The sequence below is a fragment of the Marinibaculum pumilum genome, assembly GCF_042646425.1.
Taxonomy (GTDB): Bacteria; Pseudomonadota; Alphaproteobacteria; order Ferrovibrionales; family Ferrovibrionaceae; genus Marinibaculum; species Marinibaculum pumilum.
In genome coordinates this window covers 7,169-59,935 of record NZ_JBHRTR010000026.1, presented here as the reverse complement: position 1 = coordinate 59,935, position 52,767 = coordinate 7,169, and the positions used below count along the sequence as shown (strand labels likewise).

Annotated in this window: 45 protein-coding genes; 20 read left to right on the top strand and 25 right to left on the bottom strand. The window is 70.4% G+C overall.

What is annotated here, in order from left to right; all coding sequences use genetic code 11:
* The first annotated feature begins 98 nt into the window (after positions 1-98).
* Positions 99-632, top strand: a complete 534-nt coding sequence (locus ACFOGJ_RS11910) for a TRAP transporter small permease (RefSeq protein WP_379900573.1) — start codon at positions 99-101, stop codon at positions 630-632.
* A 42-nt stretch (positions 633-674) separates the two neighbouring features.
* Positions 675-1,979: a TRAP transporter large permease gene (locus ACFOGJ_RS11905; RefSeq protein ID WP_379900571.1), complete on the top strand. Its 1,305-nt coding sequence runs from the start codon at positions 675-677 to the stop codon at positions 1,977-1,979.
* Positions 1,980-2,171: 192 nt separating this feature from the next.
* On the opposite strand, the gene ACFOGJ_RS11900 is transcribed toward ACFOGJ_RS11905, so the two are convergent.
* Positions 2,172-3,065 carry a hypothetical protein gene (locus tag ACFOGJ_RS11900; RefSeq protein ID WP_379900569.1) on the bottom strand — a complete coding sequence of 298 codons (894 nt, stop codon included), beginning with the start codon at positions 3,063-3,065 and terminating at the stop codon, positions 2,172-2,174.
* A 173-nt stretch (positions 3,066-3,238) separates the two neighbouring features.
* The gene (locus tag ACFOGJ_RS11895; RefSeq protein WP_379900567.1) at positions 3,239-4,153 is read right to left on the bottom strand and encodes a ferritin-like domain-containing protein; all 915 of its coding nucleotides are present in this window, start codon (positions 4,151-4,153) and stop codon (positions 3,239-3,241) included.
* Positions 4,154-4,316: 163 nt separating this feature from the next.
* On the opposite strand from ACFOGJ_RS11895, the gene ACFOGJ_RS11890 reads away from it, so the two are divergent.
* Positions 4,317-5,657 carry a hypothetical protein gene (locus tag ACFOGJ_RS11890; RefSeq protein ID WP_379900565.1) on the top strand — a complete coding sequence of 447 codons (1,341 nt, stop codon included), beginning with the start codon at positions 4,317-4,319 and terminating at the stop codon, positions 5,655-5,657.
* Here the strand turns inward: ACFOGJ_RS11890 and ACFOGJ_RS11885 are convergent.
* Together ACFOGJ_RS11885 and ACFOGJ_RS11880 are read right to left on the bottom strand one after the other, a co-directional pair.
* The gene (locus tag ACFOGJ_RS11885) at positions 5,624-6,631 is read right to left on the bottom strand and encodes an NAD-dependent epimerase/dehydratase family protein (RefSeq protein WP_379900563.1); all 1,008 of its coding nucleotides are present in this window, start codon (positions 6,629-6,631) and stop codon (positions 5,624-5,626) included. The two genes, ACFOGJ_RS11890 and ACFOGJ_RS11885, sit on opposite strands and share 34 nt — an antisense overlap.
* Before the next feature lie 13 nt (positions 6,632-6,644).
* Entirely contained in the window at positions 6,645-8,639 is a 1,995-nt protein-coding gene (locus ACFOGJ_RS11880; protein WP_379900561.1) for an oxidoreductase, read from the bottom strand.
* Between the two features lie 104 nt (positions 8,640-8,743).
* Between ACFOGJ_RS11880 and prpB the strand changes: the two genes are divergently transcribed.
* Complete coding sequence (gene prpB / locus ACFOGJ_RS11875) at positions 8,744-9,670, top strand: methylisocitrate lyase (RefSeq protein WP_379900559.1); 927 nt, start codon at positions 8,744-8,746, stop codon at positions 9,668-9,670.
* A 244-nt stretch (positions 9,671-9,914) separates the two neighbouring features.
* Here prpB and ACFOGJ_RS11870 read toward each other — a convergent pair whose 3' ends face one another.
* From ACFOGJ_RS11870 to ACFOGJ_RS11860, 3 genes are read right to left on the bottom strand one after another with little or no spacing between them, the layout of a single operon-like run.
* Entirely contained in the window at positions 9,915-10,925 is a 1,011-nt protein-coding gene (locus tag ACFOGJ_RS11870; protein ID WP_379900557.1) for an SIS domain-containing protein, read from the bottom strand.
* Positions 10,922-12,928, bottom strand: coding sequence for a hydantoinase B/oxoprolinase family protein (locus ACFOGJ_RS11865; protein ID WP_379900555.1), 2,007 nt, complete (start codon positions 12,926-12,928; stop codon positions 10,922-10,924). Before ACFOGJ_RS11865 ends, ACFOGJ_RS11870 begins: the two co-directional genes overlap by 4 nt.
* Entirely contained in the window at positions 12,928-14,958 is a 2,031-nt protein-coding gene (locus ACFOGJ_RS11860; RefSeq protein ID WP_379900553.1) for a hydantoinase/oxoprolinase family protein, read from the bottom strand. Before ACFOGJ_RS11860 ends, ACFOGJ_RS11865 begins: the two co-directional genes overlap by 1 nt.
* 244 nt (positions 14,959-15,202) lie before the next feature.
* Between ACFOGJ_RS11860 and ACFOGJ_RS11855 the strand changes: the two genes are divergently transcribed.
* Entirely contained in the window at positions 15,203-16,660 is a 1,458-nt protein-coding gene (locus ACFOGJ_RS11855; protein ID WP_379900551.1) for an aminotransferase-like domain-containing protein, read from the top strand.
* A 90-nt stretch (positions 16,661-16,750) separates the two neighbouring features.
* Here ACFOGJ_RS11855 and ACFOGJ_RS11850 read toward each other — a convergent pair whose 3' ends face one another.
* Both ACFOGJ_RS11850 and ACFOGJ_RS11845 read right to left on the bottom strand, forming a co-directional pair.
* A complete protein-coding gene (locus ACFOGJ_RS11850) occupies positions 16,751-17,227 on the bottom strand; it encodes a hypothetical protein (RefSeq protein WP_379900549.1) in 477 nt (158 codons plus the stop codon).
* Positions 17,228-17,238: 11 nt separating this feature from the next.
* Positions 17,239-18,288, bottom strand: coding sequence for a class I SAM-dependent methyltransferase (locus ACFOGJ_RS11845; RefSeq protein ID WP_379900547.1), 1,050 nt, complete (start codon positions 18,286-18,288; stop codon positions 17,239-17,241).
* 148 nt (positions 18,289-18,436) lie between these two features.
* On the opposite strand from ACFOGJ_RS11845, the gene ACFOGJ_RS11840 reads away from it, so the two are divergent.
* On the top strand, positions 18,437-18,736 hold the full coding sequence (locus ACFOGJ_RS11840; RefSeq protein ID WP_379900545.1) for a hypothetical protein: 300 nt from the start codon (positions 18,437-18,439) through the stop codon (positions 18,734-18,736).
* 4 nt (positions 18,737-18,740) lie between these two features.
* Here the strand turns inward: ACFOGJ_RS11840 and ACFOGJ_RS11835 are convergent, their stop codons facing one another.
* From ACFOGJ_RS11835 to ACFOGJ_RS11815, 5 genes are all read right to left on the bottom strand, one after another.
* Complete coding sequence (locus ACFOGJ_RS11835; protein WP_379900543.1) at positions 18,741-20,045, bottom strand: MFS transporter; 1,305 nt, start codon at positions 20,043-20,045, stop codon at positions 18,741-18,743.
* Between the two features lie 302 nt (positions 20,046-20,347).
* Positions 20,348-20,743, bottom strand: a complete 396-nt coding sequence (locus tag ACFOGJ_RS11830; protein ID WP_379900541.1) for a cupin domain-containing protein — start codon at positions 20,741-20,743, stop codon at positions 20,348-20,350.
* 44 nt (positions 20,744-20,787) lie between these two features.
* Positions 20,788-23,223: a GcvT family protein gene (locus ACFOGJ_RS11825; protein WP_379900539.1), complete on the bottom strand. Its 2,436-nt coding sequence runs from the start codon at positions 23,221-23,223 to the stop codon at positions 20,788-20,790.
* Positions 23,220-24,110, bottom strand: coding sequence for a hypothetical protein (locus ACFOGJ_RS11820; protein WP_379900537.1), 891 nt, complete (start codon positions 24,108-24,110; stop codon positions 23,220-23,222). Before ACFOGJ_RS11820 ends, ACFOGJ_RS11825 begins: the two co-directional genes overlap by 4 nt.
* Before the next feature lie 26 nt (positions 24,111-24,136).
* Entirely contained in the window at positions 24,137-25,516 is a 1,380-nt protein-coding gene (locus tag ACFOGJ_RS11815) for a glycine cleavage T C-terminal barrel domain-containing protein (RefSeq protein WP_379900535.1), read from the bottom strand.
* 240 nt (positions 25,517-25,756) lie between these two features.
* Between ACFOGJ_RS11815 and ACFOGJ_RS11810 the strand changes: the two genes are divergently transcribed.
* Positions 25,757-26,734 carry a GlxA family transcriptional regulator gene (locus ACFOGJ_RS11810; protein WP_379900533.1) on the top strand — a complete coding sequence of 326 codons (978 nt, stop codon included), beginning with the start codon at positions 25,757-25,759 and terminating at the stop codon, positions 26,732-26,734.
* Between the two features lie 118 nt (positions 26,735-26,852).
* Positions 26,853-27,611: a DUF1275 family protein gene (locus tag ACFOGJ_RS11805; protein ID WP_379900531.1), complete on the top strand. Its 759-nt coding sequence runs from the start codon at positions 26,853-26,855 to the stop codon at positions 27,609-27,611.
* On the opposite strand, the gene ACFOGJ_RS11800 is transcribed toward ACFOGJ_RS11805, so the two are convergent.
* The gene (locus ACFOGJ_RS11800) at positions 27,593-28,699 is read right to left on the bottom strand and encodes a class I SAM-dependent methyltransferase (RefSeq protein ID WP_379900529.1); all 1,107 of its coding nucleotides are present in this window, start codon (positions 28,697-28,699) and stop codon (positions 27,593-27,595) included. The two genes, ACFOGJ_RS11805 and ACFOGJ_RS11800, sit on opposite strands and share 19 nt — an antisense overlap.
* Before the next feature lie 210 nt (positions 28,700-28,909).
* Between ACFOGJ_RS11800 and ACFOGJ_RS11795 the strand changes: the two genes are divergently transcribed.
* On the top strand, positions 28,910-29,812 hold the full coding sequence (locus ACFOGJ_RS11795) for a GlxA family transcriptional regulator (protein ID WP_379900527.1): 903 nt from the start codon (positions 28,910-28,912) through the stop codon (positions 29,810-29,812).
* Positions 29,813-29,988: 176 nt separating this feature from the next.
* On the opposite strand, the gene ACFOGJ_RS11790 is transcribed toward ACFOGJ_RS11795, so the two are convergent.
* The 3 genes from ACFOGJ_RS11790 to ACFOGJ_RS11780 all read right to left on the bottom strand — a co-directional run bounded on the left by ACFOGJ_RS11790 (position 29,989) and on the right by ACFOGJ_RS11780 (position 32,078).
* On the bottom strand, positions 29,989-30,600 hold the full coding sequence (locus ACFOGJ_RS11790) for a GNAT family N-acetyltransferase (protein WP_379900525.1): 612 nt from the start codon (positions 30,598-30,600) through the stop codon (positions 29,989-29,991).
* A 111-nt stretch (positions 30,601-30,711) separates the two neighbouring features.
* Positions 30,712-31,776, bottom strand: coding sequence for a class I SAM-dependent methyltransferase (locus ACFOGJ_RS11785; RefSeq protein WP_379900523.1), 1,065 nt, complete (start codon positions 31,774-31,776; stop codon positions 30,712-30,714).
* Positions 31,777-31,787: 11 nt separating this feature from the next.
* Positions 31,788-32,078 (bottom strand): hypothetical protein, encoded by a 291-nt coding sequence (locus ACFOGJ_RS11780; RefSeq protein WP_379900521.1) that lies wholly within the window; start codon positions 32,076-32,078, stop codon positions 31,788-31,790.
* Positions 32,079-32,228: 150 nt separating this feature from the next.
* Between ACFOGJ_RS11780 and ACFOGJ_RS11775 the strand changes: the two genes are divergently transcribed.
* The 3 genes from ACFOGJ_RS11775 (at position 32,229) to ACFOGJ_RS11765 (ending at position 35,282) form a co-directional block, all read left to right on the top strand.
* Entirely contained in the window at positions 32,229-33,242 is a 1,014-nt protein-coding gene (locus ACFOGJ_RS11775) for a TRAP transporter substrate-binding protein (protein ID WP_379900519.1), read from the top strand.
* Positions 33,243-33,280: 38 nt separating this feature from the next.
* A complete protein-coding gene (locus tag ACFOGJ_RS11770; protein ID WP_379900516.1) occupies positions 33,281-33,781 on the top strand; it encodes a TRAP transporter small permease in 501 nt (166 codons plus the stop codon).
* A 226-nt stretch (positions 33,782-34,007) separates the two neighbouring features.
* On the top strand, positions 34,008-35,282 hold the full coding sequence (locus tag ACFOGJ_RS11765) for a TRAP transporter large permease (RefSeq protein ID WP_379900514.1): 1,275 nt from the start codon (positions 34,008-34,010) through the stop codon (positions 35,280-35,282).
* A gap of 101 nt (positions 35,283-35,383) precedes the next feature.
* On the opposite strand, the gene ACFOGJ_RS11760 is transcribed toward ACFOGJ_RS11765, so the two are convergent.
* Together ACFOGJ_RS11760 and ACFOGJ_RS11755 are read right to left on the bottom strand one after the other, a co-directional pair.
* Entirely contained in the window at positions 35,384-35,644 is a 261-nt protein-coding gene (locus ACFOGJ_RS11760) for a hypothetical protein (protein WP_379900512.1), read from the bottom strand.
* A gap of 36 nt (positions 35,645-35,680) precedes the next feature.
* Entirely contained in the window at positions 35,681-36,391 is a 711-nt protein-coding gene (locus tag ACFOGJ_RS11755) for a DUF899 domain-containing protein (RefSeq protein ID WP_379900510.1), read from the bottom strand.
* A gap of 111 nt (positions 36,392-36,502) precedes the next feature.
* Between ACFOGJ_RS11755 and ACFOGJ_RS11750 the strand changes: the two genes are divergently transcribed.
* From ACFOGJ_RS11750 to ACFOGJ_RS11725, 6 genes are all read left to right on the top strand, one after another.
* Positions 36,503-37,738 (top strand): hypothetical protein, encoded by a 1,236-nt coding sequence (locus ACFOGJ_RS11750; protein ID WP_379900508.1) that lies wholly within the window; start codon positions 36,503-36,505, stop codon positions 37,736-37,738.
* A 9-nt stretch (positions 37,739-37,747) separates the two neighbouring features.
* Positions 37,748-38,386, top strand: a complete 639-nt coding sequence (locus ACFOGJ_RS11745; RefSeq protein ID WP_379900506.1) for a hypothetical protein — start codon at positions 37,748-37,750, stop codon at positions 38,384-38,386.
* 69 nt (positions 38,387-38,455) lie between these two features.
* On the top strand, positions 38,456-38,713 hold the full coding sequence (locus ACFOGJ_RS11740; protein WP_379900504.1) for a type II toxin-antitoxin system VapB family antitoxin: 258 nt from the start codon (positions 38,456-38,458) through the stop codon (positions 38,711-38,713).
* Positions 38,714-38,813: 100 nt separating this feature from the next.
* Positions 38,814-39,203: a type II toxin-antitoxin system VapC family toxin gene (locus tag ACFOGJ_RS11735; RefSeq protein ID WP_379900502.1), complete on the top strand. Its 390-nt coding sequence runs from the start codon at positions 38,814-38,816 to the stop codon at positions 39,201-39,203.
* 59 nt (positions 39,204-39,262) lie between these two features.
* Positions 39,263-40,192 (top strand): mechanosensitive ion channel family protein, encoded by a 930-nt coding sequence (locus tag ACFOGJ_RS11730; protein WP_379900500.1) that lies wholly within the window; start codon positions 39,263-39,265, stop codon positions 40,190-40,192.
* 82 nt (positions 40,193-40,274) lie between these two features.
* The gene (locus ACFOGJ_RS11725; protein WP_379900498.1) at positions 40,275-41,843 is read left to right on the top strand and encodes a COG3904 family protein; all 1,569 of its coding nucleotides are present in this window, start codon (positions 40,275-40,277) and stop codon (positions 41,841-41,843) included.
* Positions 41,844-41,880: 37 nt separating this feature from the next.
* Here ACFOGJ_RS11725 and ampH read toward each other — a convergent pair whose 3' ends face one another.
* Complete coding sequence (gene ampH, locus ACFOGJ_RS11720) at positions 41,881-43,047, bottom strand: D-alanyl-D-alanine-carboxypeptidase/endopeptidase AmpH (protein WP_379900496.1); 1,167 nt, start codon at positions 43,045-43,047, stop codon at positions 41,881-41,883.
* Positions 43,048-43,239: 192 nt separating this feature from the next.
* Here ampH and ACFOGJ_RS11715 point away from each other — a divergent pair, with 192 nt between their 5' ends.
* Positions 43,240-43,875, top strand: a complete 636-nt coding sequence (locus ACFOGJ_RS11715) for a glutathione S-transferase family protein (RefSeq protein ID WP_379900494.1) — start codon at positions 43,240-43,242, stop codon at positions 43,873-43,875.
* 162 nt (positions 43,876-44,037) lie between these two features.
* Here ACFOGJ_RS11715 and ACFOGJ_RS11710 read toward each other — a convergent pair whose 3' ends face one another.
* The 4 genes from ACFOGJ_RS11710 to ACFOGJ_RS11695 form a co-directional block, all read right to left on the bottom strand.
* On the bottom strand, positions 44,038-44,988 hold the full coding sequence (locus ACFOGJ_RS11710) for an N-carbamoyl-D-amino-acid hydrolase (RefSeq protein ID WP_379900492.1): 951 nt from the start codon (positions 44,986-44,988) through the stop codon (positions 44,038-44,040).
* A 254-nt stretch (positions 44,989-45,242) separates the two neighbouring features.
* The gene (locus ACFOGJ_RS11705; RefSeq protein ID WP_379900490.1) at positions 45,243-46,517 is read right to left on the bottom strand and encodes a M20 family metallo-hydrolase; all 1,275 of its coding nucleotides are present in this window, start codon (positions 46,515-46,517) and stop codon (positions 45,243-45,245) included.
* A 28-nt stretch (positions 46,518-46,545) separates the two neighbouring features.
* A complete protein-coding gene (locus ACFOGJ_RS11700) occupies positions 46,546-48,345 on the bottom strand; it encodes a hydantoinase B/oxoprolinase family protein (RefSeq protein WP_379900488.1) in 1,800 nt (599 codons plus the stop codon).
* A gap of 31 nt (positions 48,346-48,376) precedes the next feature.
* Positions 48,377-50,461: a hydantoinase/oxoprolinase family protein gene (locus ACFOGJ_RS11695; RefSeq protein WP_379900486.1), complete on the bottom strand. Its 2,085-nt coding sequence runs from the start codon at positions 50,459-50,461 to the stop codon at positions 48,377-48,379.
* Positions 50,462-50,692: 231 nt separating this feature from the next.
* Between ACFOGJ_RS11695 and ACFOGJ_RS11690 the strand changes: the two genes are divergently transcribed.
* Positions 50,693-52,624 (top strand): tetratricopeptide repeat protein, encoded by a 1,932-nt coding sequence (locus ACFOGJ_RS11690; protein WP_379900484.1) that lies wholly within the window; start codon positions 50,693-50,695, stop codon positions 52,622-52,624.
* Positions 52,625-52,767: the final 143 nt, after the last annotated feature.

Genomic DNA, 52,767 nt, shown 5'->3' with positions numbered 1-52,767 from the left:
CCCCCGGGCCCGATGCCGTTTTCGCGGAACCGCGGGAACCGCCGCGGCGCCGCGGGCACGGTTCCGCTGCCGGATCCTCTGACCGGAGGCTGCCCGACATGCGCCGCATCCTGGAGCACGTCTATCGGCTGAGCGGCGCCGCCGGCGCCCTCTGCTTCGTCATGATGGGCGGCCTGGTGGTCGCCCAGATCGTCAGCCGCCTGCTGGGCGTCTACATCCCGTCCGCCGACGACATCGCCGCCATGCTGCTGGCGGCCGGCTCCTTCCTGGCCCTGGCCTATACCCTGCGCCGCGGCGGCCATATCCGGGTGACCCTGCTGCTGCACCGCCTGCCGCAGGCATTGCACAGGCCCGCGGAGCTGCTCTGCCTGGCCGCCGGCACCGTCGTGACCGGCTGGCTCGCCTATGAATGCGCGATGGCGGTCTACTATTCCTGGTTCCTGAACGACTACACCATCGGCGCCATGCCGATCCCGAAATGGATCCCGCAGGTCTGGATGGCGGTCGGCATGATCGTGCTGTTCATCGCCTTCCTCGACGACCTGCTGGTTGCCCTGCTGGGCCGCGCCCCGTCCTATGCGGCCTTCGAGCACGATCCGCGCGACGGCTCCGGCGAGGTCGTCAATGAATAAACTGTCACCGAACAGCCCGTCGCCCTGGCGCAGGAGCCTGCCGTGGACCCGGTAACCGTCGGCATCATCCTCTCCGTCATCCTGCTGGTGGCGCTGGCCGCCGGCATCTGGGTGGCGATCTCGCTGACCATCGTCGGCGCGGCGGGGATGATGATGTTCTCCAGCGCCCCGGTGGGCTCCATCGCCGCGACGAAGTTCTGGGAGCTCTCCTCCTCCATCGCGCTCACCGCCCTGCCGCTGTTCATCTGGATGGGCGAGATCCTGTTCCGCACGCAGCTCTCGGCCAACATGTTCTCCGGCCTGGCGCCCTGGCTGACCCGGCTGCCGGGCCGGCTGATGCACACCAACGTGCTGGGCTGCGGCATCTTCGCCGCCGTCTCCGGCTCCTCGACGGCGACCTGCGTCACCATCGGCCGGATGAGCCTGCCGGAGCTGAAGAAGCGCGGCTATGACGAGAAGATGTCGATCGGCAGCCTGGCCAGCTCCGGCGCGCTGGGCCTGATGATCCCGCCGTCGATCATCATGATCGTCTACGGCGTGGCGGCGGAGGTCTCGATCGCGCGGCTGTTCATCGCCGGGATCATCCCGGGCCTGCTGATGATGAGCCTGTTCATGGGCTATATCGCGGTCCGCGCGATCATGGACCCGGCGCGCACGCCGGCCAGCGACATCACCATGTCCTTCATCCAGAAGGTCCGCAATTCCTGGCAGCTGCTGCCGGTCATCCTGCTGATCGTCGGCGTGATCGGCTCGATCTACGGCGGCATCGCCACGGCGACGGAATCGGCGGCCGTCGGCGTCGTCGGCGCGCTGGCGATCGCCGCCGCCACCCGCAGCCTGTCCTGGGCCAGCTTCACCGACAGCCTGATGGCGGCGACCCGCACCAGCTGCATGCTGGCGCTGATCCTGTCGGCGTCGGCCTTCCTGTCGACCGCCATGGGCTTTACCGGGATCCCGCGTTTCCTGGCCTCCACGGTGGGGGACATGCAGCTCGACCCGATCATGCTGCTGGTGGTGCTGACCCTGCTGTTCATCGTGCTGGGCTGCTTCCTGGACGGCGTCTCCGTCATCGTGCTGACCACCTCGGTGGTGATGCCGATGATCGCCGCCGCCGGCATCGACCCGATCTGGTTCGGCATCTACCTGGTGATCGTGGTGGAGATGTCGGTGATCACGCCGCCGGTCGGCTTCAACCTGTTCGTGCTGCAGAGCCTGACCGGCAGGGACATCTTCTTCATCGCCGCCGGCTGCCTGCCGTTCTTCCTGCTGATGGTGGCGACGGTGGCGATCCTGATCCTGGTGCCGGAGGTCGCGACCTACCTGCCGAGCCAGATGTACGGGCGGTAGCGGGCGGGAAGGCCGTGCGCCTTCCACGACGCTGAGGCGCCACCTGCCAGGCCGTCGTCCTCGGCCCCCGAGCCGAGGACCGCGACGGAACGACGAAACGGTGTGACGGAGAAGCCGCCATGCCGGCGTTGGGATCCTCGGGTCAGGCCCGAGGATGACGGAGAATGCGGGGAAGGCGGGGACTTTCGCTCCTCAGAAGCGCCCGAACCGGTGCTCCAGCTTCGGCAGGGCGATGCCGTAGGCGGCCAGCCGCTCCCGCGACGATGCGACTGATGCGGCGACGGCTGCCACGGCCGCGTCCGGCGCGGCGGCGCCGAGCCCCGCCTCTGCCGTGACCGCGCAGGCCGCGGCCAGGTCGTCGGCCAGCCCCGGCTCCGCCAGGGCCGCGACCTGCAGCCCGGCCAGCTCCCGCCGGCAGAGCGCGTCGAGCTGCGCCACGGCGGAGGTGCGCATTTCGTCCGTCAGCCGGTCGCGGCGGGCGTCGAGATAGAGCCAGCCGAAGGCGGCATGGCGGCGCCGGTCGGCGGCCATGAAGCCCAGGATGCTGGACGCCACCGGGTCGGTCGTGGCGGCAGCGGCCGCCTTCAGCAGCGCCACCTCCAGCTCCAGCCGGAACGCCACCTGTGCGGCGACATAGCCTTCCAGCGCCATGTCGCCGTCCAGCGCCTGGGCATAGGCCGCCTCGTTGAACAGCGCCTCGTAGGCGGGATTGGCCGGCCGGTCGACGACCCCGCCCAGCTTCTCGCAGAAGCGGGCGGCGGCATCGACATGCCAGGCCTCTTCCGTGCCGCGCACCGACAGGAAGTATTTCGGATCGCTCTCCCGCCGGTGCTCCAGGCAGAAGCGCACCAGCAGCGCGGGCGATGCGGCCAGATGGCCATAGGCCAGCCACAGCCGGTGGCTCCAGACCAGCCGCGCGGCGGCCAGCTGCTCCGCGGTATAGCGGCCGGCGTCGAACGCCGCCCAGGGCACCGAGCGGCTGGGGTCCCAGTGGGCGGCCTTCGCCTCGCCGTACAGGGCCCAGACGCTGTCCAGGCTGGGTTTCAGATCGAGCGGGAAACGCTTCTCGACAAGCTGGCGGGGCAATGCGCTCTCCTGGAAGGTGCCGGACGAAATGGGAACGCGTCGTTCTCGGGCTTGACCCGAGACCCCATTCCGCAAGCTGCTCGGAAGCCGCAAAGCTGGCGGAATGGATCCCGGATCAAGTCCGGGATGACAATCATGGTGGCAGCACCGCATCCACCTAAGTCGGGACCGCTCTAGAAGGTGCCGAGCTTGGGATGCTGGAACATCGGCAGGTCGATGCCCAGGCCGGCGAACTGGCGGCGGACCCGCTGCACGCAGTTGATGAAGACCGGCTTCTCCGCCTCCTCCACCGTGGCGCCCAGGCCGCCTTCCCAGGTCAGGCGATCGATCTCGTTCTCGATCCGGGTCGCCTCGGAATCCGCCGCCATCCAGGGCACCCGGTAGCCGGTCAGTTCCACCTGCTCGGTGGAGGTGATGGCCGCCTGGCGGACCCGCTCGACCTCCTCCGGCGTCAGCTCCGGCAGCCGCTTTTCCAGATAGTGCCAGCCGAAGGCGCAGTGCCGGACCTCGTCGCGCATGATCAGCCGCAGCACCCGGTTGGCCACCGGGTTGGACGCCGTCTCCACCATCAGGCGGAACCAGTCGAAGGCATATTCCTCCAGGGTGCAGACCAGGGCGCTGAAGATCATCTCCACCGAGGTGTCGGGATCCAGCGCCATCTTGCGCACGCCATGGGTGGAGACCGCGTTCTGGAAGTCCTTCACCTGCGGCTCCTCGACCCAGCCGCCCAGATGTTCCGCCATCAGGTAGCAGGCCTCCGCATGGCGGGCCTCCTCCTGGCTGCGGATGGCGAAGAACAGCGACAGTTCCGGCGGCAGGTGGTCGCGGTAGAAGCGCACGATCATCGCCGGGCTTTCCGACACCGCGCCATATTCGCCCCAGCCGCGGCGGCTCCACCACAGGCGGGCGGCCTCGCGCTGGTCGTCGGGGATCTCGTCCGGCCGCAGCTGGCTCCAGTCCACGTCGGTGCGCGGGTCCCACTGGTTCCGGGTGGCGGACAGATAGAGGTCCCGGATCTTCGGGATCGACGTCGACATGTCGATCGGGAAGCGCTGCTCGGGGAGTTCGAGGATCGTCGGTGCATTCATGGCGATAATCGGTTCCTGCCGTCTCCGGGACTGGCCAGCCGGCCATTTCCGCCTTCTGGAAATCGACCGGCTGACTGCTATCGTAGGGAACCTGGGGGTCCCCGTAAACGCAACTCCATATAGAGAGCGCGATGTCGCAGGCCAGTCATTCCGGCGGCGAGCCATGATCCTCGCCGGCCTGTCCTGTCGTCTCCACGACACGACCCATCGCGAAATCCGCTTCGGCGCAGCCGAGCCCCTGGCGCCGGCCAATGCGGTGCTCTGGTCGCCCGCCGGCAGCGTGGCGGAGTACCGCCTGCATTTCGACCCGCACGACCCGTACCGCCACAGCACCGGCCGCGACCTGCCGCCCCTGCTGGACCTGGCCGGCACCGAGGCCTTCCTCCGCGACGAGCGCCGCCGCCGCGACGAACTGCTGGCGCTGCTGGATCGCGGCGGCCTGATCGTCGTCGACCTGGCCGGTGATGCCCGCCTGCGCTTCCACACGGTGGAGACGATCTTCGACATCGATCTGGCGCTCAGCCTGCCGCATCCCGGCGCCGGGCAGGGCGAGGCGCTGCCGCCAGCGGAGCCGCACCATGGCATGACGATCCTGTCCGGCGAACCGTTCCGCAGTTTCGCCGCGGCAACGGTCGCGGCGCGGCCGGAGCGCAGCGGCCTGGCCCGTCATCCCGGCGTGCCGCTGGTGCGAGACCGTGAAGGCGCGGTGCTGGGCTTCCACACTGGCATCGGCACCGGCCACCTGGTCGCCCTGCCGCTGGACCTCGCCCATGCCGGGCCGGCACGCATGGCGGTGCTTGTCCGGCATGTCGGCCGGCTGGCCGCATCGCTCGGCGACGTGCTGCATGGCGCTCTGCCCGGCTGGATCGACCGCTTCCCGACAGCGGAGGAACGGGCGCTGCAGCAGGAGGCCGGCCGCATCGAGGACGAGATCCGACGCCTGCGGCAGGCACAGGCCGCCCTGGCGCAGCGCCGCGAACGGCTGCGCAGCGGTCGGGCGCTGATCCATGCCGGCGGCCGTTTGCTGGCGGAGGCCGCGGCGGACGCCTTCCGCAGCGCCGGCGCCGCCGTCCTGCAGGCGCGCGAGGGCGAGGGCGACCTGGTGGTGGAACGGCCGGACGGCCTGCACCTGGTCGCCATCGCCGGCAGCCGCTTTGCCGATCCCGGCAACGCGCTCGCCCGGCTGGCCGCGGCCGCCGCCCGGGAAGGTCAGCGGGCCGGCCTGCCGGCCGGCGCGGTGCTGCTGCTGGCGGGCGAGCAGGACCTGCCGCCGGACCTGCGCAGCGTCCCGCCCCTTCCCCCTTCCCTGCTGCAACAGGCAACGGAATGCGGCGTGACCCTGCTGACGACCCTGGAGCTGTTCGCGCTGGCGCAGGAGGCCGGCGCCCTACCGGGCCCCGATGCGGCATCGCGCTGGCGCGCCTGGCTGGCCGCACCGCCGCGGCCCGCGGGCCTGGCGGACTGGCGGCGCTACCTTTCCGGTCCGGCGAACCAGCCGGGGTGAGCCGCAACCCAGCGCGCGAAAGCGTCCAGCGCCGCATCCAGCGGGAAGTCCGCGCCCAGCACAGCATCCGGCATCAGCGCCTGAAGGCGCTGCACATCCGCCGGCTGACGGGTGCGCGTCAGGTCGTCCAGGAAGGCGACATTCGCCGATGCCTCGTCATCCGCATAGTCCCAGTCGAGCCCGGGCAGGACGCGGCCCAACGCCGCGCAGAAGCGCGCCGGGTGCCAGGTCCGCCCCGGCGCCACGTTGTAGGCGAAATGGTCCAGCACGGCCGCGTCCAGCAGGCGGATCAGCGCCTGCGCCACGTCGGGCGCATGGACCCAGTCGCGCGGGCCCTGCCGCACGATCCGCACCGGCCGGCCCTGCTGCGCCAGGCGGGCGATCTGGAACATCGGGCTCAGGGTGTCGCGCAGGCCGGTATCGCGTTCCCACGCGCCCATCACCGCGGTGATGCGGGCCGCCGCCACCGACAGGCCGTGCAGGCCGCCCAGGCGCCGCCCCATCATCTCCACCCCCAGCTTGGAGATGCCGTAGAGGGTGCGGGGTTCGCAGGGCGCGTCCTCCGCCACCGGCCCGGCGCCGAAGAAGGCATCGCCATAGACGGCGGAGGAGGAGGCCAGCACCACCCGCTCCACCCCGGCCGCAACCGCCGCCTCCACCGCGCGGGTGGCGCCGACCAGGTTGACCTCCAGGATGCGGGCGGCGTCGCTACGCTCGCGCGCCTCGCCTGCCGTGATGACCGCGCCGTGAAACAGGCGCCGCACCCCGTGCTCCGCCAGCAATGCCCGCAGCGCGGCGCCGTCGGTGACGTCGGCGACCCGGTCGACCAGACGTCCCGGCAGGCCTGCGAACTCTGCCGCTGCCGCGGCCGGCAGGCCGTCCAGGCTGACCGACAGTACCGTCTCTCCGCGCCGCAGCAGCGCCTCTACCAGGTTCAGCCCGACAAAGCCGCTGCCGCCCGTGACCGCGTACATGCCCCCGCCCCCGTCAGATGCCGCGCGCGGCGCGGTGGCCCTCGAAGACCGCCTCCAGCGCGGTCCGCGGGGTCAGGCAGTCGCCGGCCAGGACAGGCGCCAGGCCCAGCGCCCGCAGTTCCGCCTCCAGCCCGTCCTCGGGCCGATTGTGCTGGCAGGCGACCAGGGTGTCGAAACCGTCCAGCACCTCCGTCGTGCCGGTGGAGACATCCTCCAGGGTCAGCTTCGGCGCCGCGAAGCCGGTGACCGCGCGCAGGGTGCGGATCGCCACCCCCTTCTCGCGCAGGCGCTTGCGGGTCGAGGTGGTGGAATAGATCGTCGTGCGCCAGGCAAAGCCGGCGACCGGCGTGAACACCGTCACCTCGCGGCCCAGGCCCGCATCCCCGCCCGCGGTGGCGAGATGCTCGATGAAGCCCAGCGCCGCCCAGTCGCCGGTGGTGTCGTAGACCGCGACCCGGCCGCCCAGCAGGTTCGGGTTGGCCAGCACCGCCTCCATGGTCAGCGCCGCTGTGCCGTCCGCAAGCACCATCGGCTGTGGGGCCGAGCCGGTCGCCAGCACCACCGCATCGGCGCCGAAGTCGCGAATCGCCGCGGCATCCGCCGCCTTCGACACCACGACCTTCACCCCGGTCGCCGCCAGCCGGCGCGCCTGATAGTCCAGCAACAGGCGGAAGTCGTCGCGCAGCGCCATCTCCGGCGCCAAAGCGAGCTGCCCGCCCAGCCTTTCGCCGCGCTCCCACAGGGTCACGTCATGGCCGCGCGCGGCGGCCACCCAGGCCGCCTCCGCACCGCCCGGCCCGCCGCCGACCACCAGCACCTTCTTCGGCACCGCCGCGCGGTCCGCTTCCGGTTCCGGCCATTCGGCCTCCCGCCCGGCCATCGGATTGACCATGCAGGTCAGCGCGATGTTCAGCTCCAGCCGCTGCGCGCAGCCCTGGTTGCAGCCGATGCAGGGGCGCAGCTCACCCTCCCGCCCGTCGCGATGCTTCGCCACCAGCTCCGGGTCGGCGACATGGGCGCGGGCCATGCCGACCATGTCGGCCTCGCCCGCGGCCAGCATCGCCTCCACCTCTTCCAGGCCGCGATACTTGCAGACGGTGAAGACGGGGATCTCGCTACCGGCCTTTCGCACGACCGATCGGATCGCGCCGGGCAGCGCGCGGAACGGCGCGGGGTCCAGCGCCATGTCCGCCATCTGGGTGCCCAGCGAATGGCTCATATGATAGGCGGAATGGCTGACATGGATGAAGTCGGCCAGCCGTTCCGGCACCAGCCGCGCCACGATCGCGCAGGCCTCGTCCAGGTGCAGCCCGCCCTCGACGAATTCCTCCGCGCTGATGCGGATGCCCAGGCAGGTCTCCGCCCCCACGGCCCGGCGCAACGCGGCCAGCACCTCCAGCGGGAAACGCATCCGGTTCTCGGTCGAGCCGCCGTAATCGTCCTCCCGCACGTTCGACAGCGGCGACAGGAACTGCTGCAGCAGGTGGCCATGGCCCCAGTGCAGCTCGATCCCGTCCAGCCCGGCCTCCAGCAGGTTCAGGCTGGTCCGGACATGGGCGTCGCGGATCTCCTCCATCTCCCAGCGCCGCATGTCGCGCGGCAGGTAGGCGGTCGGCGACCAGCGCAGGCGCGAGGCGGAGGAGGAGACGGTGCGTTCGAAATCGCCCTCGATCTGGCGGCCCATATGGCAGACCTGGCCGAGCAAAAGCCCGCCTTCCTCGTGCACCGCCTCGGCGACCCGGCGGAAGGCGTCGACGGCACCGGGCAGGAAGCCGGCGACCCCCTGCGGCCGGCCCAGGGTGTTTTCCGACACGCGCACCGCCTCGAAGATGTTCATCGCCACGCCGCCGCGGGCGCGCATCCGGTGATAGGTCGCATGCCGTTCGCTCGGCAGGTGATGCGCGCCGAAATTGGTGGTATGGGCCGGCATGAAGATCCGGTTCTTCACCTCCAGCCGGTTGATCCGCAGCGGCTGGAAGACATGGGGATATCGGGGATGCGGGGACATGGGGCTCGTGCGGTTGGGAAACATCGTGCGCGCCTGCGAGACTACAATAGGAGCGGCCGCGGTACAGCACGCGGCCAAGCAGACGCAGCGACCGGGAGATGATCGTGACCGACCCCCTCTGGCTTGAACGGGACGACCAGGCCCGCCCGCCCGCCGGCGACCGCCTGGCGGCGCTGATCGGCAGGGACCGGATCCTCGGCGTGCCCGGCGCCCATAGCGGCATGGCGGCCCTGCTGGCGAAGCGCACCGGCTTCGAGGCGCTGTACCTGTCGGGCGCGGCGCTGACCGCGTCGATGGGCCTGCCCGACCTGGGCATCATCACGCCGGACGAGCTGGCCCGTGCAACGCGCGAGATCGTGCGCGCCAGCGACCTGCCGCTGATCGTCGACGGCGATACCGGCTATGGCGAGGCGCTGAACGTCATGCGCCTGGTCCGCGACCTGGAGGATGCCGGCGCCGCCGCCGTGCAGATCGAAGACCAGCAGCTGCCGAAGAAATGCGGCCACCTGAACGACAAGAAGCTGGTGCCGGCGGAAGAAATGGCCGCCAAGGTCGCCGCGGCGCGCAAGGCGCGCCGGCACCTGCGGATCATCGCCCGCACCGACGCCGCCGCCGAGAGTCTGGACGAGGCGATCCGCCGGATGAGGCTCTATGTCGAGGCGGGCGCCGACATCATCTTCCCGGAGGCGCTGACCGGCCTGGACGCGATCGCCAGGGTGCGCGAAGCGGTCGACGTGCCGCTCTTGGGCAACATGACGGAGTTCGGCCGCACCCCGTACATGACCGATACGGAGTGGCAGCAGCTGGGCTTCGACATCGTGATCTGGCCGGTCTCCTCGCTGCGGGTGGCGGCGAAGGCGATGACCGGGCTCTACGCCCATATCCGCGAAGAGGGCGGCACCGTCGGCCTGCTGGAGCAGATGCAGACCCGCGCCGAGCTCTACGACACGATCTCCTATTTCGACTACGAGGAGCTGGACGGCTCGGTCGCCCGGAGCGTGCTGCCCACGATCGGGGAGAACAAAGGGTAGCGGCTGCGCGGATCGGCGCGCGGGCCGGCCCAATACGGCGCTGTGGCCCCCTCCCTCTTCGCCGTCATCCTCGGCCGCCGAGCCGAGGATCGCGACGGGACGGTGACACAGTGGGGCGGGGGGGCCGCAACGCCGGCGCTGGGATCCTCGGCTCGGGGGCCGAGGATGACGGATAGGGAGAGTCGGCGGCGGCACCGAAGACGGGGAAAGAGGGAGAAGGCGCCGCTGCCCTCTCCCCCATCCCCTACAGCCGGATACCCGTCATCACACTGCGCCAGGGTTCCCGGTTGCCGTGCATGCTGTCCGGATCGGTGCCGCGCAGCCGCGCCAGTTCCGCCGCCAGGCGCTGCAGCGGCACGATGCCGGTGACCGGGCGCAGCAGCGGATGCGGGGTGACGAAGACCAGGTCGGCGTCCGGGTGCGTGCCGGCGGTGACGCAGCGGATGCCGAGGCGGTCCAGCACCGACAGCAGCAGCTCCGTCCGGCCGCCGTCATCCTCTTCCGGCTCGATCACGACGGCGGCCATGCCGGGGTGGAAGCTGGCCGGGGTGCCGTGCAGGGCGAATTCCGGCGACATGCCCTCCGTCCACTGCCAGGCGCCCTCCTTGATCTTCAGCGCCGCCTCCTGCGCGGTCTGCAGGTCGGCGCCGAAGCCGACGATCAGCAGGGTCTCCGCATCCCGCACCTTCGCCGCGGCGTCCGCCGGCCCGGGGATCCGCAGGGTGCGGTCCACCGCCTCCGGCAGCGCGTCGACCGCGGTGGCGAAATCGCGTCCGGGCGACGTGTCGAATGGCGCCGCCAGCCGCGCCAGCGCCGCCAGGGAACTGAGATAGGAGACGGTGAAGGTGCCCGCCGTCTCGTTCGCGCAGGTGCGGATCACCTCGTCCGCCGCCTGCTCCGGCGCCGCCTGGCCGACGATCGCGATGGTGCGGGCGCCGGCACGCCGCGCCCGGGCGAGGCTGGCGGTCGGGAAGATCTTGGTGCCGCGATGGCTGATCACGACGACCTGGTCCTCCGCCCGGACCGGCATCCAGGTGCCCATGTCATGGGCGTCGAAGGCCTGCGCCCGGTTGCGTCCGCCGGTCAACATGGTGATCCAGCCGGCCGCCACCCGCGCGGCGAACAGCGAGGTGCCGATGCCGGTGAAGATGATCGGCCGCTCCGGATCGAGGTCCGGCATCTCGGCGGCCAGGATGCCGCGCATCGCCTCCGGCGCGGAGGCGATCTGCCGGTCCAGGTTGAATGTCGTGCTCATTCCGCCGCCCCCCCGGCCGGCTGCCAGGCGCCGGCGGTCCGCTGGCGGAACATGCCGCGGAATTCCTCCGTCGTCTTCGACAGCAATGTCCCGTTGCCCCAGTCCAGGATCACCGCGTATTGCCGCACCAGGTCCAGCATGGACAGCTCGCCCGCGCGGTAGCGCCGCGCCACATCCTCCGGATCCTCGTCCAGCCAGCCGAGCCGGGCGGCACGGATCGACCGCCGCGCCGCCTGCGTGGCGTCGAGGTCGAGCTCGAACTGATCGAGCTCGCGGTCGATCTCCCGCACCACCACGCCGTAGTCCTTCAGGGCCCGTTCGACGCTGACATATTCGTCAATCACGTCCTCCAGCACCGCCGCCGGCTCACGCTCCAGCGGATCGCCGAGGCCGCCGCCGCCGGCCGACGGGCGGGTGAAGAAGTCGCCCTCCCCCACCGGCACGTTGGAGAAGATCGCCCCCATGAAACGGGGCTCGCCGCCCGCCGGCGTCAGCCAGACGCCATGCGGGACCGACGGCAGGCCGCCCTGCATCCCCCAGGTGACGGAGCGCGAGCGGTCGCAGCAATAGGACATCACGGTGCCGCGGACATTGGTCAGGGTGCCGCCCTTGCGCACCCCGCAGCCGCCGCGGAAGCGTCCCGGCCCGCCGGAATCGGTGGCGATCTGGTGCTCGCTGGTGACCACGGGGCAGAGCCGTTCCTGCCCCTCCAGGGGCTGCACCGCCTCGCCCACGCCGAACACGGCGGAGGTGGCGCTGGAGCCGTCCTTGCCGTTGCGTCCGCCCCAGCCGCCGACCATCCAGTCGTACCACATGAAGACGTCGTTGCCGGCGGTGCGGCCGTCCTTGCCGCCGACCAGCAGGTATTCGATGTCGACGCAGCAGGCCATCGCGCGCTTCGGCTGCACCTGCGACCAGAGCTCGAACACCGCGTTGACGACCTTGCCGTAGGAACCGGAGCAGAAGCCGGTGACGGCGGTCGGCCAGACCGCGTTGACCACGGTACCGGGCGGCCCCAGCTCGACGTCCAGCACCCGGTAGAAGCCGGAGTTCAGCGGCAGGTCGGGGAAGAACATCTTCGTCCCCGTCACCAGGCCGGAGAAGGAGGAACCGAAGGTGCCGTTGAGGAAGGTGGCGACCGCCTCCGCAGAGCCGGACAGGTCATAGGCGATCCGGTCGCCCTTGATCGTCATACGCACCTTCACCGGCACCAGCCCCTCGCCCTTCGCCGGGTCGAAGTCCAGATAGTCGGTGGTTTCCCAGCTGCCGTCGGGCATCTCCGCCACCCGCTGCCGGGTCAGCCGCTCGACATAGTCCTGCACCTCCGCCATCGCGGTGACGATGGTCGCCCGGCCGTACTTGCCGACCAGGCGCAGCATCTCGATCTCCGCCACCCGGGTCGCTTCCAGCTGCGCGTGCAGGTCGCCTTCCGCCGCTTCCGGCGCGCGGGTATTGGACACGATCAGCCGCACCACGTCGGGCAGCGCCCGCCCGCGGTGGACGAAGCGCACCGGCGGGATGCGCAGCCCCTCGCCGAAATGCTCCTTGGCATTCACGTCGAACGACCCGGGCACGGAGCCGCCGATATCCGCCCAATGGCCGTTGGACTGGGAGAAGGCGATCAGCTCGCCGTCCGCGAAGATCGGCCGCACGATCCGCACGTCGCAGAAATGCGTGCCGCCCAGATAGGGGTCGTTGACGGCGAACACGTCGCCCGGGCCGATATCGTCGCCGAACGCCTCGATCACCGCCTTGGCGGTGAAGTGCAGGGTGCCGACATGGACGGCGATGTCGGCGCTGCCCTGCATCACGGTGTTTCCGTCGCGATCGCACAGCGCGGAGGAGAAGTCGCGCGCATACATCACGAAGGAATGGCAGGTGCGCAGGATCTGCTCCGCCATCTGGTCGACGATGGTGGTGAAGGCGTTCTTCAGGACCTCGAAGGTGACGGGGTCCAGGCTGTAGGCGGGATCGTCCGCGCCGATCTTCTGCTGCAGGGTCATCAGACCGAAATCCTCAGATTGTGCCAGGGGTCGACCTCCGCCACCGCGCCGGGCGGGATCGGGGTCGTGGAGTCGAGCTGCTCGATCACGGCCGGGCCGGCGATCGTCATGCCGGCGGCCAGGCCGGCGCGGTCGAAGACGGGGGTGTCGACCGGGTCGGTGCTGTCCTGGAACCAGACCTGGCGGATCGCCACCGGCACCGGTTCCGCATCGGTCGGTTCCTGCCGGGGCAAGGCCGGCTTCGGCACCGTGCCGATGGCGACGACGTTGAGGCGATAGACCTCCACCGGCACGCCTTCGCGGCTGAAATTGTGCTCGCGCGCATGCTCGCCGTGGAACTGCGACACGATCGGCGCCAGGTCGGTGACCGCGCCCTCGGTGGCGATCGACATCGACCGCCACTGGCCGACATAGCGCATGTCGATATGCCGGATCAGCCGCATGTCCGCGGCCGCGACGCCTTCCGCCTGCAGCCGCTCGGTGGCTTCCGCTTCCAGCTTCCGGAACTCCGCCTCGACATCGGCGGGCGCGACCTCGTCGACCCGGCCCAGGAACATCGACGACAGGTCGTGCTGGATATCCACCAGCAGGCAGCCCAGGGCGGAGGTGACGCCGGGATGCGGCGGCACCAGCACGGTCGGGATCGACAGCTCCCGCGCCAGGTCGACGCCGTGCAGCGGGCCGGCACCGCCGAACACCACCAGCACGAACTCCCGCGGGTCGTAGCCGCGGCGGATCGAGATCAGGCGCACCGCATCCGCCATGTTGGCATTGGCGACCCGCAGCACCGCATTGGCCGCCTGCGGCACCGTCTGGCCCAGCGGCTCGGCGACACCCAGGCGGATCGCGTCGGTCGCGGCCTGCCGGTCCAGCGCCAGCCCGCCGCCGACCAGGGACGCGCCCAGGCGCCCCAGGACCAGATTGGCATCGGTATTGGTGGGCTCGCTGCCGCCGCGGCCATAGGCGGCGGGCCCCGGGCTGGCGCCGGCCGATTGCGGCCCGTTGCGCAGGCCGCCGGCATCGTCCAGCCAGGCCAGCGAGCCGCCGCCCGCGCCGATGGTCAGCACCTCGATGCTGGGCAGGCAGATCGGGTAGCCGTATTCCACCGACCATTCCTTGGTGGTGCGCAGCACCCCCTCGGTGACGATCGAGATGTCCGTGCTGGTGCCGCCCATGTCCAGGCCGATGGCGTTCTCGAAGCCGGCCAGGGCGGCGATATGGCGGCTGGCGATGGCGCCCGCGGCGATGCCGGAGGCGGACAGCCGCACGCCCATCTTCTCCACCGTCTTCGGCGTCATCACGCCGCCGCCGGAATGCAGGATCAGCAGGTCGCCGTCATAGCCGCCCGCCTTCAGCTTCTCGCTCAGCCGGTTCACATAGCCGCTGACCAGCGGCGCCAGCACGGCGTTGGCGGCGGTGGTGGAGAAGCGCTCATGCTCGAAGATCTCCGGCAGCACCTCGCTGGAACAGCAGACCCGGGCGTCGGGATGCTCCTCGTTGAGGATCTCGCACATGCGGCGCTCGTTCGCCGGATTGGCATGGGCGTTGATGAAGCAGACCGCGATCGTCTCCACCCCCTTGCGGCGCAGGATTCCGGCGACCCGGCGGGCATCGGCCTCGTCCAGCGGCTGCAGGACCTTGCCGCCATAGTCGATTCGCTCCGCGACCTCGATCCGGTCGCGGCGGCGGATATGGGGTGGCGCGACATCCTTGTAGGCGTCCCAGAGATCCTCCTTCGTGCCGCGGCGGATCTCGATGATGTCGCGGAAGCCGCGGGTCGTGACCATCGCCGCGCGCGGCAGGCGGCGGGTGATCAGCGCGTTCGTCGCCACCGTGGTGCCGTGGGAGAACAGGGCGACGTCGTGCAGGTCGACGCCGGCATTGGCGACGCCTTTCAGCACCGCCTCCATCGGGTCGGCGCTGGAGGGCAGCTTCTCCACCCCCATGGCGCCCGACCGGTCGTCGAAGATGCAGATGTCGGTGAAGGTGCCGCCCACATCCACGGCGACCCTGATGCTGGCTGAACTCATGGTCCCTCTCTTCGATGCGGCATGCGCCGGCTGGCCTGAAGTCCAATATCGCCATTGGGACTCGACAATTGGCACTCTTTCAAGAATCCAATATCAGAAATTGGACTGCATTGGACTGGAGCTGGTTGACCGCCGCAGCGAATTGGCCGCATGAGATCGCGTGCCGGCGCCCGTGGGAGGAGCGGCCGGACCGCCGGGGGACAAAGGCCGCACCGGTGCCGACAACGCCAGAGCGGGAACCGCCTTGCTGCAGAAACCGAGACCGCTTCAGAAGCTGCTGGGCAACTGGCAGCAGGGCGACGGGCCGCTCTATGCCCGCCTGGCATCCGCCCTGCGTGCCGCGATGGCGCAGGGCGATATCGCCCCGGGGATCATGCTGCCGGCGGAGCGCACCCTCGCCGACACCCTGCGGGTCAGCCGCACCACGGTGGTAGGCGCGTTCCGCATGCTGCGCGACGAGGGCTGGCTGGACAGCCGCCAGGGCAGCGGCCATGTCGTCCGCCACCCGCAGCACGGCGTGCCTTCGCCCTATGTGAACCAGGATGTCGTCCGGGCGATGGCCCGCAACCCGATGCTGCGGCGCGCGGCGCCGGAGAGCAACGGGACGGTGGACTTCTCCGCCTCGCGGCAGGCGGGGATCGGCGCCCTGCTGGCCCGGGTGGCCGCGACACAGATGCCGGTGCTGGAGACCCTGCCGGACGGCAGCGGCTACCAGCCCTCCGGGCTGCCGGCGCTGCGGGAGGCGGTGGCCGGCTATGTCCAGCAGGTCGCCGGCCTGCCGACCGGGCCGGAGCAGATCCTGGTCACCTCAGGCGCGCAGCAGGCGATCTGGCTGATCGGCCAACTCTATGCGCCGCATGGCGAGCATGTCGTGCTGGAGAACCCGACCTATCCGGGCGCGATCAGCGCGCTGCGCATGGCCGGCGCCAACCTGGAGCCGCTGCCGGTGGCGCCCGACGGGTTCGTGCTGGACGGTCTGGAGGCGCAGCTGAAGACGATGCGGCCGCGCCTGGTCATGGTCTCGCCCAGCTGCCATGCGCCGACCGGCACGGTGATGCCGATCGCCCAGCGGGAGGCGCTGGTCGCACTGATCGACGCGCACCAGGTCGCGACGATCGAGGACCAGACGATGCTGGAGCTGCTGGTCGACGGCACGCGGCCGACCGCGCTCGCCGCGATCTCCGCCACCGCGCCGCTGCTGACCATCGGATCGCTGAGCAAGCTGTTCTGGCCCGGGCTGCGGCTCGGCTGGATCCGCGCGCCGCAGCCGATCATCGAACATCTGTCGCGGCTGAAGGCGGTCGTCGACATGGGCAGCTCGCCGATCGTGCAGATGCTGGCGGTCGGGCTGATGGCGCATGCCGACGAGGTGCGCGCGCTGCGCCACGCGGAGATCCGCCGCAGCCTGGACGTGCTGTGCGCGCAGATGACGGCGCTGCTGCCAGACTGGTCCTGGCAGCGGCCCGCCGGCGGGCTCTCCTTCTGGGCCCGCCTGCCAGCGGGAACCGCCACCGAATTCGCCCAGCTGGCGCTGCTGCACGGGGTCACCGTCGTCGCCGGCTCGGCACTGACCAGCGACGGCAGCGGCGACGACCATGTCCGGCTGCAATTCGTCCAGGACGATGAGACCATCGTGCTGGGGGTCCGGCGCCTCGCACAGGCCTGGCAGGCCTATGCGTCCCACCGGGCCGGGCGGGGGTAGCGGCGCCGTGCCACAACCGTCGCCCCCCACCCCCGTCCCCGTCATCCTCGGGCTTGACCCGAGGATGACGGCAAGGCGGGAGATCGCCCCCTACCGGCCCGCGCAGGCCTGCATGGCCAGGCAGAGGTCGTTCCAGACCTTCTGGTCGGTGATGCGGCCGTCGGCGATCTCGAAGCGGTCGATATAGCGCACTCCTTCGAAGGTGCTGCCGTCGTTCCATTCGCCGTACAGGGTGCCGTAGCAATAGACGATGCTGCCGTCCCCGCCGGCCTTCCCGACGGCCGGCAGTTCGTCGAAGCGTTCGAACACCTTCTTCACCCAGCGATAGGTCGCCGCCGCCAGGACCGGGACCTCCTCGCAGTCGGTCATCTCCCGTCCGCCGGGGAACAGCATGCGGCAGCCGGGCGCCAGATAGGCATTCGCCTCCGCATAGCGGCGGTCGGCGAACAGGGTCAGGAAGTCCCAGACCAGCTGCCCGCCGGCGCCCAGCCCGTCGCGCGACGCGATATGGGGCACGGGCCGGCTGCGCAGCCGCGCCGCCTCGTCGGACGTGATCGTCTCTGCCATGCCTGCGCTCCTCAGGGTTTGCGGCCGGCGAATAGCGCCCAGGGAAAGCGCCAGTACGGATAATCCGGGTCGGTGGCGCCCTCCCGCTCCGCGAACGGCGTGACCTCGACATCGACGAAGCCGGCGCGGGCGAAAGCCGCGGCGGCATCCATGCGGTCGAAATCGGCCATGAAGGCCTCGTTGTTGCGCTGCGCATGGCCGCGCATCAGGAAAGCTTCGAAGGTGTGCCGGCTGCGGAAGTCCAGATGCATGGCCCAGCCGCCCGGCTGCAGCAGGCGGAAGCTTTCCGCCAGCACGGTGTCGATCTCCGGCAGCGGCAGTTCGTGCAGCAGCTGGGTGGAGGTCACCAGGTCGAAGCTTTCGTCCGCCAGGCCGCTGCGCAGGCAGTCCGCCTGCCGGTAGGCGAGGTTGCGAAGCTGCAGCTCCGCGCCCTCCACCGCGGCGAGCTTCAGGCAGGGCGCCGACAGCTCGATGCCCAGCACCTCCGCTTCCGGGAAGGTGCGGGCCAGCGGGGTCGTGCTCTTGCCGAAGCCGCAGCCCATGTCGAGGATGCGGCGGAAGTCGCCATAGCTCCGCACCAGGTCGGCGAAGCGGTCATGCACCTCGAACCGCTTGGTGTTGGGATGGATGCTGAGCGCGCTGGCCTGGTAGACGAAGCCGTCGATATCGTCGCCGGCCAGGTTGCCGGGATGCTGGTGGATGTCGACGTCGCGATAGTATTGCGGGATCTCCATCGCGGGATCGAGCTGCAGCGGCACGGTGCCGCCGTCCCGGCCCGACAGCCGCGCCTCGACCTCTGCCCGGTTGCGCGCGAAGCTGGCCTTCAGGCCGTAGTCCGGGTGGGAATATTTCATCCGCTGGATGTGCCGCTCCAGCCAGGCATAGTAGCCGTAGAGCGGGTCGTCCTGCAGCGCCGCCTCGGCCTGTTCGGCACTGTCCGGCGCGCCGCCGAGCTTGCGTTGCGCATGCGCGGCGAACGCGGGATAGAGTTCCTTCGCCCAGTAGTTCCGCATGTCGCCGATCAGGGCCTGGAACGCCGTGGTCGATCTGTCGGTCTGCATCCGCCGAACTCCCAACAGGAATGGGCGGCCCCGCGCGCCGCGGGGCCCGTTGGGCTGCGAGGTTAGCGGATCCGGCATTGATGACAACTGGATGCAGCGGTCGCTATTCTCCGCCCCGATCCGACACCTCAGCCAGGACTACAGCGCGATGACGACCCAGGACGACCACGGCCCGGAGCAGACCTATTTCAGCGACCCGGCCGTCGATCGCCTGCTGGCCATGGTGATGACCCTGGCGTCGGAGCTCTGGGTGCAGAAGGACCGGGTCCTGGCGCTGGAGAACCTGCTGGCGGAGAAGGGCGTCCTGGAGCCCGGCAGCCTGGACCGCTACCAGCCGGACGAGGCGGAAGCCGCGCGCCTGGCGGAGGCCCGGCAGGCCTATGTGAAGACGCTGCTGGACAATGTCCTGGGCCGGGAGCAGTCGAAATCGGGGCCACGCGGGGAATAGGCGCTCAGCCGGCCCCTGATCCTGATCCTGATCCTGACCCGACCTCGTCCGCGCCGCCGCCGTCGTCCTTCGCTTCTGCCTGTTCGGCAGCCCAGGCGCCGGCGCTCTCCACCGCCACGGGCGAGGCGGTGGGCAGCACTGCCAGGTAGCTCTCCGTTTCCGCCACCGGCACCGCCGGGCGCTGGGTCATGCGGTAGAGGGCATAGAGCGCGATGGCGGCGAAGGTCCCGGCCAGGGTCAGCCAGAACGCGAAGGGGCCGAAGCGCTCCATCGTCCAGCCGGCGATCAGCGGACCGACGATGGCCCCGATACCGAAGCTGAGGATCAGCCCGCCGGAAGCGGCCGGCATCTCTTCCACCGACAGGTAGTCGTTGGTATAGGCGAGGAACAGCGCATAGAGCGGCGCCGTCACGCCGCCGGCCATGAAGGCGGCCACCATCAGCGGCCAGAAGCCGTCCCCGGCGAGCCAGCCCAGCGCGCAGGCGGCGACACCGAGGCCGGCCAAACCGAAGATCAGCCTGCGCCTGTCCACCCGGTCGGAAAGCCAGCCGATCGGGTATTGCAGCACCAGTGCCCCGGCGAACAGCATCGCGACGAACAGCGCGATCTCGCTTGTGCCCAACGCGATCTGGGTACCGAACACCGGGCCCATGCCGGCCTGGGTCGCATAGACGCCGCCCAGCAGGAAGATCCCGACGGTGCCGAGCGGGGAGCTGGCGAACAGGGCAGACAGGCCCATCGGCTTCGCCGCCTCGGTCACCGGCGCGCGGCTCACCGACAGCAGGATCGGCGAGAAGGAGACGGAGACCAGGATCGAGGCGAGAATGAACAGCCCGGCCGTCGCGGCATCGCCCAGGGTGAGCAGGCCCTGCGCACCGATGATGCCCAGGGTCTGCGCGATCATGTAGGCCGACAGCAGCTTGCCGCGGTTCTCGTTCGTGGCGGCATCGTTCAGCCAGCTTTCGGCGACGACATAGATGCCCGACATGCTGAAGCCGATGAGCAGCCGCAGCAGGGTCCAGGCCCAGGGCTCGGTCAGCAGCGGCAGGGCGATCAGGGCGGCGGACATGAAGCTGCCCAGCGCCGCGAACACCCGTACATGCCCGACCCGCCGGATCAGCACCGGGGTCAGCCGCGCGCCCGACAGGAAGCCCATGAAATAGCCGGAGGTGACGATCGCCAGCTCCGCCGACGAAAAGCCCTCCAGCCCGCCGCGCAGGCCGACCAGGGTGAAGTGCAGGCCGTTGCCCAGCATGATCAGGACGATGCCGGTCAGCAGCGCCCAGACGCCGGCCAGGACCTGGAGCATGAGACCTCCTCTCGCGTCGGGCGGTCGGGGGCACGCAATCGGAGCGGGCGCCAAGCGGCCCGCACATCACGCAGGCTGGACCATGTGGCCCGCTTCGGCAAACCGGTGCCGCAGACCTGGACCGGTTCCTAGGTCCGGTGTCCAGAGCCGGCCAGGCGGGAGGCGTTGCCCCCGGCCAAAAACGTCATCCCCGACTTGATCGGGGATCCATTCCGCCAGCCTCCAGGCTTCCGATCCGTTTGCGGAATGGATTCTCGGGTCAAGCCCGAGAACGACAATGTTTCCACTGCAGCCGGAAACCCTCAATCTTCCGGCGTCTGCTCCCCCACGAGATGCTCCGTCGGCTGCGGCGTCGCCGTCATCAGCCGCACCCCCGCCGTCTCGAACCGGTGCCAGGTGCCCTGCGGCACGACGATCAGCTGGCCCGCGCGCAGGCTGTGCCGCACCTCCTGCCCGTCCTGCAACAGGATCAGGTCGGTCTCGCCCTCCAGCACCTGGACCAGTTCGTCGCCGACCGGATGCCGCTCCCAGGCGCTGCGCCCGTCGAAGGCGGCGATGAACAGCCCGCCGTCGCGATAGGGCGCGACCCGGGCGAAGGCGTCCTTGCGCTCCGCGTCGGTCGTCTGCGGCGTGCGGTTGTGCAGCGGCGTCAGCGCGGCCAGCGCCGCGTTCAGGTCGATCGGTATGGCCTTAGTCATAATGCCGATGATGGCACCCCGCGGTACGCCCGTCACGCCCCCCTTCAGGCCCGAAGGCGCGCATTCTCCGGGTCGTAGGGGCTGTCCGCCACCACCATGGCCGGGTGGCGGCGGCCCAGGATCTCCAGTTCCAGGCCGGTGCCGGGCGCGGCGAGCGCGGGATCGACCATGGCCAGTGCCAGCGCACGCTCCAGCCGGAAGCCGTAGCCGCCGGAGGTGGCGCGGCCCGCCATTTCGCCATTGGCGAAGACCGGGGCATTGGCCAGCGGGTCGGCATCGTTGCCGGCCTGCACTTCCAGGGTGACCAGCGCGTTGCGGAAGCCCCGGTCGCGCCAGGCGAGCAGGGAATCGCGGCCGATGAAATCGCCCTTGTCCGGGTGGACGAAGCGGTCCAGGCCGGATTCCCAGGCGGCATATTCGATCGACAGTTCCGCCCCCACCATGCGGTAGGACTTTTCCAGCCGCAGGCTGTCCATGGCGCGGATGCCGAAGGGCTTCAGCGCCAGGTCGGCGCCGGCCGCGACCAGCCCGTCGAACAGCCGGTTCTGCATCTCGATCGGGTGGTGCAGCTCCCAGCCCAGCTCGCCCACGAAGTTCACCCGCAGCGCCTTCACCGGCACGCCGGCGATGTCGATCTGCTGCCCCGACAGCCAGGGGAAGGCCGCGCCCGACAGGTCCGCCCGGGTCAGCCGCGACAGCAGGGTTCGCGCCTTCGGCCCGGCCACCACCAGTACGCCGATGGCGGTGGTCAGGTCGTCGAAGCGGACCGAGCCGTCGTCCGGCAGGTGCCGCCACAGCCAGTCATGGTCGAGCCGGGTATAGCCGGCGGCGGAGACCAGGTAGAAGCTGTCCTCCGCCTCTCGCTGGATCGTGAATTCCGAATGCACGCCGCCGCCGGCTGCCAGCGCATGGCAGAGCGCGATGCGGCCCGCCTTGCGCGGCAGGCGGTTCGCCACCAGCCGGTCCAGGAAGGCTTCCGCGCCCGGTCCCGACAGCCGCGCCTTGGCGAAGGGGGTCATGTCCAGCAGGCCGACATGGTCCATCACATGACGGCATTCCGCACCGACGGGATCGAACCAGCGGGAGCGGCGGAACGACCAATGGTCCTCCGCCGCGCTGCCGGCGGGGGCGAACCAGTTCGCCCGTTCCCAGCCGTATTTCTGGCCGAACACCGCGCCCATCGCCTGCAGCCGGTCGTGGCAGGGCGCCGTCTTCAGCGGTCGCGCCGCCGGCCGTTCCTCGTCCGGGTAATGCACGGTGAAGACGTTGGCATAGGCCTCCTCGTTCTTCTCCCGCAGCCAGGCGCCGGAGGCATAGGGGCCGAAGCGCCGCGGGTCGACCCCCAGCATGTCGATGCCGGGTTCGCCCTCCACGATCCATTCGGCCAGCTGCCAGCCGGCGCCGCCGGCGGCGGTGATGCCGAAGGAATGGCCCTCGTTGAGCCAGAAGTTGCGCAGGCCCGGCGCCGGGCCGATTAGCGGGCTGCCGTCGGGGGTATAGGCGATGGCGCCGTTATAGACCCGCTTCACCCCCAGCTCGCCGAAGGCGGGCACCCGGTGGATCGCGCTCTCGATATGCGGCGCCAGCCTGTCCAGGTCTTCCTGGAACAGCTCGTACTCCACATCGCCGGCAGGTCCGTCGAGGTAGCAGCAGGGGGCGCCCGTCTCGTAGGGGCCGAGCAGCAGGCCGCCCGCCTCCTCCCGCATGTACCAGGAGCCGTCGGATTCCCGCAGCACGCCCATCTCGGGCAGGCCGGCCCTGCGGCGGGCCTGGATCTCCGGATGCGCCTCGGTGACGATGAACTGGTGCTCCACCGGCTGCACCGGCACGTCCAGCCCGACCATCGCGGCGGTCCGGCGCGCGAAGCTGCCGGTGCAGGAGACCACATGCTCGGCCACGATCTCGCCGCGGTCGGTGGTCACCCGCCAGGCGCCGCCGGGCAGCTGCGCGATGGCCGTCACCGCGGTGTTGCGATGGATCTCCGCCCCGCCGGCGCGCGACAGGGCGGCGAAGGCCTGGCTCAGGTCGGCCGGCTGGACATAGCCGTCCTGCGGGTGCCGGATCGCGCCCAGCAGGCCATCGGTGGAACAGAGCGGCCAGATCTCCTGCACCTGGTCCGGCGTCAGGAATTCCACCTGCACGCCGATGGTGGCGGCGACCCCGGCATAGTGGCGGTATTCGTCCATCCGGTCGGGGGTCATCGCCAGCCGGATATTGCCGACCCGGCGCAGGCCCAGCTCCAGCCCCTGTTCCTCCTGCAGGCGGGTGTAGAGGGCGACGGAGTATTTGTGGATCTGGCCGACCGAGTAGCTGAGGTTGAACAGCGGCAGCAGGCCGGCCGCATGCCAGGTGGAGCCGGAGGTCAGCTCCTTGCGTTCCAGCAGCACGACGTCGCGCCAGCCTTTTTGAACCAGATGGTAGAGGGTGCCGAGGCCGACCGCCCCGCCGCCGATCACCACGGCCCGCGCATGACTTTTCATGACCCACCTCCCGCGCCCGCTTCCCGCATCTGTTCCGCCGCCCGCCAGGCCGTCAGCCAGTCCAGACTCTGCCCCACCCCGCCGAAGGGGAACAGGTGCAGCCCCGCCACCGGCAGGTCCGGCCGGGCCCGGCAATGGGCGAGCAGGCCGTCGGCCATCGCCTGCGGCGTCCAGGAGCCGGCCAGCCGCCGCACCGGTCCCCGCCGCAGGCCGCGGGCCGAGGCCGCCACCCCGCATTGCAGGGCGAAGCGCAGCAGGGTTCGCATCCCCGAAGGTCCGGGCAGGCCGATCCGTACCGGCAGGCCATGGCCCATGGCAGCATGCGCGTCGAGCCAGGCGGCCACCGGCGCCGGCTCGAAGGCGAACTGGCCGACCATCCACAGCCGGCTGCCGGTAGCCGCGGCGTAGGCCAGCTTCGCCGCCAGTGCCGCCTGCAGGGCATCGGGCGGCACCAGCGGATGCCCGTCCGGATAGCCGGTGACACCCAGCTGCATGAAGCCACGCCGCCACAGCGCGCCGCCGGCCAGCAAGGCCGGCACGTCGGCATAGGGCCCGGCGGGCCGGTCGCGATCGCCGCCGACCAGCATCAGCCGGTCGACGCCGCGCGCGGACAGCGCCGCCAGCCAGGCATCCAGCCAGCCGCGGCCCGGCACCGCGCGGGCCGCCAGATGCGGCACCGGCCGGAAACCCCAGTCGCGCAGGCGGTCCACCGCCGCCATCGTCTGCGCGACCTGCGCCGGCGCCGCGGCGCCGGGCAGGAACGGCAGATAGACCGAACAGCCTGCCGGCAACCCGGCTGGCGGGGCGGCCATCGCCGCCACCGCCCGCGGCATCATCTCGATCGAGATGTCGTCGGCCAGCCGTGCCGCCGCGTCAGCCATCCTCATCACTGGCCCCTCGCCGCAGCAGCGGCTCAGTAGGCGAAGTCGCGACCGGCGGCGCGCGCCTTTTCCCGCGCGTTGGCATTGACGGAGGGGCGGAACGGTACCTCGACCACTTCCGCCTCCACCGGCACGCCGGGCACCTCGGCATACTCGTCCGGCAGCCAGACCTTCAGGGCCGTACCGAGAGCCGTCATCCCGACCGGCACGAAGCCGAGCGCGATGTTGCAGCCCAGTTCCGGCGAGAACCAGGGCGAGGTGACATAGCCGACCGGCGGGCCGGCATCGCTGTCGGAGATCAGCCAGAAGTCCGGCGCATAGTCGGTGATCGGCTGGCCGCCGAGCTTCATGCCGACCATGGTGTTGCGGTAGGGCGGGTTGCCCGCCTCCAGTTCCGCGCGCACCGCTTCCAGCCGCGCCTTGCCGATATAGTCGGCCTGCTTCTTCCGCGGTACCTGGTAGCCCAGGTTGCACTGGAAGGGCAGCACCTCCTGGTCCATGTCCTGACCCCAGGACAGGATGCCGGCGGCGATGCGCCGGTGATGCGCGGGCGCGATCACCTGCAGGCCGTGCGGCCGGCCGGCCTCCAGCACGTGGCGCCACATGTCCTCGGCATGCAGGGTCGCGTCGCGCAGGTAGATCTCATAGCCCTTCTCGCCGGTGAAGCCGGTCTGCGAGATCACCACCGGATGGCCGGCGATCTCCGCCTCCATCAGGCCGTAGAAGGGGATGTCCAGCACCGCCTCGCCGACCAGGTCGGTCATCAGCGCGGCGGATTTCGGGCCCTGGATCTGCACCGGGCAGACGTCGACCTCGCCGATCGCCACGTCATAGCCCAGGCCGATATTGACGCCGCGCAGCCACCATTCGATGTCGCTGTCCGACAGCGAGAACCAGAACTCGTCCTCGGCCAGGCGCAGCAGGACCGGGTCGTTCAGGATGCCGCCGGCCTCGTTGCAGAGGATCACGTACTTGGCGTGCATCGGCGCGATGCGGGTGGCGTCGCGGGTGATCACCCGGTTCACGAACGCCTCCGCATCCGGGCCCTTCACCCGGATCTGGCGCTCCACCGCCACGTTCCACATGGTCACATGGTTGACCAGGGCGTCGTATTCGACCATGGCGCCGCCATCCTCGGGGCGGACATAGCCGCGCGGATGATAGACCCGGTTGTAGACCGTGGCGCGCCAGCAGCCGGCCTCGTGGGAAAGGTGCCAGTAGGGCGATTTCCGCACCCGGGTGGAGATCAGCATCTCCACCGGCGTGCGACCCGACTGGCGCAGGTTGACGGGCACTTGGCGGTCCGACTGGTCGACCGACCGGCATTGCAGGTCCGGTCCGAAGGCGGGCGTCGCCCCGCCGGCAGTGAAGGGGCCGCTGGCCCCGTCCTTGGGGTAGAACGCTTCGCTCATCGGGGCACCTCCGTCGCGGGAAAGGCTGCATGTCGGTCGAAGCGTGATCCGTTCCGCCCTGCGCTTTTTCCGCGAAAACGACGGAGAATGTCGCCCGTCCGTCATCCGTTGCGATTTTTGCGCGCAACGGGAAAACTGTCGGTTCCTGGCGCAGGAGGACCGCCGATGACAGCTGACCGCAGCACCAACGCTCGGGCGGTTGGGGCGCGTCCTGCATCCCGCCCGGACAGTGCGCCGCAGATGGTCCTGTTCCTGCTGGTGCCGGACTTCTCGATGATTTCCTTCACCGCCTGCCTGGAGCCGCTGCGGGTCGCCAACCGCATGGCCGAACGGCCCCTCTATGTCTGGCGCACCGCCAGCATCGACGGGGCGCCGGTGCGCGCCAGCAACGGCGTGCCAGTGATGCCCGACATCGCCATCGGCGATGCCGGGCGTACCGGCATGGCGGTGGTCTGCGCCGGCCTCAACGCGGACCGCTTCAGCGACGGCACGGTGCTCGCCTGGCTGCGCCAGACCGCGCGCGCCGGGGTGACGATGGGCGGGATCTGCACCGGCGCCCTGATCCTGGCCCGCGCCGGGCTGCTGACCGGGCGGCGCTGCACCATCCATTGGGAGAACATGGAGGGCTTCGCCGAGGAGTTTCCGGAGCAGGACATCACCGCGACGATGTTCGAGGTCGACCGCGACCGCTTCACCTGCTCCGGCGGGACCGCGCCGCTGGACATGATGGTGCACCTGATCGGGCGCGATCACGGCGAGGCGCTGGCCATGCAGGTGGCGGAGCAGATGCTGCACACGCCGGTCCGGCATGCCGGTGATCCGCAACGCAGCGGGCTGCAGTACCGCACCGGCATCAGCCATCCGAAGCTGCTGGCGGCGATCGCCGCGATGGAGGCGCATCTGGAAGCCCCGCTGGGCATGGACGACCTGGCCGCGCAGGTCGGCCTGTCGCCCCGGCAGCTGGAGCGGCTGTTCCGCCAGCATCTCGACCGGCCGCCGCGCCGTTATTACCTGGAACTCCGCCTGAAGCGCGCACGGCACCTGCTGCTGCAGACGCCGATGCCGGTGATCCAGGTGGCGGTCGCCTGCGGCTTCACCTCCGCCTCCCATTTCGCCGATGCCTATCACGCCTGTTTCGGCCATGCGCCGCGCGCAGAACGGCAGCGGGGGAACGGCGGTCCTGCCGCGGCGGGCGATCCGCGACGGCCCCGGGACTGATACCGCCGCCAGGTCCTGGCGCTGCCCATGTGGCATCCGGCACGCACCTGACCGAAGATGCATGCTGCCACCGGCCATGCCACCCGGCGCAGCCCCCGAGACCTTCAGAGGAAACGCCATGACCGCCTCGGCCCCGGCCGGCAGTGCACGCGCCCTGCCCATCCTGCTGGCCTATGTGACCGCCTATGTCGACGTGACCTGCTACCTGGCGCTGTTCAACACCTTCACCGCGTTCATCGCCGGTTCGGTGATCCTGCTGGGCACGGAACTAATTCACGAGACCGACGGCGGCGTCGCCTTCAACGACAGCACGGTACCGATCAAGCTGACCGTGGTGCTGGGCTATCTGGCGTTCACCACGCTCTGGGTCCTGCTGCTGCGCCGTCTCCGAAACTGGCGGCCGCTGCTGGTCGTGCTGCTGGGCGTCGAGGCGGTGCTGCTGGCGCTGTTCACCGCCGGCGGCTGGCAGACCGCGCCGCTGGCCGGCCCGCAGGCCTTCGCCACCCTGTCGCTGGCGCTGCTGGCGGTGCTGACGATGTCGCTGCAGAGCGCGATCCAGGAGATGCTGCTGCGCGGCCCGATGCCGACATCCGTCAGCGCCGGCAACCTGACCAAGCTGGCCGGGCTCGCCCTTGACGCGATGCGGCGGCGCAGGGCGGGACAGCTGCCGGAGGGCGGCACCCGCAGCCTGGTTCTACCCTTCTTCGCTGCGCTCCTGGCGTTCGTGGTCGGCGCGATCTCGGGCGCCTACGGCTATGCCGAATTCGGCTTTCCCGCCATGATCGCGCCGACCCTCCTGCTTGCCCTGGCCGCCCTGCTGGCGACCGGAGCCGCTACTGCAGCCCCGGCCGGTGCCGGTCAGGGCCGGCAGACGTAGTAGGCGTTCTGGCTGTCGTGCGGCAGTTCGTGCGTCTCCACCTGCCCGAACCCCGCTTCGCGGAAATGGCGCTGCGCCATCTCCCGCCCCCACATGGCGCCCAGCCCCTCGCCGCCCTGCGCCAGGGAGACCGACATGCAGTGCATGCAGGACACGGTGTAGAGCAGGGTGCCGAGCGGATGGTCGCGGTCGCCGTGATGATGGCCGGAGCCGTTCACGTCCTGCGCCAGGTAGACGCCGTCCGGGGCCAGGGCCCGGCGGATGCCGCGCAGCATCGCCAGCGGCCGCGCCTGGTCGTGGATCGCATCGAAGGTGGTGACCAGGTCGAATTCCGCTTCCGGCGCGGTCACGTCGAAGTCGCGCAGGTCGCGGATCTCGAAGCGCAGGTTGTGCAGGTCCCGGCGCAACGCCTCCGCCTGCGCCCAGGAGATGGCGTCGGCCGACAGGTCCAGGCCGGTGAAGGCGCTGTCGGGAAAGGCCGCCGCCATCTGCATCAGCGCCAGGCCGCGGCCGCAGCCGATGTCCAGCACCTCGATTCCCGCACGCAGCCGGTCGGTCAGCCCCGGCACCAGCGGCAGGATATGGTCGGTCAGGGCCGGCAGCACGGTCTGGCCGCTATCCTCCGCCATCACCTCGTGAAAGCGGCCGTAGCGGTGGTAGGGCACGCCGCCGCCGTCGCGGAAACAGGCCAGCACATCATCCTCCACAGCACCCAGCAGCGGGATGTACTGCGCCATAGCGGCCAGGTTGGCATCGCCCGTCCGGGTCAGCAGCGCGGCATGTTCCGCCGGCAGGCGGTAGCGGCCGCTGCCCGCGTCCAGCTCCACGACATGGGCGACGGTCATCGCGCCCAGCCATTCGCGCACATAGCGTTCCTGCAGCCCGGCGGCCTCGGCCAGGCCGACGCTGTCCACCGGCCCTGCGGCGGCGAGCGCATCCAGCAGCCCGCTGCGGTGGCCCAGAGAGAGCATCAGCATCAGCGCCGCCTCGTTCAGCGCGCCCACCATCCGTTCCTCGAATTCCATCTGGCGGACAGGATCGGCCTGCCTCGTTTCGCCTGCGGTCGTCACTTCCGTCATCGCGTTCATGGCTCGGTCTCCTGTCTCGGCCGGTGCGTCGATGACGCCTGCCTACCGCGCCGGCCCTGCCCGCGCTAAAGTCGTTTGCGACAGAAGCGGGCCGATCGTGCCACAACCGATCAAGATGAAGCGGATTCCCTCTACGGCATGTACGACCTGTTCGTCTCCGTCGGGCGGGACTGACGCTTCCTGACCGAAGGTGCGGCGGGGGAACAGGGCATGCGGCCGCTGGTGGTCGCGGCCGATCCGCGCGGCTTCCAGGCCGGCAACGGCGCCTATATCCGTCCCGACCTTGCGCTGGCCGATTGTCCCGGCGAAGGCGATCCCTGGCCGGACCTGTTCGTCGCACCCGGCACGGACCTGGCCGGCCGCGACCCGCAGGAGGTCGAGTGGCTGCGCCGCTGCCATGCTGCCGGTACGACGATCGCCGCATCCTGTTCGGGCGCATTGCTGCTGGCGGAGAGCGGCCTGCTGGACTGCTGCGCGGCAACGATCCACTGGGCCTATTGCACGGCGATGCAGCGCAGCGATCCGCGGGTGGAGGTGCAGGGCAGCCGGGTGCTGGTCGCTGCCGGCGAAGGCCAGCGCATCAATACCGCCGGCGGCGGCACGTCATGGCAGGACATGGCGTTGTTCCTGGTGGCGCTCCATTTCGGGCAGGAAGAGGCGATGCACCTGGCGCGCATCTACCTGATGGACTGGCATCCCCATGGCCAGCTGCCCTTCGCCGCCCTGGCCGGCAGCCGCCAGGACAGCGACCGGCAGGTCGCGCTGGCGCAGGACTGGCTGGCGGAGAACTACCAGACGCCCCATGCGGTGGCGGACATGGTGGCGGCGAGCGGCCTGCCCGACCGCTCCTACAAGCACCGCTTCCGCCAGGCGACCGGCATGACGCCGATCGACTATGTCCACACCCTGCGGCTGGAGGAGGCGAAGCAGGCGCTGGAGACCGGCACCGACCCGGTGGAGGCGGTTGCGGCGGAAGTCGGCTACGAGGATGCCAGCTTCGTCCGCCGCCGGTTCCGCCGCAAGGTCGGCCTGTCCCCGTCGGAATACCGCCGCCGCTTCGCCACCATCCGCCGCGCCCTGGGCGAGGCGGAGGCCGGCCGCACGGCGGCTTAGGGCCGGTGCTGCTAGCCGATCTCAGACTTTCCCGTCATCCTCGGCCCCCGAGCCGAGGATCGTGACGGAACGGCGACGCTGCGAGGCGGTGCGGCGTCGACGCCGGCGCTGGGATCCTCGGCTCGGGGGCCGAGGATGACGGAAAGGCGGGCGTTGGCGGTGGCTTCCTCCCGGCCTCATACCGCCTTCACCAGCAGCAGCACCCGGCCGTCATAATAGGGCTGGCAGGGATGGTCGAGGACCGGCCGGCTGTCCGCCTCGACATAGCCGAGCCGGCGATAGAGCCGCACCGCGCCCGCATTCTGGGAAAAGACCTGGATGGACAGCCGCTCCAGGCCGGCCGCCTTCGCCCGCGCCTCCGCCGCCGCCATCAGCCGGTAGCCGAGGCCGGCGTCGCGCCGGCCCGGCAGCACGGCCAGCGCGTTGACGTAGAAGCTGCCGGGCACCTCATGCTCCAGTTCCACGACGGGCCGGATCACCGCCGGCAGGTCCGGGACGGCCGCCCGGTCCGCCGCCGACGGCGCTTCGATCGGATAGCCCAGCATCAAGCCGGCCACGGCACCTTCGCTTTCCGCCACCGTGGCGTGGCGCCAGGAGAAGCCGCCTTCGTCGCGGCGGGCGCGGGCGGCGCCGACGTCCAGCGGGCTTTCGTCGGGCTGCGCCATGCCGGACCAGAGGTGGTGGGGGATGCCCTCCCCGGCGATGTCGATCAGCTTCGCCAGCGCCCGCGCGTCGGCAGGACGTGCGGGACGCAGGACGGCGGTATCCGGCTGTACGTGCATGTTCATGGCTTCGATCTCCCTGCCAGCATTGCAATGGCAGGGATATGCGCCGCGGCGGGCCCGGACGGCAGCGGCGGATAGGACAGGACCGGGCCGAACGTGCCAGTCAGGTCCGGCTCAAGCTTCCGCCGCGATCACCGTCCAGGGAAAGCGCCAGGTCGGGCTGTCGGCGGTGTCGACGCCCTCGGCTTCCGCGAAAGGTTCGACACTGACATTGCGGAAGCCGCGCGCGGAAAGTTCCGCCGCCACGTCCATTTCCGCAAAAGGCGGCATGTAGGGCTCGTTGTTGCGCCGCGCATGGCCATAGTGGATGAAGCGGTGGAAGGCGTCCGGCAGCAGCCAGAAGTCCAGATGCACCATCCGCCCGCCCGGCGCCAGCAGGCGCCGCGCCTCGTCCAGCAGCGCGCCGATCGCCTTCGGCGGCATCTCATGCAGCAGCATGGTGGAGGTGACCAGGTCGAAACTGCCGTCCGGATAGTCGGTGGCGCGGGCATCCATCTGGCGGAAGCGGACGCGGGACGCCTGCGCCGCCGCGGCCTCCGCCGCCGCCAGCTTCAGGCAGGGCGCGGACAGGTCGATGCCGTCGATCTCCGCCTCCCGGAACATCTCCCAGAACGGGCCGGTCGACTTGCCGAAGCCGCAGCCCATGTCGAGGATCCGCGCCGGCCTGGCCTGTCCGAACGCTGCCGCCACCCGGTCGGTGAAGCGGCCGTGCAGGTCCTTGTGCTTCGCGCCCAGCAGCGGCGTCGTCGAGCGCGCGCCGCGCTCGTAGACCAGGCCGGCGATATCGTCGCGCCAGACGCCGCCCGGATGCTGGTGGATGTCGATTGCGGTGAAGTATTTCGGGATCGCGAACTCCGGATCGGTCTCCGCCCGCTGTTCGGGCGGCAGGTCGTCCAGGCGCGCCAGCAGCGCCTGCCGCCGCGCCGCGTGATAGGGCACCAGGCCGTAGCGGCCGCTGTATTTCATCCGCTGCAGGTGCCGCTCCAGCCAGGCATAGCCGCGGTAGAGGGGGCTGTCCGCCACCAGGTCCGCGACCTCGGCCACGGTTTGCGGCTCGGCACCGGCGCGGTCGGCCTTCTGCCGGTACTCCGCCTTCAGCGCCGGATAGACCTTCGTCGTCCAGTGGCGCTTCACGTCCAGCACGAAGTCCTGCGCGGCCACGAAGCTGCGATCGTCCATGGCGGCCCCCGTCAGGATGCGCCGAGCGAGACCTGCCGCCCGAGCATGTTGTCCATCAGATGGGCGACGAAGGCCTCGCGCTCCGCCGCCATGGCGCGGCGGTCGGCATCGCCGGGCTCGGCATCCAGCAGGTCGGCGAGGTCGAGGCCGCGCGCGGCCAGCGCCCGTTCCAGTGCCGCCTGCCGGTCCTTCATCACCCAGACCTCGGTGGCCAGCGCCATCACCACGCCCATCACCCGGTCCAGCGCCGGGTCGGTGAAGAAGGTCTGTTCCGGCCGGGTCTGCGGTTCGGGTTCGCTCATTGCCGCCTCCGTCGGTATAGCCGCCGTCAGCATGCCATTCCCGCCGGTCAGGGGCGAGGGCCGCAAAAGACGCCACCCGGCACTGGCGCCGCGCACCGCTGTACCGGCATAATCCGGCCCAACGAACAACCAATCAGGGGAGGACAGATCATGACCCGCCATCTGCTGTCGCTCGCGGCGGCCGCCGCGCTGGGGATCGCCACGTTCGCCGGCCAAGCGCCGGAGGCCCGGGCCGAAGGGCCCGAGACGACGATGCGGATCACCCTGCAGCTGCCGCTGAAGGCGCATCTCGGCCAGAACCTGGTGCTGTTCAAGGAGGAGGTGGAGGCCGCCTCGCAGGGCGAGATCGAGGTGCAGATCTACGATTCCGCGCAGCTCTACAAGGACAATGAGGTGCCGCAGGCCGTCGGGTCAGGCGCCATCGAGGCCGGCGTCGCCTCGCTCACCCGCTATGTCGGCGACGCGCCGATCGTCGACATCTTCTACCAGCCGTTCCTGTTCGACACCGAGCAGAAGGTGCGCAAGGCGGTGGCGCCGGGCTCCGCCATCCGCGCGCCGATCGACGCCGCGATCGCCGATACCGGCTCCACCGTGCTGTGGTGGCAGGCCTATGGCGGCGCGATCATGCTGTCGCACAAGACCCCCATCAAGACGCCGGCCGACATGAAGGGCAAGAAGGTCCGCGTGTTCGGCAAGACCCTGGGCGATTTCGTCGAGGCGGCGGGCGGCTCCCCCACCATCATCTCCGGCTCGGAGCAGTACCTGGCCTATCAGCGCGGCACCGTCGACATCGGCATGACCGGCGTGTCCGGCGTGAAGAGCCGCAAGCTGTGGGAGGTGATGGACGTGATCACCAACACCAACAACGCGGTGATCGAATTCATCGTGGTGGTGAACACCGACTGGTGGAACAAGCTGCCGGAGGGCCATCGCGCCATCATCTCGCAGGCCGCGCGCCAGGCGGAGATCAGCGTGCGCGACAAGATGGCCTCCATCGAGGCGGACGCCTATGCCGCCGCGAAGGAGAACGGCATGTCGGTCTACACGCCGACCGCCGACGAGATCGCGGAGTGGAAGAAGGTCTCCCAGCCGGTCTACGAGAAGTTCCTCGCCGCCACCGGCGAGACGGGCAAGAAGATGATGGAAGCCGCGCAGGGGATGTAAGGCGGGCCTGAACCGGGCCCTGCTGCAGCCCTGACCGCATGAAGCTGTTCCATCGCCTGGAGGCGGGCTGCGCCTGGATCGCTGCCCTGCTGTTCGTGCTGGCGGGCCTGTTCCTCACCTACGAGGTGGTGGCCCGCTACATCTTCGCCGCGCCGACGATCTGGGCGGCGGAGCTGTCGCAGCTCTGCCTGATCTGGGGCAGCCTGCTGGCGATGGCGCGGGTGCTGACCGCCGGCGGCCATATCCGGGTCACTGCGCTGACCGACCGGCTGGGCCGGCGCGGCCGGCTGGCGGCGGAGATGCTGTCGATGGCGGTCACCGCCGCCTTCAGCCTGGTCACCCTGTGGTACGGCTATGCCATCTTCGCCGACAGCTTCGACCGCGGCCGCACCTCCGGCACCATGCTCGACCTGCCCGCCGCCCTGTCGGAGGCGGCGGTGCCGGTCGGCTTCATCCTGCTGACGATCGCCGCCCTGGCCGGCATGGGCCGCGCGATCCGCGGCCGCCTGCCGGAGAAGTCGGAAGGGGGCGGGCATTGATGATGCAGTCTGCCACCCCGGCCCCTCCCCCGTCGCCCCCGGGCCTGACCCGGGGGCCCATTCCGCCATCGGCGCCGCGCCGCGAAGCCGGCGGAATGGATCCCATGCTCAAGGCATGGGATGACACCGTTGATTGCGGCCTGGACGGTGCGGAAACTGCGCATGCCGCCCCACCTGCCTCGTCACCGCCGGGCGTTTCCCGCGCCTCAGACCGCGGGCGCCGAACATGACCGTCGCATTGATCCTCGTCGGCCTGTTCGTGCTGCTGCTGGCCGGCGTGCCGGTGGCCTTCGCGCTCGGCGGGCTGGGGCTGGGCATGCTGGCGCTGGGCGGCTTCTCGCCGCTGATGGCGCCGCAATCGGTGCTCTCCACCCTGGACGGCTTCGTCCTTCTGTCGGTGCCGCTGTTCCTGCTGATGTCCAGCGTGCTGCTGAAGGGCGGGGTCGGCAGCGACCTGTTCGGCGCCGTGCAGAGCTGGGTCGGGCACTGGCCCGGCGGGCTGGCGGTGGCGACGATCGTCTCCTGCGGCCTGTTCGCCGCGATCTCCGGTTCCTCTGTCGCGACCGCGGCGACCATCGGCACGGTGGCGATCCCGGAGATGATCTCCCGCGGCTATGACCGGCGCTTCGTCTACGGCCTGCTGGCGGCCGGCGGCACGTTGGGGATCCTGATCCCGCCATCGATCCCGCTGATCGTCTACGGCTTCGTCACCGAGGAATCGGTGGGCGCGCTGTTCCTCGCCGGCATCGGCCCAGGGATCGCGCTGATGCTGCTGTTTATCGCCTTCGCCATCGTCTATGCGCGGGTCTTCGGCGGCTATACCCCGACCGAGGCGGCGGACTGGCGCACCCGCATCGCGGCGACGAAGCGCGCGCTGCCGGCGCTGGCGCTGGCGGTGCTGATCATCGGCGGGATCTATTCCGGCGCCTTCACGCCGACCGAGGCCGCGGCGATCGGCTTTGCCGCCGCCCTGCTGATCACCGGCGGCATCCTGCGCACCCTGACCTGGCGCAAGCTCAAGGAGGCGGCCTGGGATTCGATGGTGACCACGGTGGCGATCCTGCTGATCGTCGCCTGCGCCAAGATCTTCGGCAAGGCGATCACCCTCTACCGGATCCCGCAGGAGATCTCCGTCTGGCTGAGCCATGCGGTGGACAGCCCGCTGGGCCTGATCGTCCTGATCGGCCTGGTGCTGCTGGCCTTCGGCATGGTGTTCGAGGCGCTGTCGATGATCCTGGTGATGACCCCGGTGCTGCTGCCGGCGGCCACCGCGATGGGCTTCGACCCGATCTGGTTCGGCATCTTCATGGCAGTGATGGTGGAATGCGCCCTGATCACCCCGCCGGTCGGCCTGAACCTCTACGTCATCCAGTCGGTCGGAAAGGCCAGCCTGGCCGATGTCTCCCGCGGGGCGCTGCCCTTCCTGGTGCTGATGCTGCTGACGGTGGCGCTGCTCTACCTCTGGCCGAACCTGGCGCTGTACGCGGCGTTCAAGCTGTAGCCCGGACAACCCTGCCCAATTCACACCCATCGTCATCCTCGGCCTTGAGCCGGGATCCATTCTGCAACCGGTGCGGCGAGGCTGGCGGAATGGACCCCGGCTCAAGGCCGGGGTGACACACCGCCCAGCAGCCGCAGCCATGGCGGCAGGTGGAACAGCGCCATCAGCAGGTACATCAGCGACATGGCGCTGAGCGGCAGGCCGCCGAACGAGCCTGCGCAGAGAACATCCAGCGGGCCGCCGCCCAGCCCCTCCGTCAGGCCGGCCATGGCGGCAAAGACGGGCGAAGCGGCGAGGGCCAGCCAGTCGGCCGGCCCCCGGCTGCGGGCCGGCGCTTCGCGATCGGAGATGTCGGTCGGCATTGCCGATCCTCCCTTCGCCAGAGCCGGCCGCACGGCTCAGTACTCGTCGTGCCGGCGGACCCAGGCCTGGGCGAAGTCCAGGCCGTCTTCGTCGCGGCCCTTCGGCACCAGGTCCAGGTAGTGATAGGCGCCGTTCAGCATGTCGACGCCGCGCCGGTAGCAGGAATAGGTATGGTAGATCGGCGCCGCCGCCCCGCCTTCCGGGTCGCGGTAGAAGACGCTGATCCCCACCATGTCGGTCGCCAGCCCGCCGACATGGCGGTAGTTGTAGTAGGCGCGCTCCTGCGCGATCTCCTCCGGCGTGAAGGAGGCGTGGAAGTCGAAGTTGAAGTCGCTGCCGAAGGAGGAGACCCAGGGGAAGGTCCAGCCCATGCGGTCGCGATAGGCCTCGATCTCCGGCAGGGCTGCGCGGGAGATGGCGGTGAAGGTCACGTCGCGCTGGGCGAGGTGGACCGGGATCCCCTCGAAATTGTCCGCCCAGAAGGAGCAGGAGGGGCAGCCATCCTTCCAGTCGGGGCCCAGCATGAAGTGATAGACGAGAAGCTGCGACCGCCCGTCGAACAGCTCCGCCAGGCTCAACGGCCCCTGCGGGCCTTCGAAGCGATAATCCTTCTCCACCCTCACCCAGGGCATGGCCCGGCGGCGGCGGGTCAGCGCGTCGCGCTCGCGGGTGAAGGCCTTCTCCGCCTCCAGCAGGTCGAGGCGGGCCTTCAGCCAGTCCTCGCGGGAAACGACCGGGTTCTGCATAGTGGCTCTCCTTTCCGTGTTGCGGGCTCGCCGGTGCCGGCGGCCGCCCGTCGACAGGCAAGGTAGGGACGGAGGCCGGCGGGCGAGAGTGACAAGTCTGACGCGATTGCCATGGATTCCCTGATCAACGCGGCGGCACGCGCGCTCGCCGCCGGCGACCCGCTGGGCGCGCTGAACCGGATCGCCCTGCGCGACGATCCGCCGGCGCTGGCGCTGCGCGGCATCGCGATGGCGCAGCTCGACGACCTGCCCCGCGCCCGCGCGCTGCTGCGCGCCGCCGCCCGCGCCTTCGGCCCGCGGGAGGCGGTCGCCCGCGCCCGCTGCACCGTGGCGGAGGCGGAGATCGCCCTGGTCAGCCGCGACCTGGCCGGTCCCGCGGCGGGGAAGGACGGCGCCCTGGATGCGGCCGCGACCCTGCTGGCCGCGCGCGGCGATGCGGCGAACGCCGGCCATGCCCGCTATCTCGCCGCGCGCCGCCTGCTGCTGATCGGCCGGCTGGACGAGGCCGCGCGGCGGCTGGACGCGATCGACCCGGTCGCGCTGCCGCCGGCCTCCCGCGCCGGGCTGGAACTGGTCGCCGCCGGCATCGCCATGCGCCGCCTGCAGGCCGAGGCGGCACGCACGGCACTGGCGCGGGCCGCGACGGCCGCCGACCGGGCGGGGATCCCGGCCCTGGTGGCAGAGGTGCAGGCCGCCGCGCGGGCGTTCGCCGCGCCGGCCGCGCGGCTGGTCTCCGCCGCGGGTGACCGCCCCCTGCTGACCCTGGCGGAGGTAGAGGCCCTGCTGGCCACGGACGCGCTGGTCGTCGATGCCTGCCGCCATGCGGTGCGCGGCGGCGGCCGGGTGGTGGCGCTGGGCCGGCGGCCGGTGCTGTTCGCGCTGGCCCGGGTGCTGGCGGAGGCCTGGCCCGGCGATGCCAGCCGGGAGGCGCTGCTGGCGCGCGCCTTCCATGCGAAGGCGGCGGACGAATCCCACCGCGCCCGGCTGCGGGTGGAGATCGGCCGCCTGCGCGCCGCGCTCCGCGGGTTGTCCGGACTGTCCGCGACGAAGCGCGGCTTCGTCCTGCAGCCGCAGGATGGCGTCGCGGTCGCGGTCCTGGCCCCACCGGTGGAGGAAACCCATGCCGCGCTGCTGGCCTGCCTGGCGGATGGCGAGGCCTGGTCGAGCTCCGCCCTCGCCCTGGCGCTCGGCAACAGCCAGCGCAAGGTGCAGCGCGCGCTGGAGGCGCTGGCGGCGGAGGGCAAGGTGCAGGCGGTCGGTGGCGGTCGCGCGCGGCGCTGGACCGCAACGCCGCTGCCCGGTTTCCCGACAGCCTTGTTACTCCCGGGGGCGCCGCTCCACGGCTAGCATCGCCTCATGAAACAGACAGCAGAGATCATCGGCGAGCTCGGGCCCTTCCCCGGCATCGCCGCCATACACGGCCTCACCTGGGACGGACATCGGGTCTGGTTCGGCTCCGATTCCGGCCTTCATGCGCTCGATCCGCGAAGCGGCGCGATCCTGCGCAGCTTTGCGATGCCGGCCGATGCGGGCACCGCCTTCGACGGCCGGCACCTGTTCCAGATCGCCGAGGACCGGATCCGGAAGATCGACCCGGAGAGCGGCGAGGTCCTGGCGACGATCCCCGCACCGGGCGGCGGCGGCGATTCCGGCATGGCCTGGGCGGAAGGCTCGCTCTGGATCGGCCGCTATCGCGAGCGCACGATCCACCAGGTGGACCCGGAGACCGGCAAGGTGCTGCGCACCATCGCCTCCGACCGCTTCGTCACCGGCGTCACCTGGGTCGAGGGCGAGCTGTGGCACGGCATCTGGGAGGGCGAGGAGAGCGGCCTGCGCCGCATCGACCCCGACAGCGGCGCGGTGCTGGACCAGCTCGACCTGCCTGGGGGCATCGGCGTCTCCGGCCTGGAAGCCGGCGGCGCCGACCGCTTCTTCTGCGGCGGCGGGCCGAGCGGCCGGGTGCGGGTGGTGCGCCGGCCGCAGCGGGCGGGCTGACACCGACAGGGCAGAGGCGGATTGCATTTTCCTCCAGATCCGCCATTTTGGAGGAAAGGAGGATGCAGGATGCCCCTGAACATCAAGGACGAAGAAGTCCACCGCCAGGCGCGTGAGCTGGCGGAACTGACGGGCAAGAGCATCACGGCAGCCGTCCGGGAGGCGATCGAGGAGAAGCTCGCCGCCGCCAGGGCCGGCGCGGAGCCGCGCCGCCCGAACGCCGACGCGCTGCTGGCCATCGCCCGGCGCTGTTCCGCAAGGCTGAAGGCCCGGGGTCTCACCTCCGATCACAGCGACCTCTACGACGACCAGGGTCTGCCCCGTTGATCGTGCCCCCAGTGATCGTGCCCCGGGGATCGTGCTCCTGGGGATCGTGCTCCTGGGGATCGTGCTCCTGGGGGATCGTTCCCTCGGGGATCGTGCCGTCGTGATCGTTGATGCATCGGCGCTCCTCGCCATTCTGCTCGACGAGCCGGAGGGCGCCGCCTTTGCCAATGCCATCGCCGCGGATCCGCATCCGCTGATGTCGGCCGTCAACTGGCTGGAAGCGGCGATCCGCGTCGACGGCAGCGGCGACCTGCTGGCGGTGCAGGACTTCGAGGCCCTGGTCGAAGCCTCCCGCATCGCCGTCCTGCCGGTGACGATGGCCCAGGCGCAGGAGGCGCGACGGGCCTATGCCCGATTCGGCAAGGGCCGGCACCCGGCCAGCCTGAACTTCGGCGACTGCTTCGCCTATGCCCTGGCCCGGGAACGCGCTGAGCCCCTGCTGTTCAAGGGGCAGGACTTCTCCCGGACGGATATCACGCCCGCGGCATAGAGGCGCCGCAGCCGGCAACGCCGGAACCGCCGCTGCGCTTCGGCGGTTTCCCCTGTGCCATGAATTGGAACGATATCCTCGCCGGGATCCACCAGCGGATCCTCGGCCATCTCACCGACCTGCTGGCGGCCTCGCCGCGGATCCTGGGCGCGCTCGCCGTGGTGGCGCTGACCGGCCTGATCGCCTGGGGCGCGCGGCGGCTGATCGAGCGTGCCGGCGGCGGCCTGCGCTTCCGCACCGCGCTGGTGGAGGTGGCCGGCATGCTGGCCGCCGCCCTGATCTGGGTGCTGGGCCTGCTGGTCGCCGCGACGATCGCCTTCCCGTCGGTGACCCCGGCGGACGTGCTGACGGCGCTGGGGCTGGGTTCCATCGCCATCGGCTTCGCCTTCAAGGACATCTTCGAGAACTTCTTCGCCGGCATCCTGATCCTGCTGCGGGAGCCCTTCAAGCTGGGCGACCATGTCGAATGCCAGGAGATCGAGGGCGCGGTGGAGCGGATCTCCGTGCGCGACACCCATGTCCGGCAGACCGACGGCCAGCTGGTGGTGGTGCCCAACGCGAAGCTGTTCCAGAACCCGGTGCGGGTGCGCACCAACCTGACCTTCCGCCGGGTCAAGATCATCTGCGGCGTGGCCTATGGCGAGGATGCCGATCGCGCCCGCGACGTGATCCACGACGCGGTGATCGCGGTCGACAGCGTGCGCGACGATATCCGCGACGTGCAGGTCTTCGCGCACGGCTTCGGCGCCTCGTCGATCGATTTCGAGATTGCCTGGTGGACCGGCTCGCGCCCCGTCGACATCCGCGCCTCCCGCGACGAGGTGGTGCGCGCGGTGAAACGCGCCCTCGACGCGGCCGGCATCGAGATCCCCTTCCCGCAGCGCACCGTCTGGATGCGCCGGGAGGAAGCGGAACGGGAAGAGGCGGAACGGAAGGAGGCGGAACGGGAGGAAGCGGAGGACCGGGTGACGGAGCCGGACCGGCCCTGACGCAGCTTCCCGCGCCCGGCGTTTTGCCGGCGGAACGCCATCTGCGCCATACTGGTCAGACGCGGATGACGGGGATCTGGTCATGTCCGATGCGACGCGCCGCACTTGGCTGGGCCGATCCTATGTCGGGCGCCATTGGCACGGCGAACTGAGCCTTCCCGTCAGCTATTTCGTCAACGGGGTGCTGCTGGCCTTCGCCTGCAACCTCCTGGTCAGGGCCGTACCGGAGGATGTCGGCGACCTCTACGAGCCTTGGCGAGGCTTTCTGACCCTGCTGGCATTCTGGCTTGCCATCTGCGGCATCTCGCTCTGGCAGCTCGTCGGGACCTGGCGGTCGGCCGGCCGGCATGTGGGCCGCGGCGGGCGCAGGTTCTGGGCGGTGCTGGCCAGGATCATGATGGTGGTCGGCGCAATCCAGGTCGCGCTGACCCTGACCCGCCATGCCGGCCCGCAGCTGGAGATGGCGGCACGGATCGCGATGGGCGACCCGGAGATCCCGCCCTACACCCTCCGGATCGCCGGCGACGGTACCGAGGTCGTGATGTCCGGCGGCATCCGGTTCGGCGCCGCCGACGATCTCGCCGCGCTGCTGGACCGGGTGCCGACGGTCCGCACCGTCCAGCTGGACAGCACGGGCGGCCGGCTCGCCGCAGGGCTGCGGCTTCAGACCCTGATCCGCGAGCGCGGCCTGGACACCTATGTCGGCCGGCGCTGCCTGTCGGCCTGCACGACCGTCTTCCTTGGCGGGCAGCGCCGCTATCTCGCCCCGCAGGGGCGGCTGGGTTTCCACGGCGGGATACTGCCGGGGCTGGACCAGGCGAGCATGACCGCCTTCGACAGGAAAGTTGCCGAAGCCGCCATTGCCGCAGGGGTGAGCCCGGATTTCGCCCAACGCGCATTCTTCCTGCCGAATGCGGAGATGTGGTTCCCGACCATGGCGGAGCTGCGTGCCGCCGGTGTCGTGACCGACATCGCCGGGGACCAGTTCGCGGTTGTCGACCTTCCGCCGGAGATCACACTGGAGGAAATCGTCACCGAAATGCAGGCATATCCCATCTTCGCCGCGCTGGCGCAGGCGGAACCCCAGACCTTCGCATGGCTGGCGGCGGCATACCGCGACAGCCTGGTCGCGGGCCGTTCGGAGAGCGAGATCCTTGCGACCCTGCGAACGGCATTGTCGGACACGATCCGTCGGCTCCGTCCCCGCGCCGACGATGCGACGATCCTGGCCATGGGTGAGTTGCACCTCGAGCGCCTCGAGGCGCTCGGCGCGGCAGATGCGGAGGCCTGCCGCCGCTACGCCGCGGCGATGGAACTCACGCCGGAGGTCGCCCCCATTCTCGACCGGCAGTCCATCGAGCGGGGCAACAGGATCGAGACCGACATCATCCTCACCGGCATGTCCAGCCGGGAGCGAGCGGCGGAGCCGGAGCGGCTCGACGCCCTCTACGAGCGTCTGTTCGACGCGATCGAGGCGCGGCATGACGAGGCGGAGATCCTGCAGAAGGCCGCCGACGCCTGGGACGGCAGGCCCGGCATGGCGGCGGACGAGGTCTGCCGCCTGTCGGCGATCCTGCTGCGACAGGCCCTGACCCTGCCGCCGCAGGACGCCGCCCCGCTGCTTCTCGACCTGCTCGCGCTGAAGGACTGACCCGCCGCCGGCTGGTGGCCGGAACGGCGCGACGGGATCAGCGCGGCGACAGCTGGGCGATCAGGCCGTTCACCACCTCCGCCATGCCCATGGCGGCACCGAAGTCGAAGCTGTTGATGGCGACGAAGGCGCCGATGTCGCGGCCCGGCGCGAAGGCCATGTAGGTGAAGATGCCGTTGCCGCCGCCGGCCTTCTGCAGCAGGGTCGGTCGCTCGCCCTCGGCCAGCATGACGATCCAGCCCAGGCCCAGCGCGTCGGCATGGCCGCTCTCGTCCAGGCCATAGGCCGGCGCCAGCCGGTCGCGGGGGATATAGGCGGCATGGTCCAGCAGCCGGACCTCCGCCTGGTGGTCCGGCAGGTCGCCCAAATGCCAGGCCATCCAGCGCAGGATGTCGTTGGGGGTGGAGACCAGGCCGCCGGCAGGCGCGGTGGTCGCCGCGGCAGGGACCGCCGGGATCTGCTCGCCCTGGAAGCCCTGGCCCAGCATATGGCCCTCCGGCATGCCGCGCGCCGTCGCGATACCGGTGTCTTTCATGCCGGCGGGATCCAGCACCCGCTCCTTCAGGAGTTCCGCATAGGACTTGCCCGCCGCCCCTTCCATCGCTGCGCCCAGCAGGTCGAAGCCCAGGTTGGAATAGAGCGCGCCGGTGCCGGGCGCGAACAGCAGCGGCTCGGTCTTCAGTGCGGCGATCGCCGCCGCAATCGTGTTGTTGCGCTCCGGATCCTCCGGCGGCCCGGGCTCGCGCGGGGCGTCGCGCATCAGGCCGGCGCTGTGGGTGGCCAGGTCGATCAGGCGGATCTGCCTGCCGTCCATTTGCGGCACGACGGCGTCCGCCCAGCCGGGTGCCTTGGCCAGGTGGCCGGCCGCGGTGTCGGTGAAGGCGACGGTCCCGTCGGCGACCAGGCTGGCCAGCACCTGCCCGGTCATCGCCTTGGAGATCGAGCCGATGCGCAGCTTCGTGTTGCCGTCGGGCTCGACCCCGGCGCCCTCGTAGAGCTCGCCGAAGCCCATCACCGCGGTCTCGCCGTTGCGGATCACGCCCAGCACCACGCCCGGCACCTTGAAGTCCAGGTACATCACCGCGCCGGTGAATTCGACGGCTTCCTCCAGCAGCGGATCGGCCGCCCGTGCCGGTGCGCCGGCCAGCAGCAGCGCGCCCGCAGCCGCGGCCGCCGCCAGGGTGGTGAGGCGTCCCGTCTTCATTCTCGTCTCCATCCGGTTCGGCCGCCCCGTCGCGGCGGCAGGCGGCCACCATAGCGCGGAAGATGGCGAAATTCGGTCGCCGCCGGGGCATTCGCCTGCCGAGGTTCGTCCGCCGGCGCGGGTGGACTATGGTATCCACAACGCCGGGCCGGACCTCAGCCAGCCCCCCACCGAACCGCGCCGGAGAGACCGATGATCGTCATCCACCACCTGGGACAGTCGCAGTCCGACCGTATCGTCTGGCTGATGGAGGAGCTGGGGCTGCCCTACGACCTGAAATGGCACCATCGCGGTCCCGACCGGCTGGCGCCGGACGAATACCTGGCGCTGCACCCGGCGGCGACGGCGCCGGTGATCGACGATGACGGCCTGGTGCTGACGGAATCGGTGGCGATCGTGGAGCATATCTGCCACCGCCATGCCGGCGGCCGCCTGACGGTGGCGCCCGGCGACCCGGCCTATATCGACTATGTCTACTGGATGCAGTTCAACAACAGCATGCTCGGTCTGTTCTTCGCCAGCATGGGTGCCGGCCCCGCGCCGCAGGACCCGCGGGCGCAGCTGGTCGCGAAGGTGGTGGAGCGCCGGCAGTCCGGCGCCTTTCGCTTCCTGGAGCAGCGGCTGGGTCAGTCCGCCTTCCTCGCCGGCCCCGCCCTGACCTGCGCCGACATCATGTCGGCCTATGCCCTGGTCGAGCTGCCGAAGTTCGGCCCGGTCGCCATTGACGACCTGCCTAACGTGCAGGCCTACCTGAAGCGGATCACGTCGCGACCCGCCTATATCAAGGCGATGGAGATCGCCGGCCCGCAGGCGAAGCCGCCGGCATAGGGCTACAGACTTCCCCAGTTGCCGTCACCGCCGGGCTTGTCCCGGCGGTCCATCGCAGGGCAACCTCAATAGCCGTGGCAAGCCCCCCAGCCCATTGAGAAACGGCGCCATGGACGCGCGGATCAAGTCCGCGCGTGACGCCGGGAGCGAACGGCGCCCCGCTCAGGCCGCCGGCGGCTCCGCCCCTTTGCGCTCCACGATCAGCCGGTAGGCGTCCGGTTCGCGGTGGGCGGCGAAGTTGAAGATGGTTTCCTTGTACTTGCGCCCCATCTCGAGGTCGCAGGCGAAGGTGACGACCTCGTCCTCCATGGTGGCGGCCTGGGCGACGATCTCGCCCGATGGGGCGAAGATGGCGGAGTGGGTGATCATCTCCGAGCCCTCCTCGACCCCGCCCTTGGCGACGCCGACCACCCAGGTGGCGTTCTGGTAGGCGCCGGCCTGCATCGACAGGTGGTTGTGGAAGTCCGACAGGCGGTTGATCGCTGGGTCCTGCACATGGTCGGTCGGCGTGTTGTAGCCGCAGAGCACCATCTCCACGTCCTGCAGGCCCATCACCCGGTAGGTCTCCGGCCAGCGGCGGTCGTTGCAGATGCACAGGCCCATATTGGCGTCCATCACGCGGCGGACCGGGAAGCCCAGATTGCCGGGCTCGAAATAGCGCTTCTCCAGGTGCTGGAACTTGCGCCCCTCCTGCGGCTCGGCATGGCCGGGCAGATGCACCTTGCGGTATTTCAGCGCCACCCTGCCCGCCTTGTCGACCAGGATGGCGGTGTTGAAGCGCCTCGTTCCGCCATCCTCCTGCGCCAGTTCGGCATAGCCGAGGCAGAACCCCACTTCCGATTCCCGCGCGGCCTCGAACAGCGGGTTGACCGCCGGGTTCGGCATCGTGCGCTCGAACCAGCTGTCGACCTCGTCCTGGTCCTCCATCATCCAGCGCGGGAAGAAGGTGGTCAGGCAGAGTTCCGGATAGACCACCAGGTCCGCCCCGCGGTCCTTCGCCTGGCGCAGCATGTCGATCAGCCGCGCGACGACGGCCTGCCGGCTCTCGTCACGGGCGATCGGGCCCATCTGGGCGGCGGCGACGGTCATGATGCGGGAGGGGGTGCGGGGCATGGGGGTCTCCGATTGCAGTCGGGCGGCGCGGCGCCCCAATCCATATCCGTCATCCTCGGGCTTAACCCGAGGATCCCGACGCCGGCGGTAACGCTGCGCCGGCCAACTGTTTCGCCGTCCCGTCACGATCCTCGGGTCAAGCCCGAGGACGACGGAGGAGTTGGTGTTGCCGCAGCGCCTGGCTGCGTCGCCGTCACGTCACGATCCTCGGGTCAGGCCCGAGGACGACGGCGCAGGGGGAGGTGCGGCCGCGCCTACCTGTTCGCGAGCGCGACCAGCGTGTCGGCGAGGACCTGGGCGCCGGCGGCGCAGTCGGCGGGGGTGGCGTCCTCCGCCTCGTTGTGGCTGACGCCGCGCTTGCAGGGGATGAAGATCATCGTGGTCGGGGCGACCTTGGCGATATAGCCGGCGTCGTGGAAGGCGCCCGACGGCAGGTGCATGTAGGGATGGCCCAGGTTGCGGGTCGCCGCCTCCACCGTGTTGATCAGCTCGTCCGGAAAGACGGTCGGCGCCATGTTCATCATCTCGTTCATCTCGACCGTGCAGGGCGCGGCGAGCTCCGCCGCCAGGCCCGGCAGCTTGTCGCCGCGTTCCTTCAGCACCGCGATGTCGGGATGGCGGAAGTCGACGGTGAACTCCACCTCGTTGGCGACCGAGGACGGCGCGTTGGGCCGCACGAACATGCGCGCCACGGTGAAACGCAGCACGTCGTCGGGGTCGTGCATCAGCTCGTTGAAACCCTGGATCACGCGCAGGGTCGCCTGCACCGCGTCCTTGCGCTGGCGCAGCGGCGTGGTGCCGGCATGGTCGGTGCGGCCGAACACCTTGGTCAGGTACCAGCGGATGCCCTGGATGCCGGTGACCACGCCGATGGTGCGGTTGTCGGCCTCCAGCCGCGGCCCCTGCTCGATATGCGCCTCCACACATGCCGCGATCGGGAAGTTGAAGGGGCGGTCCTGCAGGTCGCCGGCGAAATCCTTCATCGCCGACATTGTCTCGGCCAGGGCCTCGCGCAGCTCGATCCCGTCGCCGTCGCGGGTGGCCAGCATCTTCTCGAAGTCGTAGCCGCCGACGAAGGTGTTCGACCCCATCGTGCCGGGCTGGTAGCGGCCGCCCTCCTCGTTCGACCAGGCGACCAGGTCGATCGGGCGCTCCGTCTCCACCCCCGCATCGTCCATCGCCTCCAGCGCCTCCAGGCCGGCCAGCACGCCGTAGATGCCGTCGAAGCGGCCGCCGCGCGGCTGGCTGTCCATGTGGCTGCCGGTCAGCACCGGCGCGGCGTCCGGGTCGCGGCCCGGGCGGCGGACGAAGATATTGCCGATCGGGTCGCTGGAAATGGCCCAGCCGCGCGCCTTCGCCCAGCCGATCAGCAGGCGGCGCGCGCCGATATCCTCGGCGGAGAAGGCGGCGCGGTTCACCCCGCGATGGCCCTGCTCGTTCACGAAGCCGCCGATCGCGGCCATCTGCTCGTGCCGGTCCCACAGGCGGGCCTCGTCGACCCGCGCGGAGGGATGGATGTTCGGGCGCATGGTCGATCCCCTGCTGCTCAGGCCCCGGTCAGTGCGCGGCGGCGCGCAGCTTCTCCGTCGCCGCCATGTCGATCTGGCCGTCGGCGATCACCACGCCGTAATCGTGCTTCGCCGTCTCCGCGGTGATCAGCTCGTCCAGCACGTCGTCCAGCACCTTCTTCGGGTCGCGCTCGAAGGGATTGCCGTAGCCGCCGCCGGAGGGACCGACCGCCACCAGGATCGCATCCTCCTGCGCCGCCTTGTAGGGCAGCTTCGACGGCAGGGAGGTGGTCTGGTTGCCCTGCTTCATCAGCAGGCCGGCGGGATGGCCGTCATTGCCGCCCTCCAGCCCCCAGGGCTTGAAGACATGGCCCTCGCCCTCCACCGACACGCCGCCGGCGCCCAGCATCTGGAACTCGCGGATCGTACCCATGCCGCCGCGCCACTTGCCGGCGCCGCAGACATCCTCGCGCAGCTCGTACTTCAGGATGCGCAAGGGGAGGTGGCTCTCCAGGTCCTCGATCGGGTTGTTGCGGGTGTTCGCATAGAGCGTATCCACCGCATCCATCCCGTCCATGCCGTGGCGGCCGCCATAAGCGCCCTCGCAGATCTCCATATGCACCCAGTGCGTATTGTTGCGGTAGCCGGAGAAGGCGAGCACCTTCAGGTTGCCGATGCCGGCGGAAACCTGCTTCGGCACCGCCTGCGACAGCGACTTCATCACCGTGTCCGACAAAGCGTTGCCGGGGCAGAAGCGGGCGATCACCGGCGCCGGGAAGATCGGGTTGCACATCAGCCCTTCGGGCGAGGTGATGGTGATCGGCCGGGTCAGGCCGGAATTCTGCGGGATCTCCCCCACCACCGCGCTGTCCAGCAGGACGGAGCGGATCGCCAGCCAGACCGCCACGTCGACGGTGCCGACATAGGGCATGTTGATCGCCTTGGTCTCCAGCTGTTTCGCGGTGCCGGAGAGGTCGACGATCATCTCGTCGCCCTTGATGGTGATGGTGGCGGCGATCTTCAGGTTCTTCACGTCCGGATCGTCGTCATGCTCGAAGCCGTCGATGAAGGTATGCGCCGGATAGGTACCGTCGGGCAGTTCGCTGATCGCCTTGCGCATCATGCGCTCCGAATAGGCCATCAGCTCTTCCGACGCCGCCCGCACCTTGTCCAGGCCATAGCGGTCGATCAGGTCCAGGTAGCGCTGCGCGCCGATGCGGGATGCCGCGACCTGCGCCTCCATGTCGCCGACCACCATGTCGGGGGCGCGCAGGTTGTCGCGCAGGATCTGCCAGACCGGGCCGACCTTCTGGCCACGGTCATAGACCTTGATCGACTTGAACTGCAGGCCCTCGGCATAGACGTCGACCGCGTCGACGATGCCGGCGGAGCCCGGGCTGTGCGCGCCGATGTCCAGGTGGTGGGCGGTGGTGCAGGCGAAGCCGACCAGCTCGTCCTTGTGGAAGCAGGGCACGATGAAGGCGACGTCCGGGCCGTGGCTCGCCCCGCCATAGGGATCGTTGTGCATGATCACGTCGCCGGGATTGATCGTCTCCCCGCGTTCGGCGAACTGCTTCAGCACACCCTGCACATAGCCCGGGATCGGGCCGGACTGCAGCGGCGTGGACTGGATCGATTCCGACAGCTGGCGGCCATGCTCGTCCACCACCGCGGCGCCGAAATCCTCCGACTCCCGGATGATCGAGGAATAGGACATCCGCATCAGCTTGTAGCCCATCTCGATCGCGATGTTGCGGAGCGCGCCCTGGATCACCGCGGCGGTGATCGGGTCGATGCCGGCGGCATCGGCGGCGGCGGCGCGGGGCTGCTGGATCTCGCTGCTGACCATGGCTGGTACTCCCGGTCTCTGCTCGCCGGCCTTACAGGCCGACCTTGATGAGGATATTGCCGCCGCGCTCGGCGATAAAGCTGTCCTGCGGGCGCACCACCGTGGTGGTGTCCTTCTGCAGGATCACCGCCGGCCCTTCGATCCAGGTGTCCAGCGGCAGGCGGTCGCGGCGGTAATAGGCGGTGTCGAATTCCTTCAGCGCGCCGGAAGCCTCGGCGCCCTCGCGGAACACGCAGGCGCCGGTGCGCACCAGGGCCGCCTCCAGGCTGCCGCCCTCTTCCACCTGCGGCTTGCCGATCTTCGGCATCACGCCGAGACCGGTCATGCGCAGGTTCACGATCTCGATCGGGCTTTCCGGGAACAGATGGCCGTATTCGGCCTCGTGCTTCTCCTCGAACGCCTTGAAGACGGCCTTCATCGCCGCATCGTCGACCTTGCCGGCGGGGAAAGCGACCCGCAGCTCATAGCCCTGGCCGACATAGCGCAGGTCGGCGCCGCGCTCGAACTGAATCTCGCCCTCGCCGATGCCGTCCTTGGCGAACTGGTCGACCAGGGTCTTCTGCATCGTCTGGAAATCGCCGTCGATGCGCGCCGGGTCCGGCTGGGTGGAGATCTGGAAGGCGGTCTTCAGGAGGTCGTACTTCATGTCGGTGGTGATCAGGCCGACGGCGGAGGTGATGCCGGGCGCCGGCGGCACGATCACCTCCGGAATGCCGAGCATCGCCGCCACGTCGACCGCCTGCGCCGGCCCGCCGCCGCCGAACGCCACCAGGGAGAAGTCGCGCGGGTCCAGGCCCTTCTGCACGGTGCGGCCGCGGATCGCGTTCGCCATGTTGGCGTTCACCACGGTCAGGATGCCCTCCGCCGTCTCCAGCTCGCTCATCCCCAGCTGCTCCGCCAGGCGGGCGATCACCCGGCGGGCCGCGACCTCGTCCAGCCCCATCTCGCCGCCCAGGAAGGCCTTGGTGTCCAGCCGCCCGAGCACGACATTGGCGTCGGTCACCGTGGGCTCCGTGCCGCCATGGCCGTAGGCGGCCGGGCCGGGGCGCGCGCCGGCGGATTTCGGCCCGACCCGGAAGGCGCCGCCCTCGTCGACATGGGCGATGGAGCCGCCGCCGGCACCGATGGTGTGGATGTCGATCATCGGCACCATCAGCGGATAGCCGGCGATCCAGGTGTCGCGGGCCGTCGCCTCGGCGAACCTGCCGTCGGCCACGATGCCGATATCGGCGGAGGTGCCGCCGATGTCGAAGGTGATCAGGTTGTTGCGTCCCGACAGCTCGCCCGCCCAGGCGCCGCCCAGCACGCCGGCCGCGGGGCCGGAGAGCAGGGTCAGGACCGGCCGCTCCGCCACCATGGTCGCGGTGGCGACGCCGCCGTTGGAGCCCATGATGTGCAGGTCGGCCTTCAGCCCCTTGGCGCGCAGCTGCTCGTCCAGGCGGGAGACGTAGCGCCGCACCTTCGGGCCGACGAAGGCGTTCATCGCCGTCGTCGTGAAGCGCTCGAACTCGCGGAACTGCGGCGTCACGTTGGAGGAGGTGGTGACGAAGCAGTCGGGATATTCCTCCAGGATCAGGTCGCGGGCGCGTTCCTCGTGGCGCGGGTCCAGGTAGGAGAACAGGAAGCAGACGGCGACCGCCTCCACCCCTTCGGCCTTCAGCTTCCGCGCGGCCGCGCGGACCGCATCCTCGTCAAGCGGGGTCAGGACGTCGCCGTTCGGCGCCGACAGCCGCTCCGGCACCGTCAGGCGGTAGCGGCGCTTTACCAGCGGCCGGTCCTGCCAGGGAATCTCCTGCCGGATCGAATAGTGCTGCGGGCGCTGGTGGCGGCCGATATGGACGATGTCGCGATAGTTCTGCGAGGTCACCATGCCGGTCTTGGCGCCGTCATATTCCAGCACCGCGTTCGTCGCCGTAGTGGTGCCGTGCAGCACATGGTCGATCGAGGCGGCATCGATCTCCGCCCGCTCGCAGAGCTGCAGGATGCCGTTCAGCACCCCTTCGGAGGGATCGTCCGGCGTCGTCGGCACCTTGTGGATGGTGGAGGTGCCGCTATCGGTGTCCGCAAAGACCACGTCGGTGAAGGTTCCGCCGACATCCACGCCGATCAGTCGCATACTGGAAGATCCGTCCTGTTTTCTGTCCCGCGCCGGGCCGCCATCGCCCGGAGCGCCATCATACGGGGGAGGGGCCGAGTGTTGACCAGACGGTCAGCTTCCGCAACCGCCCTCCGGCCCCCGAATGACTACCGCATCGTCATACGATGGTACAGCTTTTCGACCGGATGGACTGCCGCGCCGCGCCGGTCATGATATGGCTCCGCATCGCCGCAGCGGGAGCGACCATCCATGGCAATCACCAACCTCGCCGCCGCCGTCACGGCCGGCAAGGCGCAGCTGGACGGCGGGCGGCCGGACCTGGCCGCCTTCCTGTTCAACCAGGTGCTGGAGGCCGACCCGACCCATCCCGGCGCGCTGAGCGGGCTGGCCACGGTGATGATGCATGCGGGCCGCACCGGCGATGCGGCGGAGCTGCTGCGCAAGGGGATGGCCGCGCATCCCGACGATCCGGACATGCGGGCGAACCGCGGCGCGCTCTACCTGATGATGCAGGACCCCGAGGGGGCGCTGCGCTGCTACGACGAGCTTCTGGCGACCGATCCGGACAATGCCGGCCACCTGCTGAACCGCGGCAGCGCGCTGATGGCGCTGGGCCGCCACGAAGCGGCCCATGACAGCTTCGCCCGCGCGGCGGAGCGGCAGCCGGCCGCCGGCGCTGCGCACCTGAACATGGGCATGATGCGCATGCTGCTGGACGGGGAGGACGGCGCAGGCGAGGCGGAAGCCCATTTCCGCCGGGCCCTGGAGGCCGACCCGAAGCTGCACGGCGCCTGGACCAACCTCTATGCCCTGCGGGCGATGGCCGGCGACCGCGAGGGTGCGCGTGAGGCGGCGGAACAGGCGCTGATCCTGGCGCCGCAGATGCCGCAGCACCACCACAACCTGGCCCAGAGCCTGGTGGCGCTGGGGGAACTGGACGCCGCCCGCAAGCTGCTGGAGAAGCTGCGCGCGGCGGAGTCCCGCTTCGCCCCGGCGGAACTGCTGCTGGCGCAGATCGCGGTGGAGCAGGACCGGCCGGCCGCGGCCATCGCGCACCTGCACCGGGCGACGGAGCTGAAGCCGCAGGACGCGGCCGCCTGGGCGAACCTGGCCGCCCTGCTGCACCTGCAGGGCCGGATCGAGCAGGCCGATGCCGCACTGGACCGCGCCCTGACCCTGGCGCCCGAGAACAGTGCCGCCCGGCTGCACAAGGGCCGCATCCAGCTGGCCGGCGGCCGGCTGGCCGACGGCTTCGCCAACCTGGCCGCGATGTACGACCTGCCGGCCGTGGCGGCGGATGCGCCCTTCGCGAAGCTGAAGGGGGAGGAGCCGGAATGGGACGGCGCCCCGCTGGGCGCCGGGCTGCCGCAGGGCGGGCATCTGGTGCTGGTCCCGGAACCGGACGACAGCCTGACCTTCCTGATGCTGCGCTTCGCCGCGGCGGCGCGGGCGCGGGTCGAACGGATCACCTTCCTGGACTTCCGCAACATGGCGCCGCTGATCGACCGGGTGCCCGGCATCGACACGGTCGTGCCGGTGGCCCCCGCCGCCGACGTGCCCTGCGACGCGATCCAGCGGCTGGGGGCCTTGCCGAACCTGCTGCCGCAGGCGCTGGAGGCACCGGCGGCAGGGATCCCCTATCTCTCGGTGCCGCCGCGGGCGGCCCAGGCCTGGCAGCAGCGGGTCGCAGCGGTCGCGAACCGGGGCGCGGACGACAACCGGCCGCTCGTCGGCCTGATCTGGCGGCCGCACGGCCATGACCGGCCCGGCGACGAACGCAGCATGGCGCTGAAGGACCTGGCGCCGCTGCTGCAGGTGCCGCATGTGCGTTTCGTCAGCCTGCAGTTCGGGCCGGCCCAGGCGGAGATCGACGGCCTGGCACAGCCCGACCTGCTGACCCCGCTGGGCCAGCACATCACCGGCCCCGTCGACCTGGCCGCCGCCCTGGCCGCGGTCGACCTGGCTGTCACGGTCGACTGCCCGGCCGCCGACATGGCCGGCGCGATGGGGCTGCGCTGCTGGACCCTGCTCCCGCATGTCGCCGAATGGCGCTGGGCAGAGGCCGGCGGCGGCTGCCGCTGGTACCCGACGATCACTCCGTTCCGCCAGGACCGCCCCGGCGACTGGGAGAGCGCGGTCGCCGCCGCCGCCCGCAGCCTGTCCCGCCTGGCGGGGGGCTGAGGGGCGGCAGCGGCCGGAACACGCGTCATTCGCGCACCCCACCGACGGATCCGATACCGTCCGGTTGCGGGCCCCCATGGATCCTTTCTTGGGCCGAGGGCCACGACGATACAAAGACGCTGCGCCGCGTCGCCGTCCTGCCA

What these genes read in the sequence shown, in the direction of transcription:
- ACFOGJ_RS11730 (WP_379900500.1), top strand. Translation starts at nt 39,263, where the DNA reads ATGAATTGGAACGATATCCTCGCCGGGATCCACCAGCGGATCCTCGGC.
- ACFOGJ_RS11830 (WP_379900541.1), bottom strand. Translation starts at nt 20,743, where the DNA reads ATGACTAAGGCCATACCGATCGACCTGAACGCGGCGCTGGCCGCGCTG.
- ACFOGJ_RS11870 (WP_379900557.1), bottom strand. Translation starts at nt 10,925, where the DNA reads ATGAGCACGACATTCAACCTGGACCGGCAGATCGCCTCCGCGCCGGAG.
- ACFOGJ_RS11895 (WP_379900567.1), bottom strand. Translation starts at nt 4,153, where the DNA reads ATGAATGCACCGACGATCCTCGAACTCCCCGAGCAGCGCTTCCCGATC.
- ACFOGJ_RS11805 (WP_379900531.1), top strand. Translation starts at nt 26,853, where the DNA reads ATGACCGCCTCGGCCCCGGCCGGCAGTGCACGCGCCCTGCCCATCCTG.
- ACFOGJ_RS11760 (WP_379900512.1), bottom strand. Translation starts at nt 35,644, where the DNA reads ATGCCGACCGACATCTCCGATCGCGAAGCGCCGGCCCGCAGCCGGGGG.
- ACFOGJ_RS11835 (WP_379900543.1), bottom strand. Translation starts at nt 20,045, where the DNA reads ATGCTCCAGGTCCTGGCCGGCGTCTGGGCGCTGCTGACCGGCATCGTC.
- ACFOGJ_RS11780 (WP_379900521.1), bottom strand. Translation starts at nt 32,078, where the DNA reads ATGAGCGAACCCGAACCGCAGACCCGGCCGGAACAGACCTTCTTCACC.
- ACFOGJ_RS11865 (WP_379900555.1), bottom strand. Translation starts at nt 12,928, where the DNA reads ATGACCCTGCAGCAGAAGATCGGCGCGGACGATCCCGCCTACAGCCTG.
- ACFOGJ_RS11790 (WP_379900525.1), bottom strand. Translation starts at nt 30,600, where the DNA reads ATGAACATGCACGTACAGCCGGATACCGCCGTCCTGCGTCCCGCACGT.
- ACFOGJ_RS11755 (WP_379900510.1), bottom strand. Translation starts at nt 36,391, where the DNA reads ATGCAGAACCCGGTCGTTTCCCGCGAGGACTGGCTGAAGGCCCGCCTC.
- ACFOGJ_RS11885 (WP_379900563.1), bottom strand. Translation starts at nt 6,631, where the DNA reads ATGTACGCGGTCACGGGCGGCAGCGGCTTTGTCGGGCTGAACCTGGTA.
- ACFOGJ_RS11695 (WP_379900486.1), bottom strand. Translation starts at nt 50,461, where the DNA reads ATGCGACTGATCGGCGTGGATGTCGGCGGAACCTTCACCGACGTGGTC.
- ACFOGJ_RS11690 (WP_379900484.1), top strand. Translation starts at nt 50,693, where the DNA reads ATGGCAATCACCAACCTCGCCGCCGCCGTCACGGCCGGCAAGGCGCAG.
- ACFOGJ_RS11825 (WP_379900539.1), bottom strand. Translation starts at nt 23,223, where the DNA reads ATGAAAAGTCATGCGCGGGCCGTGGTGATCGGCGGCGGGGCGGTCGGC.
- ACFOGJ_RS11710 (WP_379900492.1), bottom strand. Translation starts at nt 44,988, where the DNA reads ATGCCCCGCACCCCCTCCCGCATCATGACCGTCGCCGCCGCCCAGATG.
- ACFOGJ_RS11725 (WP_379900498.1), top strand. Translation starts at nt 40,275, where the DNA reads ATGTCCGATGCGACGCGCCGCACTTGGCTGGGCCGATCCTATGTCGGG.
- ACFOGJ_RS11820 (WP_379900537.1), bottom strand. Translation starts at nt 24,110, where the DNA reads ATGAGGATGGCTGACGCGGCGGCACGGCTGGCCGACGACATCTCGATC.
- ACFOGJ_RS11700 (WP_379900488.1), bottom strand. Translation starts at nt 48,345, where the DNA reads ATGGTCAGCAGCGAGATCCAGCAGCCCCGCGCCGCCGCCGCCGATGCC.
- ACFOGJ_RS11840 (WP_379900545.1), top strand. Translation starts at nt 18,437, where the DNA reads ATGACGACCCAGGACGACCACGGCCCGGAGCAGACCTATTTCAGCGAC.
- ACFOGJ_RS11775 (WP_379900519.1), top strand. Translation starts at nt 32,229, where the DNA reads ATGACCCGCCATCTGCTGTCGCTCGCGGCGGCCGCCGCGCTGGGGATC.
- ACFOGJ_RS11810 (WP_379900533.1), top strand. Translation starts at nt 25,757, where the DNA reads ATGGTCCTGTTCCTGCTGGTGCCGGACTTCTCGATGATTTCCTTCACC.
- ACFOGJ_RS11800 (WP_379900529.1), bottom strand. Translation starts at nt 28,699, where the DNA reads ATGAACGCGATGACGGAAGTGACGACCGCAGGCGAAACGAGGCAGGCC.
- ACFOGJ_RS11910 (WP_379900573.1), top strand. Translation starts at nt 99, where the DNA reads ATGCGCCGCATCCTGGAGCACGTCTATCGGCTGAGCGGCGCCGCCGGC.
- ACFOGJ_RS11745 (WP_379900506.1), top strand. Translation starts at nt 37,748, where the DNA reads ATGAAACAGACAGCAGAGATCATCGGCGAGCTCGGGCCCTTCCCCGGC.
- ACFOGJ_RS11705 (WP_379900490.1), bottom strand. Translation starts at nt 46,517, where the DNA reads ATGCGCCCGAACATCCATCCCTCCGCGCGGGTCGACGAGGCCCGCCTG.
- ACFOGJ_RS11860 (WP_379900553.1), bottom strand. Translation starts at nt 14,958, where the DNA reads ATGAGTTCAGCCAGCATCAGGGTCGCCGTGGATGTGGGCGGCACCTTC.
- ACFOGJ_RS11850 (WP_379900549.1), bottom strand. Translation starts at nt 17,227, where the DNA reads ATGGCAGAGACGATCACGTCCGACGAGGCGGCGCGGCTGCGCAGCCGG.
- ACFOGJ_RS11880 (WP_379900561.1), bottom strand. Translation starts at nt 8,639, where the DNA reads ATGTCCCCGCATCCCCGATATCCCCATGTCTTCCAGCCGCTGCGGATC.
- ACFOGJ_RS11715 (WP_379900494.1), top strand. Translation starts at nt 43,240, where the DNA reads ATGATCGTCATCCACCACCTGGGACAGTCGCAGTCCGACCGTATCGTC.
- ACFOGJ_RS11770 (WP_379900516.1), top strand. Translation starts at nt 33,281, where the DNA reads ATGAAGCTGTTCCATCGCCTGGAGGCGGGCTGCGCCTGGATCGCTGCC.
- ACFOGJ_RS11740 (WP_379900504.1), top strand. Translation starts at nt 38,456, where the DNA reads ATGCCCCTGAACATCAAGGACGAAGAAGTCCACCGCCAGGCGCGTGAG.
- ACFOGJ_RS11845 (WP_379900547.1), bottom strand. Translation starts at nt 18,288, where the DNA reads ATGCAGACCGACAGATCGACCACGGCGTTCCAGGCCCTGATCGGCGAC.
- ACFOGJ_RS11890 (WP_379900565.1), top strand. Translation starts at nt 4,317, where the DNA reads ATGATCCTCGCCGGCCTGTCCTGTCGTCTCCACGACACGACCCATCGC.
- ACFOGJ_RS11750 (WP_379900508.1), top strand. Translation starts at nt 36,503, where the DNA reads ATGGATTCCCTGATCAACGCGGCGGCACGCGCGCTCGCCGCCGGCGAC.
- ACFOGJ_RS11785 (WP_379900523.1), bottom strand. Translation starts at nt 31,776, where the DNA reads ATGGACGATCGCAGCTTCGTGGCCGCGCAGGACTTCGTGCTGGACGTG.
- ampH (WP_379900496.1), bottom strand. Translation starts at nt 43,047, where the DNA reads ATGAAGACGGGACGCCTCACCACCCTGGCGGCGGCCGCGGCTGCGGGC.
- ACFOGJ_RS11765 (WP_379900514.1), top strand. Translation starts at nt 34,008, where the DNA reads ATGACCGTCGCATTGATCCTCGTCGGCCTGTTCGTGCTGCTGCTGGCC.
- ACFOGJ_RS11795 (WP_379900527.1), top strand. Translation starts at nt 28,910, where the DNA reads ATGCGGCCGCTGGTGGTCGCGGCCGATCCGCGCGGCTTCCAGGCCGGC.
- ACFOGJ_RS11815 (WP_379900535.1), bottom strand. Translation starts at nt 25,516, where the DNA reads ATGAGCGAAGCGTTCTACCCCAAGGACGGGGCCAGCGGCCCCTTCACT.